Annotated in this window: 38 protein-coding genes (2 of these 38 cut by a window edge); 13 read left to right on the top strand and 25 right to left on the bottom strand. The window is 74.2% G+C overall.

The window, feature by feature from the left end:
• From IE118_RS10065 to IE118_RS10040, 6 genes are all read right to left on the bottom strand, one after another.
• Nucleotides 1-10,484, bottom strand: the 5' portion of a protein-coding gene (locus tag IE118_RS10065; protein WP_189557413.1) for a non-ribosomal peptide synthase/polyketide synthase. 9,979 nt of this gene lie to the left of the window's left edge; 10,484 of the gene's 20,463 nt are visible here — the first part of the coding sequence; the start codon lies at nucleotides 10,482-10,484; its stop codon lies off the left edge, out of view.
• Complete coding sequence (locus tag IE118_RS10060) at nucleotides 10,481-20,353, bottom strand: non-ribosomal peptide synthetase (RefSeq protein WP_189557412.1); 9,873 nt, start codon at nucleotides 20,351-20,353, stop codon at nucleotides 10,481-10,483. Before IE118_RS10060 ends, IE118_RS10065 begins: the two co-directional genes overlap by 4 nt.
• Nucleotides 20,354-20,447: 94 nt before the next feature.
• On the bottom strand, nucleotides 20,448-20,720 hold the full coding sequence (locus tag IE118_RS10055) for an acyl carrier protein (RefSeq protein ID WP_189557411.1): 273 nt from the start codon (nucleotides 20,718-20,720) through the stop codon (nucleotides 20,448-20,450).
• Nucleotides 20,721-20,745: 25 nt separating this feature from the next.
• On the bottom strand, nucleotides 20,746-21,609 hold the full coding sequence (locus tag IE118_RS10050; RefSeq protein WP_189557410.1) for an acyl-CoA dehydrogenase family protein: 864 nt from the start codon (nucleotides 21,607-21,609) through the stop codon (nucleotides 20,746-20,748).
• Complete coding sequence (locus IE118_RS10045; RefSeq protein WP_189557409.1) at nucleotides 21,606-23,327, bottom strand: acyl-CoA dehydrogenase family protein; 1,722 nt, start codon at nucleotides 23,325-23,327, stop codon at nucleotides 21,606-21,608. Before IE118_RS10045 ends, IE118_RS10050 begins: the two co-directional genes overlap by 4 nt.
• Nucleotides 23,324-25,117, bottom strand: coding sequence for a fatty acyl-AMP ligase (locus IE118_RS10040; RefSeq protein ID WP_189557408.1), 1,794 nt, complete (start codon nucleotides 25,115-25,117; stop codon nucleotides 23,324-23,326). Before IE118_RS10040 ends, IE118_RS10045 begins: the two co-directional genes overlap by 4 nt.
• 403 nt (nucleotides 25,118-25,520) lie before the next feature.
• Here IE118_RS10040 and IE118_RS10035 point away from each other — a divergent pair, with 403 nt between their 5' ends.
• The 4 genes from IE118_RS10035 to IE118_RS10020 are packed head-to-tail and all read left to right on the top strand — an operon-like array spanning nucleotide 25,521 to nucleotide 29,023.
• Entirely contained in the window at nucleotides 25,521-25,958 is a 438-nt protein-coding gene (locus IE118_RS10035; RefSeq protein ID WP_229846738.1) for a cobalamin B12-binding domain-containing protein, read from the top strand.
• The gene (locus IE118_RS10030; RefSeq protein WP_189557406.1) at nucleotides 25,955-27,205 is read left to right on the top strand and encodes a methylaspartate mutase; all 1,251 of its coding nucleotides are present in this window, start codon (nucleotides 25,955-25,957) and stop codon (nucleotides 27,203-27,205) included. The genes IE118_RS10035 and IE118_RS10030 overlap by 4 nt, the downstream gene beginning before the upstream one ends.
• Nucleotides 27,202-28,029, top strand: coding sequence for an ABC transporter permease (locus IE118_RS10025; RefSeq protein ID WP_189557405.1), 828 nt, complete (start codon nucleotides 27,202-27,204; stop codon nucleotides 28,027-28,029). Before IE118_RS10030 ends, IE118_RS10025 begins: the two co-directional genes overlap by 4 nt.
• Nucleotides 28,030-28,075: 46 nt before the next feature.
• Nucleotides 28,076-29,023, top strand: coding sequence for a TauD/TfdA family dioxygenase (locus tag IE118_RS10020; RefSeq protein WP_189557404.1), 948 nt, complete (start codon nucleotides 28,076-28,078; stop codon nucleotides 29,021-29,023).
• Nucleotides 29,024-29,092: 69 nt separating this feature from the next.
• Here IE118_RS10020 and IE118_RS10015 read toward each other — a convergent pair whose 3' ends face one another.
• The 9 genes from IE118_RS10015 to IE118_RS09975 all read right to left on the bottom strand — a co-directional run bounded on the left by IE118_RS10015 (nucleotide 29,093) and on the right by IE118_RS09975 (nucleotide 40,497).
• Nucleotides 29,093-30,001, bottom strand: coding sequence for a GHMP family kinase ATP-binding protein (locus IE118_RS10015; RefSeq protein WP_229846737.1), 909 nt, complete (start codon nucleotides 29,999-30,001; stop codon nucleotides 29,093-29,095).
• 12 nt (nucleotides 30,002-30,013) lie between these two features.
• Nucleotides 30,014-33,256: a non-ribosomal peptide synthetase family protein gene (locus tag IE118_RS10010; protein WP_189557403.1), complete on the bottom strand. Its 3,243-nt coding sequence runs from the start codon at nucleotides 33,254-33,256 to the stop codon at nucleotides 30,014-30,016.
• Nucleotides 33,253-34,551, bottom strand: a complete 1,299-nt coding sequence (locus IE118_RS10005; RefSeq protein ID WP_189557402.1) for an ATP-grasp domain-containing protein — start codon at nucleotides 34,549-34,551, stop codon at nucleotides 33,253-33,255. Before IE118_RS10005 ends, IE118_RS10010 begins: the two co-directional genes overlap by 4 nt.
• Nucleotides 34,548-36,017, bottom strand: coding sequence for an argininosuccinate lyase (gene argH, locus IE118_RS10000; RefSeq protein WP_189557401.1), 1,470 nt, complete (start codon nucleotides 36,015-36,017; stop codon nucleotides 34,548-34,550). The genes IE118_RS10005 and argH overlap by 4 nt, the downstream gene beginning before the upstream one ends.
• Nucleotides 36,014-37,087: a cysteine synthase family protein gene (locus IE118_RS09995; protein ID WP_189557400.1), complete on the bottom strand. Its 1,074-nt coding sequence runs from the start codon at nucleotides 37,085-37,087 to the stop codon at nucleotides 36,014-36,016. The genes argH and IE118_RS09995 overlap by 4 nt, the downstream gene beginning before the upstream one ends.
• Nucleotides 37,088-37,248: 161 nt before the next feature.
• Entirely contained in the window at nucleotides 37,249-38,211 is a 963-nt protein-coding gene (locus IE118_RS09990; protein ID WP_229846736.1) for an ATP-binding cassette domain-containing protein, read from the bottom strand.
• Nucleotides 38,212-38,356: 145 nt separating this feature from the next.
• On the bottom strand, nucleotides 38,357-39,151 hold the full coding sequence (locus IE118_RS09985) for a helix-turn-helix transcriptional regulator (RefSeq protein ID WP_189557399.1): 795 nt from the start codon (nucleotides 39,149-39,151) through the stop codon (nucleotides 38,357-38,359).
• A gap of 225 nt (nucleotides 39,152-39,376) precedes the next feature.
• Complete coding sequence (locus IE118_RS09980; protein WP_189557398.1) at nucleotides 39,377-40,006, bottom strand: HAD family acid phosphatase; 630 nt, start codon at nucleotides 40,004-40,006, stop codon at nucleotides 39,377-39,379.
• A 317-nt stretch (nucleotides 40,007-40,323) separates the two neighbouring features.
• On the bottom strand, nucleotides 40,324-40,497 hold the full coding sequence (locus IE118_RS09975) for a CsbD family protein (RefSeq protein ID WP_189557397.1): 174 nt from the start codon (nucleotides 40,495-40,497) through the stop codon (nucleotides 40,324-40,326).
• Nucleotides 40,498-40,635: 138 nt separating this feature from the next.
• Between IE118_RS09975 and IE118_RS09970 the strand changes: the two genes are divergently transcribed.
• Nucleotides 40,636-40,806: a hydrophobic protein gene (locus IE118_RS09970; RefSeq protein ID WP_189557396.1), complete on the top strand. Its 171-nt coding sequence runs from the start codon at nucleotides 40,636-40,638 to the stop codon at nucleotides 40,804-40,806.
• 213 nt (nucleotides 40,807-41,019) lie between these two features.
• Here IE118_RS09970 and IE118_RS09965 read toward each other — a convergent pair whose 3' ends face one another.
• Nucleotides 41,020-41,454, bottom strand: a complete 435-nt coding sequence (locus IE118_RS09965; protein WP_189557395.1) for an ATP-binding protein — start codon at nucleotides 41,452-41,454, stop codon at nucleotides 41,020-41,022.
• 165 nt (nucleotides 41,455-41,619) lie between these two features.
• Here IE118_RS09965 and IE118_RS09960 point away from each other — a divergent pair, with 165 nt between their 5' ends.
• Both IE118_RS09960 and IE118_RS09955 read left to right on the top strand, forming a co-directional pair.
• Nucleotides 41,620-42,147 (top strand): TspO/MBR family protein, encoded by a 528-nt coding sequence (locus IE118_RS09960; RefSeq protein WP_189557394.1) that lies wholly within the window; start codon nucleotides 41,620-41,622, stop codon nucleotides 42,145-42,147.
• 176 nt (nucleotides 42,148-42,323) lie between these two features.
• Nucleotides 42,324-43,097: a polysaccharide deacetylase family protein gene (locus tag IE118_RS09955; protein WP_189557393.1), complete on the top strand. Its 774-nt coding sequence runs from the start codon at nucleotides 42,324-42,326 to the stop codon at nucleotides 43,095-43,097.
• 42 nt (nucleotides 43,098-43,139) lie between these two features.
• Here IE118_RS09955 and IE118_RS09950 read toward each other — a convergent pair whose 3' ends face one another.
• Nucleotides 43,140-44,651, bottom strand: a complete 1,512-nt coding sequence (locus tag IE118_RS09950) for a DUF5933 domain-containing protein (protein ID WP_189557392.1) — start codon at nucleotides 44,649-44,651, stop codon at nucleotides 43,140-43,142.
• 308 nt (nucleotides 44,652-44,959) lie between these two features.
• Here IE118_RS09950 and IE118_RS09945 point away from each other — a divergent pair, with 308 nt between their 5' ends.
• The 3 genes from IE118_RS09945 to IE118_RS09935 all read left to right on the top strand — a co-directional run bounded on the left by IE118_RS09945 (nucleotide 44,960) and on the right by IE118_RS09935 (nucleotide 46,574).
• Nucleotides 44,960-45,226: a GlsB/YeaQ/YmgE family stress response membrane protein gene (locus tag IE118_RS09945; protein WP_189557391.1), complete on the top strand. Its 267-nt coding sequence runs from the start codon at nucleotides 44,960-44,962 to the stop codon at nucleotides 45,224-45,226.
• Between the two features lie 91 nt (nucleotides 45,227-45,317).
• Complete coding sequence (locus IE118_RS09940) at nucleotides 45,318-45,893, top strand: TerD family protein (protein WP_189557390.1); 576 nt, start codon at nucleotides 45,318-45,320, stop codon at nucleotides 45,891-45,893.
• Between the two features lie 96 nt (nucleotides 45,894-45,989).
• The gene (locus IE118_RS09935) at nucleotides 45,990-46,574 is read left to right on the top strand and encodes a TerD family protein (protein ID WP_189557389.1); all 585 of its coding nucleotides are present in this window, start codon (nucleotides 45,990-45,992) and stop codon (nucleotides 46,572-46,574) included.
• A gap of 161 nt (nucleotides 46,575-46,735) precedes the next feature.
• On the opposite strand, the gene IE118_RS09930 is transcribed toward IE118_RS09935, so the two are convergent.
• From IE118_RS09930 to IE118_RS09910, 5 genes are all read right to left on the bottom strand, one after another.
• Entirely contained in the window at nucleotides 46,736-47,878 is a 1,143-nt protein-coding gene (locus IE118_RS09930) for a caspase, EACC1-associated type (RefSeq protein WP_189557388.1), read from the bottom strand.
• Complete coding sequence (locus IE118_RS09925; protein ID WP_189557387.1) at nucleotides 47,875-48,291, bottom strand: effector-associated constant component EACC1; 417 nt, start codon at nucleotides 48,289-48,291, stop codon at nucleotides 47,875-47,877. The genes IE118_RS09930 and IE118_RS09925 overlap by 4 nt, the downstream gene beginning before the upstream one ends.
• A 57-nt stretch (nucleotides 48,292-48,348) precedes the next feature.
• Entirely contained in the window at nucleotides 48,349-49,557 is a 1,209-nt protein-coding gene (locus IE118_RS09920; RefSeq protein ID WP_189557386.1) for a hypothetical protein, read from the bottom strand.
• Between the two features lie 30 nt (nucleotides 49,558-49,587).
• Entirely contained in the window at nucleotides 49,588-50,505 is a 918-nt protein-coding gene (locus IE118_RS09915; protein ID WP_189557385.1) for a hypothetical protein, read from the bottom strand.
• A gap of 139 nt (nucleotides 50,506-50,644) precedes the next feature.
• On the bottom strand, nucleotides 50,645-51,616 hold the full coding sequence (locus IE118_RS09910) for a LysR family transcriptional regulator (RefSeq protein ID WP_229846735.1): 972 nt from the start codon (nucleotides 51,614-51,616) through the stop codon (nucleotides 50,645-50,647).
• Nucleotides 51,617-51,712: 96 nt separating this feature from the next.
• Between IE118_RS09910 and IE118_RS09905 the strand changes: the two genes are divergently transcribed.
• The 3 genes from IE118_RS09905 to IE118_RS09895 all read left to right on the top strand — a co-directional run bounded on the left by IE118_RS09905 (nucleotide 51,713) and on the right by IE118_RS09895 (nucleotide 55,951).
• A complete protein-coding gene (locus IE118_RS09905; protein ID WP_189557384.1) occupies nucleotides 51,713-52,633 on the top strand; it encodes a serine hydrolase in 921 nt (306 codons plus the stop codon).
• An 83-nt stretch (nucleotides 52,634-52,716) separates the two neighbouring features.
• Nucleotides 52,717-53,742, top strand: a complete 1,026-nt coding sequence (locus tag IE118_RS09900; RefSeq protein ID WP_189557383.1) for an MBL fold metallo-hydrolase — start codon at nucleotides 52,717-52,719, stop codon at nucleotides 53,740-53,742.
• 97 nt (nucleotides 53,743-53,839) lie between these two features.
• Nucleotides 53,840-55,951 (top strand): SpoIIE family protein phosphatase, encoded by a 2,112-nt coding sequence (locus IE118_RS09895; RefSeq protein ID WP_189557382.1) that lies wholly within the window; start codon nucleotides 53,840-53,842, stop codon nucleotides 55,949-55,951.
• Between the two features lie 19 nt (nucleotides 55,952-55,970).
• Here the strand turns inward: IE118_RS09895 and IE118_RS09890 are convergent, their stop codons facing one another.
• The 3 genes in view from IE118_RS09890 to IE118_RS09880 are tightly spaced (at most 17 nt apart) and all read right to left on the bottom strand, a layout consistent with a single transcriptional unit that may run on beyond the window.
• On the bottom strand, nucleotides 55,971-56,315 hold the full coding sequence (locus tag IE118_RS09890) for an SCO4225 family membrane protein (RefSeq protein ID WP_189557381.1): 345 nt from the start codon (nucleotides 56,313-56,315) through the stop codon (nucleotides 55,971-55,973).
• A gap of 17 nt (nucleotides 56,316-56,332) precedes the next feature.
• Nucleotides 56,333-57,016, bottom strand: coding sequence for a response regulator (locus IE118_RS09885; protein WP_189557380.1), 684 nt, complete (start codon nucleotides 57,014-57,016; stop codon nucleotides 56,333-56,335).
• Nucleotides 57,013-57,671, bottom strand: the end of a protein-coding gene (locus IE118_RS09880) for a sensor histidine kinase (protein ID WP_189557379.1). It continues 1,624 nt past the right edge of the window; 659 of the gene's 2,283 nt are visible here — the last part of the coding sequence; its start codon lies off the right edge, out of view; the stop codon is at nucleotides 57,013-57,015. The genes IE118_RS09885 and IE118_RS09880 overlap by 4 nt, the downstream gene beginning before the upstream one ends.

The following is a 57,671-nucleotide window of genomic DNA, read 5'->3' as shown; positions in this document are numbered from 1 at the left end:
GGGTGCCGGGCGAGGGAACGCTCCGGGTTGACCGCCTCCACCAGCCGCTCGAACGGCAGGTCCTGGTGCGCGTACGCCTCCAGGTCCGCCACCCGCACCCGCTCGATCAGCTCCGCGAACGTCGGATCACCCGACACGTCCGTCCGCAGCACCAGCGTGTTGACGAAGAAACCCACCAGATCGTCCAGCGCATCGTCCGTACGACCCGCGATCGGCGTACCCAACGGGATGTCGCTGCCCGCACCCAACCGCGACAGCAGACCCGCCAACCCCGCCTGAAGCACCATGAAGACGCTGGCCCGGTGCTCGCGGGCGACCTCGGTCAGCCGCTCGTGCAGGTGGTCGGGGAAGGAAAACGTGACCCGGTCGCCCGCGTAGGTGGCGGTGGCCGGGCGCGGACGGTCGAAGGGCAGCGCCAGTTCCTGCGGCAGCCCGGCCAGGGCCTGGGTCCAGTAGCCGAGCTGGCGGGAGATCTCGCTGTCCGGGTCGTCCTCCGAGCCCAGCAGCTCGCGCTGCCACAGGCTGTAGTCGGCGTACTGCACCGGCAGCGGCTCCGTCACCGGTGCCCGGCCGGCGATACGTGCCGCGTAGGCCGCCGACAGGTCACGGGCCAGCGGTCCCATGGACCAGGCGTCGCCCGCGATGTGGTGGACGACGGCCAGCAGGACGTGTTCCCCGTCTCCCAGCTCGAACAGCCAGGCGCGCAGGGGAAGATCGCGCGTCAAGTCGAACGGCGTCCGCGTGGCGCGCTGCAGCTCCTCGTCCAGGTCGTCGGTGCCGACAGTGACGACCTGCAGTTCGGCCTCCGTGGCGCGCGCGGCGTCGAGCACCACCTGGTAGGCACCCTCGGCGTCCTCCGCGAACACGGTCCGCAGGCTCTCGTGCCGGGCGACGACGTCGACCAGCGCCCGGCGCAGAGCGTCGATGTCGAGGGCACCGGACAGTCGCAGCGCCACGGGAACGTTGTAGGTGGCGCTCGGACCCTCGAACTGGTGGAGGAACCACAGCCGCTGCTGGGCGAGCGAGAGTGGCAACCGTTCGGGGCGCTCCGCCACGGCACGCAACGGGGCCCGCCCGTCCGCCGACTGGTCGAGGGCCGTGCCGAGCTCGGCGACCGTGGGGGACTCGAAGACCTGCCGGACGGCGAGTTCGGCGTCCAGCACGCTGCGGACGCGGCTCACCAGCTTGGTGGCGAGCAGCGAGTGCCCGCCGAGCTGGAAGAAGTCGTCGTCGATCGAGACCGACTCCAGGCCCAGTACCTCGGCGAAGAGGCCGCAGAGGATCTCCTCGCGCGGGGAACGCGGGGCGCGGCCGCCCGGGGTGTCGAGGCCGTAGTCCGGGGCGGGCAGCGCCCGCCGGTTCAGCTTGCCGTTCGGGGTGAGCGGCATCGCGTCGAGGGTGACGAAGGCGGACGGGACCATGTAACCGGGCAGCCGGGAAGCGGCCAGGTCACGCAGGTCAGCCACCTGCGGACGGACACCCTGCACGCCGACGACATACGCCGCGAGGCGCTTGTCGCCGGGACGGTCCTCACGGACGATCACCGCGGCCTGCGCCACCTGCGTATGCGAGGCCAGCACCGCCTCGATCTCGCCCAGCTCGATGCGGAAGCCGCGCAGCTTGACCTGGTCGTCGACCCGGGACAGGTACTCCAGCTCCCCGTCCTTCGTCCACCGGGCCAGGTCACCCGTGCGGTACATCCGCGCACCCGCAGGGCCGAACGGGTCGGCGACGAAGCGCTCCGAGGTCAGCGCGTACCGGCCGTGGTAGCCGCGCACCACACCGTCACCGGCGATGTAGAGCTCTCCGGGGACGCCGGGCGGTACCGGGCGCAGACCGGCGTCGAGGACGTACACCTGCGTGTTGGCGATCGGCCGGCCGATACGCGGCGAACGGGCCGCGTCCCCGGTCACGTCCCAGGCCGTGGACCAGATGGTCGTCTCGGTCGGCCCGTACAGGTTCGTGACCGACACGGCGTGTTCGGCCAGTGCCACCGCCAAGTCCGCCGGCAGGGCCTCCCCGCCGATCAGCACCCGCAGCCGTGCCACCACCGCCGGGTCCTGAGCCAGCACCGCCCGCCACAGGCTCGGTGTCGCCTGCATCACCGACGCACCCGAGGACACCGCCAGCTCGCACAAGGCCGCCGGGTCGCGTACGACGTCACGGGCGGCCATCACCACCGCCGCACCGCTGAGCAGCGGCACGAACAGCTCCAGACCGGCGATGTCGAACCCGACCGTGGTCACCGCCAGCAGACGGTCCTCCGCGCCCAGGGCGAACCGGTCCGCCATCGACACCAGGAAGTTGACCAGCGGCCCCTGCGGAACCACCACACCCTTCGGCAGCCCCGTCGAACCCGACGTGTAGATCACGTACGCCGAGCGGCGCAGGTCGGAGCCCGCGTTCAGGTCTTCCGTGCCGGTGTGCGCCGCGAGCGCGTCGCGGGTCGAGGAGGCGTCCAGAAGCAGCCGGGGCTGCTCGAACGCGGGCAGCTCGGAGAGCAGGTCCCGCACCGTCAGCACCAGCGCCGGGTCGGCGTCGTCCAGCATGTACGCCAGCCGGTCGGCCGGGTACTCCGTGTCCAGCGGCAGATACGCGGCCCCCGCCTTCCACACCGCCAGCAGCGCGACCACCAGGTCCGCCGACCGCGGCAGCGCCACCGCCACGAACCGCTCGGGCGACACCCCACGCTCCACCAGCAGCCGCGCCAGCCCCTCCGCCCGCGCGTCCAGCTCCGCGTACGTCAAGGACTCCTCACCGGCGATCACCGCGCAGGCGTCCGGCGACTCGGCCACCCGCTCCGCGAACAGTTCCACCACCGAACGAGCCGGCATCTCGCACACCGTGTCGTTCCACCCCGACACCACCAGACCCGACTCCACCTCGTCGAGGAGGTCCATGGCGCCGATGGGAGCGGTGGGCCGGGCCACGGCCGCCGTCAGCACACGCAGCAGGCGCTCGACGAGACCGGCGGCGGTGTCCTGGTCGAACAGGTCGGTGCCGTACTCCAGCACGCCGTCGAGACCGCCCGCCCGCTCGGAGAAGCCGAAGGCCAGATCGAACTTGGCGTGCGAGGTCTCCACCGAGTAGCGCTGCGCGGTGAGTCCGGGCAGCCCGTCGAGTGAGTCGAGGGCGCCCCGGTAGTCCGTGTTGTTGAAGGTCAGCAGCACCTGGAACAGCGGGTGCCGGGCAAGCGAACGCTCCGGGTTGACCGCCTCCACCAGCCGCTCGAACGGCAGGTCCTGGTGTGCGTAGGCCCCCAGGCTGGTCTCCCGGACCCGGTCCACCAGCTCGGTGAACGCCGGGTTCCCCGTGGTGTCGGTCCGCAGCACCAGCGTGTTCAGGAATACGCCGACCAGGTCGTTCAGCGCCTCGTCGGTACGGCCGGCGATCGGCGTGCCAATGGGGATGTCGGTGCCGCCGCCCAGTCGTGTCAGCAGCGCCGCGAGCGCGGCCTGCACCACCATGAACGGGCTCGCCTGCGTGTCCCGGGCCACGCGGTCGATGCCGGCGGCGACGTCCTCGGGCAGGCGGAAGGTGATCCGGTCACCGCGGTAGGAGGCGACCGCGGGGCGCGGCCGGTCGTACGGCAGCTCCAACTGGTCGGGCAGCTCGGCCAGGGCCTCCGTCCAGTAGCCGAGCTGCCGGGAGATCTCGCTGCCCGGGTCGTCCTCCGAGCCCAGCACCTCCCGCTGCCACAGGCTGTAGTCCGCGTACTGCACCGGCAGCGGCTCCCACACCGGCGCCCCGCCCGCGACCCGCGCGGCATAGGCCGCCGTGAGGTCACGGGCCAGCGGCTCCCGCGACCACGCGTCGCTCACGATGTGGTGGGTCAGGAGCAGCAGCACGTGCTGCCCGTCCGCCACGGCGAACAGCGCGGCACGGAAGGGGATCTCCCGCGCCAGGTCGAAGGGCAGGGCCGCCGCGTCCGCGAGCGCCGCCGGCAGTCCCTCCTCGCCGACCTCCGTCACCGGCAGGGCCACCGCGGCCTCATCCACCGGCCGGACGATCTGCCGGGCTCCTTCGCCGTCCTCGGCGAACACCGTGCGCAGGCTCTCGTGCCGGGCGACGACGTCCCCGAGCGCCAGCCGCAGCGCCTCCCGGTCCAGCGGACCGGACAGCCGCAGCGCGACCGGGGCGTTGTAGGTGGCGCTGGGACCCTCGAACTGGTTCAGGAACCACAGCCGCTGCTGCGCGTACGACAGCGGAATCCGCTCCGGCCGCGGCACGACCGGGGCGACCCCACGGCGGGCCTCACCGGCCACCGCCTCCAGGGCGGCGGCCAGGCCCGCCACCGTCGGCGTCTCGAACAGCTGCCGGATCGGCAGCTCCGCCTCCAGGACGGTGCGGATACGGCTGACCAGCTTCGTCGCCAGCAGCGAGTGCCCGCCGAGGCGGAAGAAGTCGTCGTCGATCGTGACCGACTCCAGGCCCAGCACCTCGGCGAACAGACCGCACACAACCTCTTCGCGAGCCGTGCGCGGTGCACGACCGCTCTCGCCCTCCGGACCGTAGTCGGGGGCGGGCAGGGCGCGGCGGTCCAGCTTGCCGTTCGTCGTCAGCGGCAGTGCGTCGAGGGCGACGAAGGCCGAGGGCACCATGTACTCGGGGAGACGGGCGGCGACGTACTCGCGCAAACCTTCCGTCTCCCCCACCACGTACGCGGCGAGGCGCTGGTCACCAGGACGGTCCTCACGCACGACGACCGCCGCACGGGCCACCCCGGCATGGCCGGCGATGACCGCCTGGATCTCCCCCAGCTCGATCCGGAAGCCCCGCAACTTGACCTGATCGTCGACCCGGCCGGCGTAGACGAGCTGACCGTCGGCGTTCCAGCGGGCCATGTCACCCGTGCGGTACATCCGTGCGCCGGCCGGACCGTAGGGGTCCGCGGTGAAACGCTCCGCCGTCAGATCCGGACGCTCGAAGTAACCACGCGCCAGGACCACACCACCGATATACAACTCACCCGCCACACCCGGCGGAACCGGCCGCAGCCGCTCATCCAGCACATAGGCGCGGGTGTTCCAGAAGGGGCGCCCGATCGGCACCGGACCGGACGCGACACCCTGACCGGGCTCGATCCGGAAGTCCGTGCAGTTCACCGTCGCTTCCGTAGGACCGTAAGCGTTGATCACGGTCACGTCCGGGTGAGCCGCACGCCACGTCTCCAGCGCCTCACCGACCAGCGCCTCACCACCGGTGACCAGCGTCCCCGAAGGTGACACCTCATCCGGCAGGGCCTGCAGCAGACCGAGGTGGGACGGGGTGACCTTCATGAACGACGGCCGGCCCCACGCACCCGCCCGCTCGTCCAGCTCGGCCAGCACCACACGCCCACCCGACACCAGCGGGCTGTAAAGCGCCGTCACCGTCAGGTCGAAGGCGACGGACGAATGCAGCAACGCCGTCCCGGCCGCGTCCCCGTACACCTCACGAGCCCGCTCCAGATACGCCCCGACCGAACGGTGTTCGACCACCACACCCTTCGGACGGCCCGTCGACCCCGACGTGAAAATCACATACGCCGGATGCAACAACTCAAGCCGCACCAACCGGTCCTCATCCGTGACCGGAGCATCCGAGTAACCGGAAGCCTCCTCCAGCACCCCCGGATCATCGATCGTGATCAGCGGACGCGCGTCGCCAAGAATCTGGCCCACCCGCTCCGCCGGATAGTCGACGTCGATCGGCACATACGCGCCGCCGGCCTTCACCACCCCGAGGAGCGCCACCACCAGCTCCACCGACCGCGGCAACTTCACGCCCACGAACGACTCGGCACGCACCCCGCGGGCGATCAGCCAGCGCGCCACCCGGTTCGACCACGCGTCCAGCTCCGCATACGACAGCGACCGCTCACCCGCGACCACCGCCACCGCGTCCGGAGTCCGCGCCGCCTGCTCACCGAACAACACCGGCAACGACACACCACGCACCTCACGCGCCACGCCGTTCCACTCACCCAGCACCCGCTCCCGCTCACCCGGAGCCAGCACCTCCACCGCACCCACCCGCACACCCGGGTCCTCCACGAGGGCGACCAGCACACGGACGAACCGCTCGGCGATGCCCCACGCGGTCTCGCGGTCGAACAGGTCGGTGCTGTACTGGAGGGATCCGCGCAGGCCGTCGTGGGCCTCGGCGAAGGAGAAGCCGAGGTCGAACTTGACGCGGTCCGTCTCGAGGGGTTCGTGGTGGACGGTGAGGCCGGGAAGTTTGGCGATCTCGTCGAGTGCTTCGACCGGGCCGGCGTTGTTGAGGTTGAGCATGGTCTGGAAGAGGGGGTGCCGGGCGAGGGAACGCTCCGGGTTGACCGCCTCCACCAGCCGCTCGAACGGCAGGTCCTGGTGCGCGTACGCCTCCAGGTCCGCCACCCGCACCCGCTCGATCAGCTCCGCGAACGTCGGATCACCCGACACGTCCGTCCGCAGCACCAACGTGTTGACGAAGAAACCCACCAGATCGTCCAGCGCATCGTCCGTACGACCCGCGATCGGCGTACCCAACGGGATGTCGCTGCCCGCACCCAACCGCGACAGCAGACCCGCCAACCCCGCCTGAAGCACCATGAAGAGGCTCGCCCGGTGCTCGCGGGCGACGCGGGTGAGGCGGGCGTGCAGGCCGGCGGGCAGGTCGAAGGTGAGGGTGTCGCCCGCGTAGGTGGCGGTGGCCGGGCGCGGGCGGTCGTACGGGAGGGTCAGCTCCTCCGGGAGGCCCGCGAGTGCCCGCTTCCAGTAGCCGAGCTGGCGGGAGATCTCGCTGTCCGGGCCGTCGTTCGTGCCGAACAGTTCGTGCTGCCACAGGCTGTAGTCGGCATACTGCACCGGCAGCGGCTCCCACGCCGGCGCCCCGCCCGCGGCGCGGGCCGCGTAGGCGGTCGTCAGGTCGCGGGCCAGCGGGGCGCGGGACCAGGCGTCGGTGGCGACATGGTGGGTGAGCAGCAGCAGGACGTGCTCGTCGGCGCCGAGTTCGAAGAGCCACACCCGCAGCGGGACGTCCTCGGTCAGGTCGAAGGCGTGCCGGGCGGCCTCGGACAGGGCCGCGTCCAGTCCGTCCCGGTCGGTGCGGACGACGGTGAGGTCGGCGGTGCCGGCGGGGTCCCGGACGATCTGGTGGGGACCTTCGGCGTCCTCCGCGAACACCGTCCGCAGGCTCTCGTGGCGGGCCGTGAGGTCGGTGACGGCGCTGCGCAGGGCATCCTGGTCCAGCGGGCCGGTCAGCCGCAGCGCGACCGGGGAGTTGTAGGCGGCGCTGGGCCCCTCGAACCGGTGGAGGAACCACAGGCGTTGCTGGGCGTAGGAGAGCGGGATCCGCCCGGGGCGCGGTGCGGCGGCGGTGAGGGCGGGGCGGGCGTGGCCGTTGCCGGTGTCGAGGGCGCCGGAGAGGCCGGCCACGGTGGGGGTGTCGAAGAGCTGGCGGATGGCCAGTTCGGCGCCGAGGACCGAGCGGATGCGGCTGACCAGCTTGGTGGCGAGCAGCGAGTGCCCGCCGAGCTGGAAGAAGTCGTCGTCGATGGAGACGGTGTCCAGGCCGAGCACGTCGGCGAAGAGGCCGCAGAGGATCTCCTCGCGCGGGGAGCGCGGGGTCCGGCCGCCGGTGTCGCCCGCGTACTCGGGGACGGGCAGGGCACGGCGGTCGAGCTTGCCGTTCGGGGTGAGCGGCATGTCGTCGAGGACGACGAAGGCGGACGGCACCATGTACTCGGGCAGCCGGTCGGCGGCGAGGTCGCGCAGGTCGTCGGTGGTGAGGGGGCGGCCGCCGGTGGCGGCGTAGGCGACGAGGCGCTTGTCGCCGGGCTGGTCCTCGCGCAGCAGGACCGCGGCCTGGGTGACGTGGTCGTGGGCGGCGAGGACGGCCTCGATCTCGCCGAGTTCGATGCGGTAGCCGCGCAGCTTGACCTGGCCGTCGCCGCGGCCGACGAACTCCAGCAGCCCGTCGTGGTTGCGGCGCAGCACGTCGCCGGTGCGGTACATGCGGGAGCCGGGCGGGCCGTACGGGTTGGCGACGAAGCGTTCGGCGGTGAGGCCGGCGCGGTGCCAGTAGCCGCGGGCGAGGCCCGTTCCGGCGATGTACGCCTCGCCGGGGACGCCGGCGGGGACGGGGCGCAGGGCGCTGTCGAGGATGTGGACCTGCGTGTTCCAGAAGGGGCGGCCGACGGGGACCGGGCCGGTCGGTGAGGGGGAGCCGGCGGGTATCAGGTGCTGGACGCTGTTGACGGTGGCCTCGGTGGCTCCGTACACGTTCAGCACGTCGGCGTCGGGGCGGCGGGCGCGCCACCGGTCGATGACCTCGCCGAGGAGGAGTTCACCGCCGAGCATGATCAGCCGGTCCGGGGAGGCGTCGGCGGGCAGCGCCTCCAGGAGGGCGAGGACGCTGGGGGTGCCCTTGAGGAAGCTCGGGGCGGGCCCGTCGGCGGCGCTCTCGTCGAGGTCGGTGACACGGACCAGGCCGCCGGAGACCAGGGTGGTGTAGAGGGCGGTGACGGTGAGGTCGAAGGAGATCGGCGAGTGCAGCAGTGAGGTGCCCGTCATGGCCGGGTAGGCGTGGCGGGCCCACTGGAGGTACGCGGCGAGGGAGCGGTGCTCGATGACGACGCCCTTGGGGCGGCCGGTGGAGCCGGAGGTGTAGATCACGTACGCCGGGTGGGCGGGCAGCAGACCGCCGTCGCGGTCGGCGTCGGTGGGCCCGGTCGCGGGACGGGCCGCCAGGTCCCCGGCGAGGGACGGGTCGTCGAGGAGGAGGTGCGGGGTGCCGGTGCCGGGCAGGACGGGGGCGAGGTCCCGGGTGGTGATCAGGAGGGCGGGCCGGGTGTCGTCGAGCATGAACGCGATGCGTTCGGCCGGGTAGTCGGGGTCGACGGGCAGGTAGGCGGCCCCCGTCTTGAGGACGGCGAGCAGGGCGACCACCATCTCGGTGGTGCGGGGCAGGGCGATCGCGACGAACCGCTCGGGGGCGGCGCCGCGGGCGACCAGCAGGTGCGCGAGCCGGCTGGAGCGGGCGTCGAGCGTGGCGTAGTCGAGGGTTCCGTCCGGGCCGGTGACGGCGGGCGCGTCGGGGGTGCGGGCCGCCTGCTCGCGGAACAGGTCCAGGACGGTGAGGTGGCCGGGGACGTCGTGCGCGGTGTCGTTCCAGCGGACGAGGGCCTCGTGGCGTTCGTCGTCGCCGAGCAGGGCGAGCCGGCCGACGGGCTGGTCGGGGTCGGCGACGAGGCCGTGCAGGACGCGGACGAAGCGGTCGAGGACGCGCTGCGCCGACGCCTCGTCGAACACGTCGGGCCGGTAGTTGAGGCGGAAGCGCATGGTGTCGCGGGCCGAGGCGATCAGCAGCAGCGGGTAGTGGGTGGCCTCGCGGTTCTTTCCGGGGGCGAGGCTGATGGCGGCACCGATGCCGGTGCCCGCGGTGCCGGTGCGGCCGACCGGGTAGTTCTGGAACACCATCGAGGTGTCGAACAGGTCGCCGTGGCCCACGACGCGCTGGATCTCGGCCAGCCCCAGGTGCTGGTGGCCGGTGAGGCGGGCCTGCTCGTCCTGGACGCGGGCGACGAGCGCGGCGAGGGACTCGGCGGGGCGTACCCGCACGCGGGTGGGCAGCGTGTTGATGAACAGGCCGACCATGCGTTCCACGCCGTCGATCTCCGGCGGGCGGCCGGAGACGGTGGTGCCGAAGACGATGTCGTCGCGCCCGGTGTGGGTGCTCAGGGCGATGCCCCAGGCGGCCTGGACGACGCTGTTGAGGGTGATGCCGCGGGCGCGGGCGAGCGCGCCGAGGGTGGCGGTGGCGTCGGCGTCGAGGACGGCGGTCACCTCGGCCCCGGCGACCGCGGCCCGTCCGGCGTCGGGCGCCACCTGGGTGGGCTCGGCGAGGTCGGCGAAGGCGTCGCGCCAGGCGGCGCGGGCGGCGTCCTTGTCCTGCCGTTCCAGCCAGGCCAGGTGGTCGCGGTAGGGGCGGACCGGGGGCAGGGCGGTGAGGTCGCCGCCGGTGTCGTACAGGGTGAACAGTTCGCCCATGAGGACGGGCAGGGACCAGCCGTCCATGAGGAGGTGGTGGTTGGTCAGGACGAACCGGTGCCGGTCCGGGCCGAGCCGGAGCAGGGTGAAGCGCAGCAGCGGGGGCCGGGCGACGTCGAAGCGGGTGGCGCGGTCGGCGGCGACGGCGGCGGCCGCCGCCGCGGACCGCTCGTCCTCGGGCAGCCCGCTCAGGTCGGTCTCGGCCCAGGGCAGGGGGGTGTCACGCATGACGATCTGCGCCCAGTCGCCGTTCTTGCGCTGGCGGAACGCGACGCGCAGGTTGGCGTGGCGGTCGAGGAGCTGCCGGGCGGCGGCGCGCAGGGCGGACGGGTCGAGGTCGCCGTCGATGTCGAAGGAGATCTGGACGACGTAGGGGTCGAGGCCGCCCTCGTCGTAGACGCTGTGGAAGAGCAGGCCCTCCTGAAGCGGGGCCAGCGACAGGATGTCCTCGATCTTGCGCGGGTTACGGCTCACTTCTCGGCCTCTTCTTCGTCTTCAGGAGCGGGTACGTCGTCGAAGGCGGCGAACTCGTCGTCGCCGATCAGGTCGTCGAGCTCGTCCTCGAACAGGTCGTCGAGCTCGTCCTCGAACGCCTCGATCTCGTCCTGGGTGATGGAGGACAGGGACACGTCGGAGGGGGTGAGACCGCCGGCGTGGGGGTCGCGGGCGTGCGCGACCAGCGCGTTCAGGGCCTGGAACCACAGGTCGGCCAGTTCGCGCACCTCGGACCCGGTGAGGATCCCCTCGGCCCAGGTCCAGAAGGCGACCAGGCGCGACCCGCCGGGGCCGTCCTCGGTGCGGGCGTTGAGTTCCAGGGGGTGGGCGAGCGGCAGGTGACCCGGGTCGCCGGAGACGGCGTCGATGCCGCTCAGCGGAGTCCAGTCGGCGACCGGGCCGCCGGCCGCGGTCGAGAACCGCCCGAGGTAGTTGAACGCCACCTGAGGCTCGGGCAGTGCGGCGAAGCCGGCGGCGGTGTCCGGGTTGAGCCGGCGGACGAAGCCGTACCCCATGCCCTTGGCGGGGACGGTCCGCAGCTGCTCCTTGACCGCCTTGAGCGCGGCCCCGGCGGCCGGCCCGCCGGCGAAGGCGTCGGCGAGGTCGGCGGGGCCGGTGTCCAGGCGGACCGGGTAGAGGTTGGTGAACCAGCCGATGGTGCGGGACAGGTCGGCGCCGTCCACGAGGTGGTCCTCGCGGCCGTGGCCCTCCAGGTCGAGCAGGAGCCCGCGGGTGCCGCGCCAGCGCGCCCACGCCAGACCGAACGCGGTCAGCAGCACGTCGTTGACCTCGGCCTGGAAGGCGGCCGGGACCCGGGTCAGGACGGCCTCGGTGACGTCGGCGGGCAGGGTCGTCTCCAGCCGCCCCGAGGTGGCGTGGGTGTCGCGGGCCGGGTCCAGGGCGCGCCGTCCGAGCATCGGGTCGGGGGCGCGCAGCACGTCCTGCCACCATGCGGCGTCGGCCGCCCAGGCCGGCCCCGTGGCCTCCTGGGTCAGGCGCTGCGCCCAGCGGCGCAGGGACGTCCCGACGGGCTGGAGTGCGGGCGTGCGGCCGGCGGCGACGGCCTCGTGGGCCTCGGCCAGGTCCGGGATGAGGATCCGCCAGGACACGCCGTCCACGACGAGGTGGTGGATGACGAGGACGAGCAGTCCCGGAGCGTCGCCGCCGCGGTCGGCCCACACCACCTGCACGACCCGGCCCGCGGCCAGGTCGAGACGGTCGCGGGCGGCCTCGCCCTCGGCCCGCACCAGCCGGATCAGGGCCTGCTCGTCCAGGCCGGCGGCGTCGGCGCGGTGCACGACGGCCGCGGCGTCCACGGTGCCCGGCGCCGGGATCTCCAGGCGCCGGCCGGGGGCCGGGGTAAGGCGCGCGCGCAGGGCGTCGTGATGGTCGAGGAGGGCCTGCACGGCGCCGGTGAGATGACGCGGGTCGAGTCCGGCGGGCACCTGGAGGACGGCGGACATGTTGAAGGCGTCCAGGTCGTCGCTGCGCTCCAGCAGCCAGTGCTTGATCGGGGTGAGCGGCACCTCACCGAGGCCCGCGCCCGGCTCCTCGGCGGCGACGCCGGTCGCCTCGGTGACGACCGAGGCGAGGGCGGCGACGGTGCGGTGCTCGAAGATGTCGCGGACGGACAGCTCCAGTCCGGCGCGGCGGGCCCGGCCGACGAGCTGGATCGACATGATGCTGTCGCCGCCGAGGTCGAAGAACCCGTCGTCGATGCCGACCTCACGGACGCCGAGGACGTCGGCGAACAGGGCGCACAGCGTCTTCTCCCGGTCGGTCCGCGGCCCCTGGCCCGCGGCCGTGCCGGTGGCCGCCTCGGGGGCCGGGAGGGCCGCCCGGTCGAGCTTGCCGTTGGCGGTCAGCGGGAGGGCGGGGAGCACGGTGACGGCGGCGGGCACCATGTAGTGCGGCAGCCGGCCCGCGATGTGGGTGCGCAGGACACGGCCCAGGTCCGGGTCCTCGCCGGGCCGTTCGGGCACCACGTAGGCGACGAGCCGGACGGCGCCGGGGGTGTCCTCGCGGGTGACGACGGCGGCGGTGTCGACGTCCGGATGCTCGGCGAGGACGCTCTCGACCTCGGCGGGCTCCACCCGGAAACCGCCGATCTTCACCTGGTGGTCGGAACGGCCGAGGAACTCCAGTTCCCCGCCGCCGTTCCAGCGCACGACGTCGCCGGTGCGGTACAGGCGGGTGCCGGGCGGACCGAACGGCGAGGCGACGAACCGCTCGGCGGTGCGGTCGGGCCGGCCCTGGTAGCCGCGCGCCATCTGCGCGCCGCCGATGTACAGCTCGCCGCGCACCCCGGGGGCGACGGGCCGCAGCCGCTCGTCCAGGACGTGCGCGGCGGCGTTCCAGATCGGTGCGCCGATGGGTGCGGAGACGGGCCACTCGTCGGTGTTGTCGGGGAGGGTGGAGGAGGTGATGGCGGCGACCTCGGCGGGGCCGTAGATGTTGTGCGCCATGCGCCGGCCGCCGCGCGCGCAGAACGCCCGCAGATCGCCGCTGAGCCGGAACTGCTCGCCGCCCTGGAAGAGGTCGGTGAGACAGTCGAGGCTTTCGCCCCGGTCGGCGGCCGCGGCCAGCACCGCGTCGATGACGAGGGTCGGCGCGAACAGTTCGTTGACGCCGTGGCGGGCGGTCCACGCGGCCAGTTCGTGGGCGTCGCGCCGGACGTGCTCCCCGGGCAGCACGAGGGTCTTGCCCGCGACGAGCGCCTGGAGGATCTCCTGCACCGCGAAGTCGAAGGAGACGGCGCAGAACTGGGCGGTGCGGGTGCCGACCCCGCCGCCGTAGGTCCCGGTGTGCCAGGCGAGCAGGTTCGTCAGGGAACCCATCGGCATCACCACACCCTTGGGGGTGCCGGTGGAGCCGGAGGTGTAGACGACGTACGCCGGGTGGCGGGCGTCCAGCGGGCGGACCCGGTCGGCGTCCGTCAGGTCGGTGTCCGCCGCGGCGGCCAGCAGCCGGACCGTGGCCGGGTCGTCGAGGACGACGTCCCGCCCGCCCGGCTCGCCCGGCAGCGGGCGGTGCGCCGTGTCGGTGAGCACGGCCGCCGGGCCGCAGTCGTCGAGGATCGCCCGCAGCCGCTGCTCCGGCGCCTTGACGTCGAGGGTGAGGTAGGCGGCGCCGGTCTTGAGGACCGCGAGCAGCGAGACGATCATGTCGGCGGAGCGGGGCAGCGCCACGACCACGATGTCCTCGCCGCCCACGCCGCGGGCCGCCAGGTGGCGGGCCAGCCGGTTGGCGCGGGCGTTGAGGTCGCCGTAGGAGAGGGTGGTCTCCTCGGAGACGACGGCGGTGGCGTCCGGGAAGTCGGCCACCTGCCGTTCGACCAGCTCGGGCACGAACTGCTCCGGCACCTCGTGCCCGGTCCTGTTGCGGTCCGCCAGCGCCGCCAGCTCGGCGGGCGTCATGACGTCCAGCCGCCCGACGGGGCAGTGCGGGTCGGCGGCGACGGAACCGAGCAGCCGCAGCAGCCGGTCGGCGAAGTCCCGGGCCGTGCCCGGGTCGAACAGGTCGGCGTTGTACTCGACCGCACCGTGCATGCCGGTCGGTTCGCCGTCGGGACCATAGGTCTCGTCGAAGAAGAACGCCAGGTCGAACTTGGCCCGCCCGGTCTCCGGCGCCCGCACGTCGACGGTCAGCCCGGGCAGCCGCAGGACGTCCAGGGCCTCCTGGTTGTTGTCGAGGCCCAGCAGCACCTGGAAGAGGGGGTGGCGGGCCAGCGACCTGACCGGGCTGAGCACCTCGACCAGCCGCTCGAACGGCAGGTCCTGGTGCGCGTAGGCACCCAGGTTGGTCTCCCGCACCCGGGCGACGAGGTCGGTGAAGGCGGGATCGCCGGAGGTGTCGGTGCGCAGCACCAGCGTGTTGACGAAGAAGCCGACCAGCTCCTCCACCGCCGTGTCGGTGCGGCCCGCGATCGGCGTGCCGATGGGCACGTCCGTCCCGGCGCCGAGCCGGGTCAGGAAGGCGGCCAGCGCCGACTGGAGCACCATGAACAGGCTCGAACGGGACTGGCGGGCCAGGTCGGTGAGGGCGCCGTGCAGGGCCGCGGGCACCTCGAAGGCGACCCGTCCGCCCCGGTGGGACTGGTGCGACGGGCGGGGCCGGTCCGTGGGCAGTTCCAGCTCCTCGGGCAGCCCGTCGAGGGTCCGCGCCCAGTAGCCGAGCTGCCGGGAGATCTCGCTGTCCGGGTCGTCCTCCGAGCCCAGCACCTCCCGCTGCCACAGCGTGTAGTCGGCGTACTGCACCGGCAGCGCCGTCCAGGCCGGCTCCTCGCCCCGGGCGCGTGCCGCGTAGGCGAGGGACAGGTCACGGGCGAGGGGTCCCATGGACCAGCCGTCACCGGCGATGTGGTGCACGACGAGGGTCAGCACCCGGTCACCGGCCGGCGTGCTGAACAGCCACGACCTGACGGGCAGTTCGGTGCGCAGGTCGAAGCCGTACGAGGCGGCGTCCCGCACCCGGGCGTCCAGGTCCCCGGCCGGCACCTCCTCCTCGGTGAGCACGGGCCGCGCGTGCTCGGCGGGCACGACGACCTGCCGCGCACCGGCCGGGTCGTCCGCGAACAGGGTCCGCAGGCTCTCGTGCCGCACGACCACGTCCGTCAGGGCCTGCCGCAGCGCCGCCCGGTCCAGCGAGCCGGTCAGCCGCAGCGTGACCGGGATGTTGTACGTGGCGCTGGGGCCCTCCAGGTTGTGCAGGAACCACAGCCGCTGCTGGGCGTAGGAGAGGGGGACGTGGCGGGGGCGTTCCACGGGCAGCAGCGGGCTGCGCGCCCCGGACGCCCGGGCGAACGCCTCGGCGAGCCCGGCGACGGTGGGGTTCTCGAAGAACGTGCGGATCGAGATCTCCGCGCCCAGCACCGACCGGACCCGGCTGAGCAGCCGGACCGCCGACAGCGAGTGGCCGCCCCGGTCGAAGAAGCCGTCGTCGATCCCGACCGACGGTACGCCGAGCACCTCGCCGAACAGGGTGCACAGCATCTGCTCCAGCGGGCTGCGCGGGGTGCGGGAGCGGGCGGGCAGCACGACCGGCTCCCCCACGGCGTCGGGGGAGCCGGCGAGCCGCAGCCCGCCGTCGGCGGTCCAGCGGGCCGCGCGGTCCGTGCGGTACAGCCAGGACGCGCCCGGGAACGGGGAGGGCAGCAGACGCCCCAGGTCGACGCCGTCGGCCCCGGCGGGCACCGGATCGTCGCCCGCCGCGAACAGCATCCCGGGCACCCCGGGCGGCACCGGCCGCAACGACTCGTCCAGCACCCGGACGCGGGTGGGCCGCAGGGCGGCCGGCAGCCCGGCCCGGGTCAGCACGTCGGCCACCTCCGGGCGGGCGGCCCCGCTCCACTCGTCCAGGACGGCGGCGCGCTCCGCCGCGTCGAGCACCTCCACCGCCGACAGGGCGAGACCGGGCTCGGCGGCGACCGCCGCGAGCAGCCGCAGATAGCGCTCACCGATCGACCGGGCGGTCCCCGTCTCGAAGAGCCCGCTGTTGAACTCCAGTTCGGCGACGATGCCCGCCGGGAGCCCCGACTCGTCGAAACGCTCGGTCAGCTCGAAGTTCAGGTCGAACTTGGTGTCCTCGATCGGCAGCCGCTCCAGTTCCACCGCGAGCCGGGGCAGCCTGGCGACCTCGGCCACGGTGGCCCGCGGATCGGTGCTGTGCAGGGTCAGGCACACCTGGAACAGCGGGTGCCGGGCGAGCGAACGCTCCGGGTTGACCGCCTCCACCAGCCGCTCGAACGGCAGGTCCTGGTGCGCGTACGCCTCCAGTCCGCGGGTGCGGACCCGCTCCACCAGCTCGGTGAACGCGGGGTCCCCCGAGGTGTCGGTGCGCAGCACCAGGGTGTTGGCGAAGAAGCCGACCAGTTCCTCCACGGCCGTGTCGGTCCGGCCCGCGATCGGCGTGCCGATCGGGATGTCCGTGCCCGCCCCGAGCCTGGTCAGCAGCCCCGCGAGCGCGGCCTGGAGCACCATGAAGAGGCTGGCCCGGGTACGGCCGCCGAGCGCCCGCAGCTCCTGGTGCAGGGCGGCGGGCACCCGGAAGGACACCTGACCGCCGCGCTGCGACAGGTCCGCGTCCCGCTCCCGGTCGGCCGGCAGTGCCAGCTCCTCCGGCAGCCCGGCCAGGGCCCCGGTCCAGTAGGCGAGCTGGCGGGAGATCTCGCTGCCCGGGTCGTTCTCGGATCCGAGCACCTCCCGCTGCCACAGGCTGTAATCCGCGTACTGCACCGGCAGCGGCTCCCACACCGGCGCCCCGCCCGCGGCCCGGGCCGCGTAGGCCGCGGCCAGGTCACGGGCCAGCGGCCGCATGGACCAGCCGTCGCCCGCGATGTGGTGCAGCAGCAACAGCAGTACGTGCTCGTCCGCGGACAGCGCGAACAGCGTCGCCCGCAGCGGCGGTTCGGCCGCCAGGTCGAACCGGTGACGCGCCGCGGCGACCAGCTCGGCCGGCAGGCCGTCCTCGTCGGTCTCCCGCACGTCCAGCCCGACCGGCGCGTCCCCCGGGGTCAGCACCCGCTGGGTGAACCCCTCCTCGTCCTGCCCGAACACCGTGCGCAGGCTCTCGTGCCGGGCGACGACGTCCGCGAGCGCCAGCCGCAGCGCCTCCCGGTCCAGCGGACCGGTCAGCCGCAGCGCACCGGGCGCGTTGTACGCCGTGCTGTCGTCGTCCAGCAACTGGAGGAAGCGCAGCCGCTGTTGCGCGTACGACAGCGGAATCCGCTCCGGCCGCGGCACGACCGGGGCGACCCCGCGCCGCACCCCGGCTCCGGACGTGGCGTCCAGGAACCCGCCCAGTCCGGCGACCGTGGGGGTGTCGAACATCTGCCGGATCGGCAGCTCCGTCCCGAGGACGGTACGGACCCGGCTGACCAGGCGGGTGGCGAGGAGGGAGTGCCCGCCGAGACGGAAGAAGTCGTCGTCGATCGAGACGGTGTCCACACCGAGGATCTCGGCGAAGAGACCACAGAGGATCTCCTCGCGGGGGGTGCGCGGGGCCCGGCCGACGGGGGTGTCCAGGATGTAGTCGGGGGCGGGCAGGGCGCGGCGGTCCAGCTTGCCGTTCGTCGTCAGCGGCAGCGCGTCGAGGGCGACGAAGGCCGAGGGAACCATGTACTCGGGAAGGCGGGCGGCGACGTACTCGCGCAGGCCCTCGACCGAGCCGACGATGTAGGCGACCAGACGCTGGTCACCAGGGCGGTCCTCACGCACGACCACGGCGGCACGGAAGACGTCCGGGTGACCGGCGATGACCGCCTGGATCTCCCCCAGCTCGATCCGGAAGCCCCGCAGCTTGACCTGGTCATCGACCCGGCCCGCATAGACGAGCTGACCGTCGGCATTCCAGCGGGCCATGTCACCCGTGCGGTACATCCGCGCACCCGCAGGACCGTAGGGGTCCGCGGTGAAACGCTCCGCCGTCAGATCCGGACGCTCGAAATAACCACGCGCCAGGACCACACCACCGATATACAACTCACCCGCCACACCCGGCGGAACCGGCCGCAACCGCTCATCCAGCACATAGGCGCGGGTGTTCCAGAACGGACGCCCGATCGGCACCGGGCCCGAGCCAACGGCCTCACCGGGCTCGATCCGGAAGTCCGTGCAGTTCACCGTCGCTTCCGTCGGACCGTAAGCGTTGATCACGGTCACGTCCGGGTGAGCCGCACGCCACGTCTCCAGCGCCTCACCGACCAGCGCCTCACCACCGGTGACCAGCGTCCCCGACGGCGACACCTCACCCGGCAGGGCCTGCAGCAGACCCAGGTGGGACGGCGTGACCTTCATGAACGACGGCCGCCCCCACGCACCCGCCCGCTCATCCAGCTCGGCCAGCACCACACGCCCACCCGACACCAACGGGCTGTAAAGCGCCGTCACCGTCAGGTCGAACGCCACCGACGAATGCAGCAACGCCGTACCGGCCGCGTCCCCGTACACCTCACGAGCCCGCTCCAGATACGCCCCGACCGACCGGTGCTCGACCACCACACCCTTCGGACGGCCCGTCGACCCCGACGTGAAGATCACATACGCCGGATGCGACAAGTCCAGGCGGTCGACCCGGACTTCGTCCGTGACCGGGCCTTCGGAGAAGCCATCGGACTCGGCCAGCATTCCGGGGTCGTCGATCATCAGCACCGGGCGCGCGTCGCCAAGAATCTGGCCCACCCGCTCCGCCGGATACTCCACGTCGATCGGCACATACGCGCCACCGGCCTTCACCACCCCGAGCAGCGCCACCACCAGCTCCACCGACCGCGGCAGCATCACGCCCACGAACGACTCCGCGCGCACCCCGCGGGTGATCAACCAGCGAGCCACCCGGTTCGACCACGCGTCCAGCTCCGCATACGACAGCGACCGCTCACCCGCGACCACCGCCACCGCGTCCGGAGTCCGCGCCGCCTGCTCACCGAACAACACCGGCAACGACACACCACGCACCTCACGCGCCACGCCGTTCCACTCACCCAGCACCCGCTCCCGCTCACCCGGAGCCAACACCTCCACCGCACCCACCCGCACACCCGGGTCCGCGGCGAGCTGCTCCAGGACCCGCACCAACCGGTCCTGGTGCGCGTCGATCTCGCGGTCGTCATAGAGGCCGGGGTCGGCGTCGAACTCGACGCGGACTCCTCCGGGGGCGCCGGCGGAACCGTAGAAGTTGATCTTCAGGTCGTTGACCGGTCCGGTGGAGAGCGGGTGGACCGTGGCGGGGCTGGTGCCGAAGGACAGTTCGCCGGCGAAGGCCATCACGTTCACGGTGGGGCCGAGGCGGGCCTGGCGGCCGCCGGAGAGGCCGAGTTCCCGTACCAGGTCCTCACCGCGGAACCGCTGGTGGCGGATGACGTCGGCGAGGGAGCGGGAGATCTCCGCGGCCAGGTCGGCGAAGGTCCGGTCCGGGCCGGGGCGCACCCGGATCGGCAGCACGTTGACCATCGCGCCCGGCGTCGTCAGTCCGGTCCGTCCGGTGCGGCCCGCCAGGGGCAGGGCGAAGGTGAAGTCCGTCCGGCCCGTCATGCGGTGGTAGAGGGCGGCGGTGGCGGTGACGGCCAGGGCGGGCCACTGGACGCCCAGCCGCTCCGCGACGGCGGTGAGCCGGGTGACCAGGTCCGGGGAGAGCCGGCGGACGCGGCGCAGACTGCTGTGGGTGCTGCCGGCGACGCGGTCCGCGAGCGAGATGGGGTCCGGGACGTCGGTGAACAGGTCGAGCCAGTACGCCCGGTCGCCCTGGCGGCGGCGGGAGCCCGGGTAGGCGGTCTCGTCGGCGACCACCCGGTCCAGGGTCGCGAAGGGGGACGCGGGCGGCTGCCGTCCGTCGAGCAGGGCGTCGTAGAGCGCGGCGACCCGGGCGGCGTAGACGGTCTGGCCGAAGCCGTCGAGGGCCGCGTGGTGGTAGCGGTGCACGTAGAAGGACCGGTCGTCGGCGAGCAGCAGCAGCGTCTGGGCGCTGAGCGGGCCGCGCGTCAGGTCGAACGGTTCGGCCATCTCGCCCGCCGTCCAGCGGTGCGCCTCCGCCTCCGGGTCGGGGGCGTCGCGCAGGTCGACGACGCGCAGGGGCCGGGGTTCGGCGGGGGTGACCACCTGCCACAGCCGCGGCTCGCCGCCGGGGCCGTCCTCCGGGTCGGTGTCCTCGACGAAGTGCGACCGCAGTGCCTCGGTCTCCTCGACGCCCCTGCGGACCGCCCGGGCGAAGACGTCGACGTCGACGGGACCGTGGATCTCGTAGTAGCCGCCGCAGTTGTAGAGGGGGCTGTCCGGCTGCAGTTGCTGGGCGACCCAGATGCCCAGCTGGGCTGCGGAGGTGGGTCGGCGGAGGGTGCGGGCGTCGTCGGACATGGACGAGCGGTCCTCTCGGGGGTCTGCGTGGCCTACGGGATCTGCGGGATGCCGCCGGGGGCCGGCGTACGGGCTCGGCGGGCGCCGAGCGGGGTCAGGCGTTCTGGGACAGTTCCCGGACCAGCGCCACGCTGAGGGAGTCGAGCGTGGGGTTGTCCCACATGACGGTCGGGTCGAGGGAGATGTCGAGGTGGTCCTCCAGCTCGGCGGCGATCGCGAGCACGTGGAGGGAGTCCAGGCCGTAGTCGGAGAGCTTGGCGGTGGTGTCGACGGCTTCGGCGGGACGGTCCAGGTGCGTGGCGACGCAGTCGACCAGCCAGGCGCGCAGGCTGTCGGCGGTCAGGGTGTCCAGGGCGAGGTCGGGCACGGGATGCTCCTCGGGAGGGGTGCGGTCAGGGGCGGTCGGGCAGGGGGCGGCGGGTCAGGTCGAGGGCGAGGTTCGCCTCGTGACGGTCGACGAGGTCGGCGTACAGCCGCTCGTGCGCGGACCCGGTGGGCTGCGGCGTCCGGCGGGCGCGGCCGTTCAGCGCGCGGCCCGGGGCGGCGGCCAGCAGGGCCGGGTCGTACAGGCCGGTGACGGCCGGGGCGGCGAGCAGCGCGTCGAGCGGGAACGGGGCGGCCGGGTCCCGCTCCGGTGTCCGCCGGCCGGCACCGAACAGGGCCCGCTGCGTCTCGTGCAGCAGCCGCTGGAAGGAGGCGTGGTCGCCCTCGCGGATGTAGAAGCGGGAGCCCATCACCACCGACAGGCGGTCCAGGGCACCCTGGAGGACGCGGGGGACGAACGCGGTGACGGCGTGCGCGGTGGCGTCGGGCCGGTCGGGCAGTGCGTCGGTGCCGCGTACGGCGAGGGTGGTGAGGGCGTCACAGAGCAGCAGGTCGGCGAAGGCACCGGAGAGCACGGAGCGCAGGACGGGGAGGTCGGCCGCGGCGGCGCCGTAGAGGCGGCGGCCCCGCAGGTGGCGCAGGGTGATCCGGAGTGCCGAGTCGAGTGCGCCGGCGCAGGCGCCGACCGCGAGGGCCTCGTCGGCGGCGCCGGTCCCGGGAGTCCCGGCCAGGGTGGGTGAGCGGCGGCAGACGGCGCGCAGCGCGTGCAGCACCGGCTCGGGGGCGCCGGACGGGACCCGCCAGGGCTCCGGGTCCTGTGGGCGGTGGGCCTCGGCGGCGGCGAGGAGGGCGTCGAACCCGTGGGGGTTGGCCGGGTCGAAGGGGTCACCGAGGCGCTGCTCCAGTGCCTCGACGGCGGTGAGGGTGTTCACGAGGGGGACTCCAGCCGGTCGAGCAGCGAGACGAAGGAGCCGGACGGGCGGTCCAGGAGCAGGCCGGCCAGGTCGTCCAGGACGGCCGCTTCGTCGTCCTCGACGGGTTCGCCGAGGTCGGTGAGCGCCTTGACGAGACAACCGCGCAGCCAGGTGACGTCGCCGTCCGCCGGGCCGCCCCGCAGCCACAGGTGCAGGGCACAGGCGGCCGCGCAGCACAGTTCGTAGCGCTCGGCGAGGTCGAAGGCCTCCGCCGGTACGGCCCGGGGCGGGAACCGTACGGCGGCCATGGCCTCGTGGAGCCGGCCGGTGGCGTCGAGGAGGCGGGTGGCCAGGGCGGCCGGCGCGGCGAGGTCGCCCCGGTGGCGGGCCCGCTCCCGCAGCTCGGCGACGGCGTCGGGCAGTCCGGCGAGCAGCGAGTTCCCGGTGGTGGACAGCAGGCTGAGCGCGGCGGGCGCGAAGGGGCGCGGCCGGATGTGCGGGCTGGTGGCCTCGGCCAGGCCGGCCGCGTCGACGCGGCCCTTGCGGTAGCCGCGGGCCAGGCGCGGGAACTGCTCGATCAGGGCGCTGCGGTTGACCAGGCTGCTGCCGTCGAAGATGCCGATGATGCGGTGGTCGCGCTCCGCCTTGGCGAACTGCCCGTGCGGGTCGCCGGGGCCGAGCAGGCCGTGCGGGCCGAGCAGGTGAAGCAGCCGGGCGATCAGGGCGTCGATCTGGGCGGGCACGTAGGCCTTGGCGACGGCGGACAGGACGCTCATCTCGCCGGTGAGGGAGTGCAGGGCGCGGACGGCGACCAGGCCGGTCGCCTCGGCCAGCAGCAGGCCCGCGGTGGCCTCGCCGAGTTCACGGCGGACGTGCGGGCGCCGGGCCAGTGGTGTGCCGTCGTCCGCCGGGTGGCCGGCGGCGAAGTCGGCGGCCAGCGCCAGGGCGTGGTCGCCCGCGCCGAGCGACATGGCGGCGCAGCAGGTGCGCGTGATGTGCAGGGCCTTGACGATGATCTCGACGCCCTGGCCCGGCCGGCCGATCAGGGCGTCCGCGGGCACCCGTGCCCCGTGCAGGGCGATGCCGCTGATGTCGGCGCCGCGGATGCCGTAGGTGGGCACCTTGGGCGGGCAGGTGTACGTGCCGGGGGCGAGGCGGGCCTTGTCGACGAGGAAGAGGCTGAAGCCGCGCGGACCGCCCGCGTCGTCGGTGCGGGCCAGCACGGTCACCAGGCCGGCCCGGGTGGCGTTGTTGATCAGCCACTTCTCGCCGTCGAGCAGCCAGCCGCCGTCCGCGGCCGGCCGGGCGACGACCTCGCCGGCCAGCAGGTCGCTGCCGTGGTGGCGTTCGGTCAGCGCGCAGGACACCACCTCGCCGTCGGTGATCCGCCGGGCGAGCCGCCGGGCGGGCTCCTCCGCGCCGGCGAGCCAGGTCGAGACGGCGCCGAGGTAGGTCTTGCCGTGCGCGGCGGCGACGGTGAGGTCGATCCGCGAGACGGCCCGCAGCAGGCGCATGACGACACCGAAGTCGTCGAGGGCGCCGCCGTGTTCGGTGGGCACGTAGTGGCGGGGCAGTCCGGCCTCGTCCAGGGCGCGGCAGGCGTCGGCGGGGAAGGCGTCGGCCCGGTCGAGGGCGGCCAGCTCCCCGGCGTCCAGCGCCAGCCCGGGGCCGGTGAGCCGGTGCAGGTGCCGGGTGAACCGGTCCACGGTGCCGACGGTGGGCGCTGCGACGGTCATGCGGCGGCCCGCTCGGGGGCGGGGACGGGCCGGAGCAGGCCGTCCTGGTAGTCGGCGTAGGTGGGTTCGAGGAGACCGGAGCGGAAGAGTTCACGCATCGCCGAGCGCTGGATCTTGCCGCTGGTGGTGCGGCGCACCCCGCCGGGCCGCAGCAGCAGGACCGCCCCGACGGGCGCGCCGAACTCGCGGGCGACGGTCAGCCGCATGTCGGCGGCGAGCCGGCGCAGCCGGTCCTCCTCCTTGATGCCGCGCACCTCGTGGGTGACGACGAGGACGTCCTCCCGGTCCGCGGTGTCGCCGGGGACGGTGAAGCAGGCGCCGACCAGGGTGCCCAGTTCGGGCTGCTGGACGCGCAGTTCGTGCTCGATGTCCTGCGGGTAGAGGTTGCGGCCGCGCACGATGACGACGTCCTTGATGCGGCCGGTGACGTACAGCTCGCCCTCGTGGAGGGTGCCGAGGTCCCCGGTGCGCAGGTAGCCGGTGTCGCCGTCGGCGGTGGTGGCGCGGAACTCGGTGGCGTTGGTGGTCTCGCGGTTCCAGTAGCCGTGGCCGATGACGGGGCCGCGCAGCCAGATCTCGCCGACGCCGCCGTCGGGCAGGACCCGGTGGGTGCCGGGGTCGACGATGCGGATCTCCGCACCGGTGACGGGGCCGCAGGCGGCGACGAGACGGCCGGGCCCGTCGCCCTCGACCGGCCGGAACTCGTGGTGTTCGAGCCGGTCCACGTCCACCCGGCGGGCGCCGTGCGGGGCGTCGAGCGCCCCCGAGACGAAGAGGGTGGCCTCGGCCATCCCGTAGCAGGGGCTCAGGGCGTCGGGACGCAGACCGTGGCCGGCGAAGCGGGCGCGGAAATGGTCCAGCACGGAGGGGCGCACCGGTTCGGAGCCGTCGACGGCGTACCGGAGGCGGGACAGGTCCAGGCCCTCGATCTGGGCGTCGGTGATGCGCCGGGTGCACAGCTCGTACGCGAAGTCGGGCGCGGCGGAGGTGTGGATGCCGAACCGGTCGATCATGTGCAGCCACAGGTGCGGCCGCTTGAGGAAGGTGGACGGGCTCATCATCACGGTCCCGGCCCCGCTCATCAGCGGCGGCAGGATGAGGCCCATCAGCCCCATGTCGTGGAAGTGCGGGATCCAGCCGCCGAGCGGGGTGTGCTCGTCGAGGCCGAGGACGCCGATGAGGTTGGCGCTGTTGTGCAGCAGGTTGCCGTGCGTGATGACGACGCCCTTGGGGTCGCCGGTGGACCCGGAGGTGTACTGGAGGACGGCGACGCTGTCGTGGGAGAGCTCCGGCGGCGTCCAGTCGCCGGCCCCGGCGTCCGTGTCCGGCAGGTCGTCGACGACGTCGGTGACCAGCAGCGGGACGTCGCCGACCGCGTCCTCGGCCGTCCAGGCCTCGACGTCGGCGCGGGTCGCGGTGTCGGTCAGGATCGCCGTGACGCCCGCGTCGTCCGCGATGCGCGCGACCCGGTACCGCTCGTGGCGGTAGCGGCCCGGCAGGGAGGACGGGACCGCGACGGCGCCGGCGTACAGGCAGCCCGCGAAGGCCGTCAGGAAGGCGAGCCCGGCCGGGTGGAGCAGGAGCACGCGGTCGCCGGTGCCGACGCCCGCGGCGCGCAGCCGCAGGGCCACGGCGCGGGCCTGCCGGTCCAGCTCCGCGTAGGTCAGCCGACTCGCCCCGTCGTCCCGCAGCGGATCGGTGACGAAGGTCGCCGCGGTCTTCCCCGGAATGTTCTCCGCGTGCCCGAGGAGAACCGCGGTGACACTACGGGCGATGACGATGTCCGCCATATTCACTGTCCTGCCCTTCGCGTTCGCTCAAGAATTGGCGCCGCACCTGGTTCAGGGCAGCGAACACTTTCTAGCGACGCCCGGCCGACTCCCGGAAGGCGGCTGACAGCAAACTGCAGGACGGGGCGGCCACCGCGCCGACGGCGGCGCGGATCACGCCGGCGGGGGTGCTGTCGAGCCCGCTCACCGGGCCAGTACCGGCCAGTCAGCGGCCCGTTGGGGCGGTCCGGCGCGCAGTAGAGTCGACAGCGCCGCCGCTGCGCGGCCGTCCACGACGGCCGGATTCCCGGCAGCCGTCCCGCCTTTTTCCCCATTCCGCCGAGCAGTCGGCGTACCGGTGCTGGCGCCGGAATACGCCGGCACTCCAGAAACCGGACCGGATATGAATTCCTCAGTCGGATCCATGAATTCCTCACGTGTCGACGCGGCGCCTTCCGTGCTGCTGACCGGAACCTCCTCGGACGCCCACACCTGGAATCTCGTCCATCTCCAGCTCGTTCTGGAGGAGATCGGCCACACGGTGGCGAACCTCGGCCCCTGCGTCCCCGACGAGCTGGTGGTGGAGTCCTGCCTGGGGCTGCGGCCCGCCCTGGTCGTGGTCAGCAGCGTCAACGGTCACGGCTTCAACGACGGTCTGCGGCTGATCCGCGTGCTGCGGGCACGGCCGGAACTGGCCGGCACCACCGTGGTGATCGGCGGCAAGCTGGTCACCGACGGCCTGCGCAACGTCGGCATGGTCCGGCGGCTCACCGCGGCCGGCTACGACCGGGTGTTCGACGACGGCGAGCTGCCCGCGTTCCGCACCTTCGCCGCCCGGACGCCCGACCGAGCGGTGTCGTGACGCCGGCGTCCTTCGGCGGCTTCGTCTCGCGGGCGCACGCGCGGGGCGCACTCGTGGTGCAGCCGCGCATGGGGTTCGGGGACCCCCGGCAGATGCGCGAGGGCCTGCGGCGGACCAGGGACGCCGGGGCGGTCACCGTCGGCACCCTCACCCTCGACAGCTACACCCGCGTGAACGACCTGGCGGCGGCCCGCCGCGCCGTCCGCGACGGGGTGCCGCTCAACGGGTACCCGATCTGCACCCACCCCGCCGAGGTGTCGCGGGCGATGCTGGACGGCGTCCACGAGGCCGCCTTCCCGGTGCAGGTGCGGCACGGGTCGGCGCGCCCCGAGCACATCGTGTCCGCGCTGCTGGACCTGGGCCTGGACGCCACCGAGGGCGGCCCCGTCTCGTACTGCCTGCCCTACGGCCGCACCCGGCTGAGCGACGCCGTGGCCGCCTGGCGGACCGCGTGCGCCCTGCTCGCCGAGGCCCGCACCGACACCCGCGAGCCGCACCTGGAGAGCTTCGGCGGCTGCATGCTGGGGCAGCTGTGCCCGCCGTCGATGCTGGTCGCCCTCAGCGTCCTGGAGGGCCTGTTCTTCGCCCGGCACGGGCTGCGCAGCGTCTCCCTCAGCTACGCCCAGCAGACCAGCCCGGAGCAGGACCTGGAGGCGATGGCGGCCCTGCGGGCACTGGCCGGCGAATTCCTCCCCGGCATCGACACGCACCTCGTCGTCTACGCCTACATGGGCGTGTTCCCGGCCACCCGCGGCGGCGCCCTGCGCCTGCTGGAGGAGGCGGCCCGGCTGGCCGTCGCCTCCGGGGCGGCCCGGCTGATCGTCAAGACGGCGGCCGAGGCACACCGCATCCCCACCATCGCGGACAACGTCGAGGCCCTGCGCACGGCCGCCCGGGCCGCCGAGGCCACCACGCCCCGGGCCGCGGGCGCCGCGGCCGGTTCGGAGGTGTACGAGGAGGCCGCCGTCCTCGTCCGCACCGTGCTGGGGCTGCACGACGACGTCGGCGAGGCACTGCTGCTGGCCTTCCGGCGCGGCCTGCTCGACATCCCGTACTGCCTGCACCCGGACAACGCGGGGCGGACCCGCAGCTTCATCGACACCGACGGGCGGCTGCGCTGGGCGGACACCGGGCTGCTGCCCCTGCCCCGCACCGCGCTGACGGCCGCCCGCCGGGTGACCTCCGACGAGCTGCTGACGGCCCTGACCCGGGTCCGCAGGATCTACGACCAAGGAGGCATCCGATGACCCTCACCCCCTCCCTGCCCGCCGGCCGGCCCGGCACCGCCTGGCAGGGCAGCAGCCTGCCCGCACAGCTGATGATCCTCACCGGCCGCTCGGTCCGGGCGCACCTGACGCACCGCCGGGCGCTGGTCCTCGCCCTGCTCCAGCCGGTGTTCATGCTGCTGCTGCTCAGCGAGGTGTTCGGCAGCATCGTCGACCGCGGACACCTGCCCGAGGGCGTCGGCTACCTCGACTACCTGCTGCCCGCCCTGCTCGTGACCACCGGCATCGGACCGTCGGTGGCCTCGGGCATCGGGCTGGTGCGCGACATGGACAACGGGGCGGTGGCCCGGCTGCGCACCCTGCCGATCCAGTCCTCGCTGCTGCTGCTCGCCCGCAGCCTCGCCGATCTGCTGCGCACCGCCGCCCAGCTGGTGATCCTCGTCGCGGTGGCCGTGCTGGCGCTCGGCTCCCGTCCGGCCGGCGGCCCGTTCGGCGTGCTGGCCGCGCTGCTGCTGACGTGCGTCGTCGTGTGGGCGCTGACGTGGATCTTCCTGGCGCTCGCGGCGTGGCTGCGCAGCGCCGAGGCCATGCAGGCGGCCGCCTACCTGGTGACGTTCCCGCTGATGTTCGCCTCCAGCGCCTTCGTCCCGGTGGACCGGCTGCCGGGCTGGCTCCAGATCCTGGCGAAGCTCAACCCGCTGTCGTACGCGATGGACGCCTCCCGCGCCCTCGCCCTCGACACCCCGCTGGGGACGCGGTTGTGGGCGGCGCTGGGCGCCAGCCTGCTCGTCGCGGCGCTCGGGTCCGCCGCGGCGGTGTGGGCGTTCCGCCGGCCCGTGACCTGACCCGCACGCCCCCACCCGACCGACCACCGACGTCACGGAGGACACCATGACGAAAGCGCAGACCCAGCCCCTCGCGCGCCTGGACGCCGCACCCGCCCCCGGCGCGGACGCGGTGGCCTGGGCGTCCGGACACCGCGCGGAACTGCGGGACCTGGTGGCCCGGCACGGCGCCGTCCTGGTCCGCGGACTGGACCTGGACAGCCGGGAACGGGCCGTAGAGACCGTGGCCGCGGTCCTCGGCGAGGGCATGACCGAACGCGAGGGGTTCGCCCCGCGCGACCCGTACGGGACGCCCGGTGTGTACTCGTCGTCGCACTGGCCGGCGGACCAGCCGATGTGCATGCACCACGAGTTGAGCTACGCGGCCCGTGCCCCGCGCCTGCTCGCCTTCGCCTGTGTGACGCCCCCGGCCTCGGGCGGCGTCACGGCGCTCGCGGACGCCCGCGCCGTCCTCGCCGACCTGCCGCCGGCCCTGGTGGAGCCGTTCGAACGGCACGGCTGGCGGCTGACCCGCAGCTACAACCCGTTCGTCGGGATCGGCTGGCAGGAGGCGTTCGGCAGCACCGACCGGGCCGAGGTGGACCGCTACTGCGCGGAGCACGGCATCGAGACCCGGTGGGACGCCGACGGCGGACTGCGCACCGCGCAGACCCGGCCCGCGGTGCTCGCCCACCCGGCCACCGGTGAGCGCTGCTGGTTCAACCAGATCGCGTTCCTCAACGAGTGGACGATGGCCCCCGAGGTCCGCTCCTTCCTCACCGCCGAGTTCGGCCCCGAGGGGCTGCCGTTCAACACCTTCCGCGGCGACGGCGCCCCGCTGGACCGCGCCACCGTCGACCTGATCAACGAGGTGTACGAGCGGCACACGGTGCGCGAGCCGTGGCGGCGGGGCGACCTGCTGCTGGTCGACAACGTCCGCACGGCGCACAGCCGCGAACCGTACCGCGGCGAGCGGGAGATCGTCGCCGGGCTGGGCGAGCCGTTCGCCCCCTGAGCCGGCGCACGCGCGAGGGGCCGCACCCGGTCTTCCGGGTGCGGCCCCTCGCGCTCGGTCCCGCGCCGGTCAGTCGAAGCTCAGCGTGCGGTACACGGTGACGTTCCCGACCAGTTCCTGGCACGCCTGGGCGGCCGCCGCGAGCTGGGCCGGGCAGTCCGGCGAGGCCGTGTCGAGCAGGATGCCGACGGCCGTGCCGCTGTGGCCGACGACGACCCCGAGGCCGCCCACGTCACGGCAGATCGCGGCCATCCCCTCCAGGGACCACTTGTGCCGCAGCACCTGGTTCATCCGGGCGCTCTCCGTCGCCACCCGCCCGACCTCGGCGAGGTCCCGGCGGGCGACGGCGGTGGTGACCCGGCCGAGCAGCCGGGCGTACTCGCGCTTGTCGGCCTCGGTGAACGGCTTCGGGATGTTGTTGAAGTCCACCGTGTCCACGGCGCCGCCCTCGTCGGCACTGACGACGGCCATGGACGGCAGCGAACCCAGCTGGGCGCGCAACCGGACGGTGCGGTGGTGGAAGGCGACGATCGAGGAGTAGAGCACCCCGTCGGTCGGCTCGATCCTGGCCAGGTACGACTCGATCCGGCGGGGCGGCATGGGCTCGTCCAGCGCGTTGGCCACCGCGCGGGCCGTGGCCACCAGGTCCGCCGAGGAGCTGGCCAGCCCCTTGCCCTCGGGGAGGGTGCTGTGGATCGTCAGGGTGCCCCCGCCCGGCCAGCCGGCGTCCTCCAGGATCATCGAGGTGAGGCGGAGCGCCTTCTTCTTGTGCGCCGGATGGACCGTCAGCAGGCCCGGGTCCGGGCGCGGTTCGAACCTGGCCATGGCCCAGCGGGCGACGGGCAGCGTCACCAGGAAGTCGCCGTGCTCCTCGGGCAGCACTCCCTGGAGCAGCTCGCCGAAGGTGCCGAAGGCCGTACTGACCCCGGTGGTGGCGCCTCTCCGGCCGGCCGCCGGAGTGAGGATCTCGGTGGTCACGTCGGCTCCCTCCTAGGCCCGGGGTCCGGGCGATGTACGGCGGCCGCGTATCACGTGGGCGGTCTCCGCCGGCCGGGTGCTGACGAAGTAGTGTCCGCCCTGCGCCAGTTCGTGCAGCGCGACCCGGTCGGAGACCGCCTTCCAGCGGCCGTAGACGTCGGTGGCACCGGCGGTGGAGGCGTCGTCCCGGGCCACGACCACGTCCACCGGCGCGTCCAGCCGGTACCGTTCGCGGTCCTCGTGCAGCCGCATCAGGTGGCTGTTGGCGGTGAGCACGTCGTGCCGGTAGGCCCGGCCCACCACCTCGGCGCGCTCCGGCTTCAGGGAGTCCAGTTCCACGTAGGCGTTGTCGGCCCGCAGCCACGACAGCAGCGTGGCGGTGTCGGCGGCCGACGTCTCGGCGATCTCGGCGCGCAGCGCGTCGGGCTCCGCCGGCAGCAGGGCGCCGATGAAGACGCGCTCGACCGGCCGGCCGGCCCGCTCCAGCAGCCGTGCCGTCTCCAGGGCCGCCGCGGCGCCCGCGCAGTGCCCCCAGATCAGCACGGGCGTGGTGACCCGGGCGACGATCTCGTCCCGTACCCGCCGGGCGATGCCGGCGACGTCCAGCATCTCCTCGTCGGCGTCGGCGAGGTCGTGGCCGGGCGGCTCGACCGCCGCGACGGCGAACCCGTCGCGGCCCAGTTCGGCGGCGAGCGAGCGGAAGTTGACCGCGTTGCCACCGGCGTACGGGAAGCAGACCACCGTGTGGTGCGGGGCCCGGGGCGTGGCCAGCGGCTGCAGCAGCCCGGTGGCCGCGGTGCCCGCACCCCCCTCGCCGCGGGCGTCCAGGACCGCGGCCAGGTCGGCGAGGACGGGACTGCCGACGAGGTCCCGCAGGGACAGCACCCGGTCCAGGCGGACCAGCAGGCGCACCGCGGCCAGCGACGTGCCGCCCAGCTCGAAGAAGTCGTCGGTCCGGCCGATCCGCTCCAGCGGAACACCCAGCACCTCCGCCCACAGCATGGCGAGCCGCTGTTCGGCCGGCGTGCTGGGGGCCGCGTAGGCGGCACCGCCGTGGCCGAGGGTGCCGGCGAGCCGGACGAGCGCCTTCTTGTCGATCTTGCCGTTCTCGGTGAGCGGCAGCCGCTCCGTCTGGTGGAAGTAGGTGGGCACCATGTAGTCGGGCAGCAGACCGGCCAGGAAGTCGCGGACGCTCTCGACCGGCAGCTCCTCCACGCCCGCGTAGAACGCGACGAGGTTGCGCAGGTCGCCGGTGCCGCCGTCGATGACGACCGCGGCCTCCCGCACCCCGGGCACGGTCAGCAGCTTGTTCTCGATCTCGCCGATCTCGATGCGGAAGCCGCGGATCTTGACCTGTTCGTCGCGGCGGCCGAGGTACTCGATGCGGCCCTCGGGCAGCCAGCGGCCGAAGTCGCCGGTGCGGTACATCCGGGTGTGCGGCCGGAACGGGTCGGGGACGAACGCCTGCCGGGTCCGCTCCTCGTCGTTGACGTAGCCGCGCCCGACGCACACCCCGGAGAAGGCGATCTCGCCGGGGGAGCCGAGCGGCACCAGGGCCAGGTTCTCGTCGAGCACGTAGGTGTTGACGTTGCGCAGCGACCGGCCGACCGTCACGAAGTCCCGCTCCGGCAGCCCGTCCAGGACCTCGTGCATGGTGTCGTCGGAGACCTCGGTGGCCCCGTAGGCGTTGACCAGCCTGATGTGCGGGTAGCCGGCGAACCACCGCTGGACCAGCTCGTACTTGAGCGCCTCGCCGGTCACCGACACCGTGCGCAGCGCGCCGAGCGGGCGCGGGTGCTGTTCGAGGTGGGTGAGCAGCACCTCCAGGTAGGAGGGGACCACCTGGACGACGGTGACGCGGCCGTCGACGATCTCGTCGACGAAGCCCGCCACGTCGAGCTGGGTGTCGGTGTCCACGATCCGCACGGTGCCGCCGACCATGAGCGGGGCGGCGAACTGCCACAGCGAGATGTCGAAGCACTGGGAGGCGGTCTGGGTGACCACCTCGCCCGCTCCGGCGGCCATCCCCATGTCCTCGATCTTCATGTGGAGGTGGTTGAGCATCCCCGCGTGCTCGCACAGCGCCCCCTTGGGCGCGCCGGTCGAGCCGGAGGTGAAGTAGATGTACGCCGCCTGCCCCGGCGTCACCGGCACGTCGGGCGGCGTGGCGGGCACGTCCGGCCGGGCGAGGATCCCGGGGACGGACAGGACGGCGGGCGCGTCCGCCACGGCGTCGCGGGCACGGCGCGCCAGCTCCTCGCCGGCGGGGTCGGTCAGGGCGAAGCGGCAGGCGCTCCGCTCGAACTGGGTGGCCACCCGGTCCGCCGGGAAGTCGGGGCGGACCGGCAGGTAGACGCCGCCGGCCTTGAACACGCCGAGGGCGGCGGCGATCCAGTCCAGGGTGCGGTCCATCACGACGGCGACGACGTCCTCGGCGGCGGCGCCCGCCCCGATCAGCGTGTGGGCGATCCGGTTGGCCCGTTCGTCCAGCTCCCGGTAGGTCCAGCGCACACCGGCGTGCTCGGCGGCGACGGCGTCCGGGACGGACCGCACCCGCTCCTCGAACACGTCCACGAAGGTGTGGTGGGGCAGTTCGGCGCGCGGTCCGGCGAGCCCGTAGAGCTGCTTCTCGACCTCGCGTTCCGACAGCAGGCTCTGCCGGTGGTGCCGCTCACCGGGGCCGGCCGCCAGCAGGCGCAGCGCGGCCAGGTGGTACTGGGTCAGGCGCTCGGCGTGGTCCGCGTCGAGCGCGGCGCGGTCGTGCAGGAGACGCAGCGCCAGGCCGTACTCGTCCCGGCTCCACACCACCCGCAGCACCGGCGCGCCGTCCGCGTCCCCGGCTGCCGGGGCGGGTGCGTCGGCGAGCCCCGACAGGTCCAGGACCACCTCGGGGCGCCCCTCGGCCTCGTCCGCGCCGGCCTGCCCGGCCGGGGCGACGGCCGCGTGCGCGACCAGCTCCGCCCAGGTGGAGTTCTCCACCCTCAGCCGCAGCTGCCGGGCCGGGCCGGTGCCGCCCGGCGGCACGTACCCGACGCACAGGTCCCGCTCCGCCGCCACGGTCGCCAGGACGCGGGCGTGGGCGGCGGTGAGCAGGGCGGGCAGCCCGGCGCCCAGGTGGGCGGCGCGGTCCTCGAGGTCCCGGGTGAGGTGCTCGGGGAGCCGGGTGCCGTGGACCCCGGTCCCCTCCTCCCGGGCGGACGGTGCCGTCCACCGCGGAACCCTGGTGAACGCCTGGTTGTTCGCGTGCTCTGTCATCGGCCCCCGACTCCTTCTCCCGGCGCTGCCGGATCCTCCAGCTCGACCCTGACCAACCGCGCGGCGTCCGCCGCGCGTCGTGCGGCCTGTGCCGCGTCCGCTCCGGTGGCGACCACGCAGGCCAGCCGGTCCTGGAACGAGTGCGTGATGCGTACGGTCCGCCCCTTGGCGGTGCCGGCCGTCACCGCCACCACACCGGGCGACGCCTCGGCGTCGGTGAGTCCGGTGATGCCGGTGACGTGCCCCTCCCGGCCGGCGGACAGGAAGCGCACCGCCGCGTGCCCGGCGCCGGCCGTGGGCTGCGGGGCGGGCAGGCCGGCCGACCTGGCGATCACCGTGTCCACCAGGTCGGTGCCGAGGGCGGCCCGGAGGGCGACCGGGATCATGCCGCCGGCCAGGCGCGGGTTGACCTCGATCACCACCGGCCCGGCGGCGGTCAGCCGCAGCTCGGTGTGGGCGGCGCCCCAGCCGAGGCCGAGCGCGGCCAGCGCCGCCAGGGCGGTCGCGGCGAGCGCGTCCGCGTCCCGGCGGGGCAGCGGGGCGGGGATGTCGTGCCCGGTCTCGACGAAGTACGGCGGCGCCCCGGTGTGCTTGGCGACGACGGCGACCACCCTGTCGTCGAACGTCTCCACGGAGAACTCGGGGCCTGCCACGGCCGCCTCGACGAGGACGCGGGCCGCGACCGGATGTCCGCGCTCGTCGGCGCCCCGGTCCAGCAGCCGCTCTGCCCAGGCCAGGGTCTCGTCCCGGTCGCGGCACAGGCGGACCCCGACCGAGCCGGAGCCGCTGACCGGCTTGAGCACCACGGGATGGCCGATCGCGTCGGCGGCCCGTACCGCCCCGGCCGCGTCGGAGGCGGCCGTGAAGGCGGGCACCGGTACCCCGGCGGCCGCGAGCGCGGTGCGCTGCCGTTCCTTGTCCCGGCAGCGGGCGACGGCGTCGCCGTCCGCGGCGGGCAGCCCGAGGGCGGCCGCGGCGCGTGCGGCGGCGGCGACGAAGTACTCGGAGCTGGAGGCGACGCCCGCCAGCCCGGCCCCGTCGGCGGCGAGCCGGGCGCAGCAGTCGAGGACCGCGTCCGGGTCGGCGCTGTCCAGCACCCGCACGTCGAGGCCGTCCTCGGCCGCGTACGGGTAGCGGCCGGGGTCCCGGGTCAGCAGCACCGGGCGCATGCCCCGGGCGCGGGCCGCCGCGCAGAACGCGCGTCCCGTTCCGGTGGTGTTGCTCTCCAGGAACGCGAACCACGGCCCGTCGGGCCGGGGTCCGTTCCCTGCGTCATGCGGTTCACGCGCGCTCACGGCGCACCCTCCGTTCCCTGTCCGCGGGCCACCAGGGCCCGGACCGTCTCCTCCAGACGCCGTCGTGCCCGGCCGGTCACCGCCCGCCGCCCGGCGAGCCGGTCGCAGTGCCCTGCGAGCCGTTCCCGCAGGACGCGCACGATCCGGTCGCACTCCCCCGGGCCGCCGCCGCGGTCGTGGGCGTCGACCACCTCGGGCAGCGGCGGCAGTTCGATGCCGGCGGCGGTGCCGCCGGGCGGGGTGATCTCCCCCAGCTCCGTCGCGCCGGCCTCGACGGCCTCCCGCACGGCCTCCCCGACGACGTGGTGGGCGGTGCGGAACGGCACGCCCTGCGCGACGAGCCGGTTGGCGACCACGGTGGCCGTCACGAAGCCCTCCCGCGCCCGCCGCTCCATCCGGTCCGCGACGGGCCGCGCCCCGCCGGCCAGGGACTGGCTCAGCAGCACGGAGTCCCGTACGGCGGCCAGCGCGGGCCAGACCGCGGACACCGCCTCGGTGCCCACTTCGATGGAGTTGGTGAAGGGCGTCGACTTCATCGCGCCGGCCGCGGCCGTCCAGCCGCCCACCGCGAGGGCCGCCTTGGCCTTGACGTGCTCCAGCAGGAAGGCGTTGCGCTTCTGCGGCATGGCGGAGCTGCCGCCGACCAGCCGCTCGGGGAACTCCAAGAAGCCGAACTCCTGGGTGCTCCACAGCTGGAGGTCGGTCGCCAGCCGGCTGAGGGTCAGGGCCGCCGAGGCCGCGGCGGCCACCGCGCGCAGCGGGATGTCACGGGCCGCGACGGCGTCCGTGGCGTGCAGCGGACCGTCCCGGAAGCCGAGCAGCCCGGCGGTGCGGGCCGGGTCGATGGGCAGGTCGGTGCCGGCCACCGCGCCGGCGCCCAGGGGGCACCGGTCGAGCTGGGCGAGGACGTGGTGCAGGGCGTCGGCGTCCCGGTCCAGGGCGGTGGCGATCCCGGCCAGGTAGTAGCCGTAGCCGACCGGCATCGCCGGCTGGAAGTGGGTGTAGACGGGCATGACCACCGAGCGGTGCGCCCGGGCCCGGGCCAGCAGCACCGCCTGGAGCCGCAGCAACTCGCCGAGCAGATCGGTGAGTTCCGCGCGCAGCCGCAGGGCGGTGACGGTGGCCTTGAGGTCGTTGCGGGAGCGTCCGGTGTGCAGCTTCCCGCCCACGTCGGCGCCGAGTTCGGCCGCCAGGTGACCCTCGTACATCAGGTAGAGGCCGCGGGGCGCGGGCAGGTCGTACAGGGCGCGGAAGCCGTCGGCGCGCAGGTCGGTGATCCGCCGCAGCAGAGCGGCCGCCGCGTCCCGCGGCAGCAGTCCGCACTCGGTGAGCATCACCACGTGGGCCAGGTCGACGGTGGTGGTGGCGCCCAGCTCCTCGCGGATGTCGGCGGGCCCGCTCTCGCCGTAGACGAGCCGCCGGGTGCGGGGGCCGAGGGTCCGGGTGAGCCGTCCGGTGGCCGTCACGACCGGGCCCGATCGGGCAGCGGCCGGCCGGTGCGGGGCACGGCGCCCGGCACCTCGTCGTAGGCGCGGCGGGCCCAGGCGAAGCGCGTCCAGTGCTCCCCCGCCTCGGCGGGCGACGCCACGGTGAGGGGCTCGGCGGGCAGGGCGTCCAGGCGCAGGCCGTTGTCGGCGAGCCAGCTGTCGTCGTACACGGTGGCCTGGTAGCGGTAGCCCTCGTCGGGCAGCATCACCACACCCAGCCGGTCCGGGTGCCGGTCGGCCCACCACTGGGCGACCAGGTGGGCCGCGCCGCTCGTCGGGCCCTGGAAGAGCGCGTGGCGGGCGTGCAGCAGGCGGGTCTGGGTGTACGCCTCGGCCGCGGAGCACCAGTGGACCTCGTCGAAGACGGTGTGGTCGAGGTTGGACGGCCACAGGCTGTTGCCCAGTCCGCGCAGGCCGCGCGGCCCGTCGGCCTGCCCGAAGAGGACGCTGCGGTGGCTGTCGACACCGAGGGCGAGGGTGTGCGGGGTGCGCTCGCGCAGGGCCCGGACGGTGCCGCACATCGAACCGCCGGAGCCGACGGGGCCGATGACGCAGTCGACGTCCCCGAGGGTCTGGTGCAGCATCTCGGCGACCACCCCGTAGGAGCGGGGGTTGTCCTCGTTGGTGTACTGCTCGGGGCAGAAGGAGTCGGGGAGCCCGGCGCGGATCTCGGCGAGGCGGCGCAGCCGGGCCTCCTGGTAGCCGCCGACCGGGGCGGGCTCCCGGCAGATCTCCACGCGGGCACCGAGGTCGGTCAGTCTCCGGTACAGGTTCGGGTCGATCGCCGGGTCGCTGACCAGGATCAGCGGACGCTCCATCAGCGCGCACTGCATGGCGAGGGCGAGACCGAAGGTGCCCGACGTCGTCTCCACCACCACGGTGCCCGCGCCCAGTTCACCCCGCTGCTCGGCCCGCTTCAGGATGTAGTGGGCCGGCAGCAGTTTCATCAGGGTGAAGACGGCGCCGTACAGGTTGGGGCCTAGCCGGACGAGGCGCGGGATCATCTGCGCCTCGGTGATCGAGGGGTAGGTCGCGGTGGTCACCGTCATGGGAGCTCCCAGGGGATGCGGCGCGGACCGGCGCGCCCGTGCCGGATTCCGGGGGGCGGGCCGACGGGGCCGGGGGTCGTGGTGTGATCCGGTAGAGGATCCAGAGGTTCACTGGTGCGGCCTTTCGGCCGGGTCGGCGGCGGATCGGGCGGGGCGGCGGATCAGGAGGCGACCGGCACCCCGGCCGCGGGCTCGGCACCCTCCGCCAGTGCCAGGTAGACGTCGTCGAGGGTCGGCTCGGTCAGGGAGATCTCCTTGATGGTGACCCCGGCCTCGTCGAGGGCCCGGACGACCGCGGCGAGGGCGGCCGACTCCCGCACCGGCACGGCGACCGTCCCGTCCGGCTCGCCCGGCGCGGTCGGAAGACCGGCCCGCCGCAGCGCGTCGGACGCCGCCGCCCCCTGGCCCGGTTCGGCGAGCCGGGCCCGTACGGTGGCACCGCCGAGGTGCCCCTTGAGCTCGGCCACGGTCCCGTCGGCGATGGTCCGGCCGTGTCCGAGCACGATGACGCGGTCGGCGAGCTGCTCGGCCTCTTCCAGGTACTGGGTGGTCAGCAGGACGGTGGTGCCCTCGGCGACACAGGAGCGGACCAGGTCCCACAGGCCGGCGCGGCTGACCGGGTCGAGTCCGGTGGTGGGTTCGTCGAGGAAGAGCACCTGCGGGCTGCCGACGAAACTGCTGGCGAGGTCGAGGCGGCGGCGCATCCCGCCCGAGTAGGTGCGGGCCGGCCGGTCGGCCGCGGCGTTCAGGTCGAAGGCGTCCAGGAGCTGCCCCGCCCGCTGCCGGGCCTCGGTCCGGTGCGCGCCGAGCAGCCGGGCGACGAGGATCAGGTTGTCCCGGCCGGAGAGGTTCTCGTCCACGGCGGCGAACTGCCCGGTCAGCCCGATGCGCCGGCGCACCTCGCGGGGCTCGCGCACCACGTCGTACCCGGCGACGCGGGCCGTGCCCGAGGTGGGCGGCAGCGCGGTGGCGAGAATGCTGACCAGGGTGCTCTTGCCCGCCCCGTTGTGCCCGAGCAGGCAGAGCACCTTTCCCTTTTCCATGCGGAAACTGACGCCGTCGAGCGCCCGCGCACCGCCGAAGGACCGGCCTATGTCCATCGCTTCGATCATCACGCTGTTCACCGGATGCCATTCCTCGCAGAGACCGGGCGGATAGGGAGGGTAAGAACTCCGAGATTGCGGACTGCGGACTACTGAATCAAGGACTGCGCAATTCCTACATTTCCCGGGCCGTGCGCGGCAAGAAGCGCTACAGCAAGCTGCCAATTCAGCCGGCGTCCCGCTGCGGGCGGGGGGCCGTCGCCGGCGGCAGCAGGCCGAGTTCCGCGGCCCGCACGCCCGCCTGGAAGCGGGAAATGGCACCGAGTTCCCGGGTGATCTCGGCGACGTTGCGGCGGTAGGTGCGCACCGACATGCCGAGCTCCCGGGCCGCGACCTCGTCGGTGCGCCCGGAGCTGAGGGCCAGCAGGATCTGCCGGGCCACGTCGCTGCGCGTGCGGCCGGACAGCCGGCGGTGGTCGGCCAGCGGGGCGCTGCCGTTCCAGGACGCCGCGAACAGTGTGCGCAGGTGGCGCAGCAGGGCCGGCGCCCGCATCACCAGGGCCTCCCGGGCCGGGCCCGCCGACGGCCCGGCGGACCGGCACCACATGACGCCGACCAGGCCGTCGGCGAGCACCATGTCCTGCAGGGGCGCCCCGGCGAGCCGGACCTGGACCGCCGGGGCGTACTTGTCGAGGCGCTCCAGGAACAGGCGGTCCTCCAGCACGGCGAGGCGGGCGAGGAGCCGGACGTCGACGCCGCGCGCCGCGGCGCGGCCCAGGGCGGCGACGAGCGGGGCGGTCTCCTCGCCGTGGCGGCCGGAGAGCACCACCACCAGCGAGCGGGTCGCGCAGTCCACCACCTGCTCGGCGGTCTCCGTCCCCTCCCCGGGCTCCAGGGCGGTCAGCAGCTGGCCTTCGTTGCGGTGGCGGTCGACGGCGGACTCGACCAGTCTGCGGGCTTCGAGAAGCATCTTCTCTATTTCCCCGCCGGTCAGGTCCTCGGTGACAGAAGCGCTCGGCACGACTCCCCCTGATATGTGAGTCAATTCATCCGTTCAGGAGGGTTCGAGGATCGTGTCGTCAGGATGGAACGGAATGCACGGCAGGACGCCGCGCATTCCGTTGAAACCCCCGTTTCCCCCAGCGCCTACACCGTAGGATCGGCCGTCTCGGCGGGTCAAACAGTTGCAGGATGAAGCAAACGTGGGCACGTGCTCAGGGCATAACCAGGGGTTCGGGGCTCCGCGTCAGGACAGCTCGCCGTCGTAGTCGGGCAGCTTGAAGGTGCGCTCGGCGTGCCCGCCCACGAGGTCGGTCGTGTTGTTGCCGATGTTCGCGATGATCGCGTACCCCTTGGCCTCGATCTCGGCCCGCTTGGCCGTCTTGAACTCGGCCGCGCTGCCGAACAGGTCGAGCAGCGACCGCTGGTAGAGGCCCGCCACCGGGTAGCCGACCGAGGTGAGGTTGGACTTGGTGACCACCTCGAGCAGGTCGGGCCGCGCGGTGACGAAGAAGATCGCCACCCCGCGGTCGTTCGCGTAGCGGGCGAGGTCGAGCACGGGCGCGACGGCCGGGGTGGGCGGGAACAGGTGGAAGTGCGTCTCCAGGGAGGTGTTGTCGATGTCGAGGACGATCGCCTGCCTGGCACCGCCCGCCCCGGCCGTGCGCTGCTCCACGTACGGCCGCGCCTGGTCGATGACCGCCTTGACGTCCGCCTGCCACGTCGCGTAGTCCACCGAGGCCGCCGCGGCGGCGGCCGGCCGCTCCTGCGGTGCCGCCGACGCCGGTACGGCGACCGTCCCCGACACGCCCAGCACCGTCAGCGATACGGCCGCCAGGGCGGTCCCGAGGCGTGTGGTGCGAATTGCCGCGCTCATGCTTCCTCCGTTCTCGGGCCGCGGCCGACGGCCGCGGTCGGCCAGGAACGTAGGACGGACGCCGGGGCGACGGCGACGCCCGTGACCACAACCGGTGCGGCAGGCGCCCGCACGGGCGCGAAATCACCGGCGGAGGCGGCCGGTTCCCGCCGCGACACCGGCTGACCCCGCAGCTAGCTGCCAGGGCGGAGGGCGCCCGGCCGCGCACGCGGCTCACGGCAGACGGGACGGGGCGGCGCTCCGTGCGCACGCGCACCAAAGGGGCTGCCCCGGGTCCTCGACCCGGGGCAGCCCCTTTCCGCGTGCGCGCGGAGGTGTCAGTGCTTGAAGGCGTCCTTCGCCTTCTCCTTCGACTCGCGGGCATCGCCCTTGCTCTTCTTGGCCTGCCCCTCGGCTGCCATGCGGTCGTTCCCGGTGGCGTTGCCCAGGGCCTCCTGCGCCTTGCCCTGCGCCTGCTCGGTCTTCGCCTTGGCCTTCTCGCCGGCACTCATGGAACACGCCTCCTCGTAGCGTTCTTGCCGCTGTCGTGGTGGACTTCGGGTGCCCCCACTTCTCCTTCACAAACAAGGCCGTATCGAGGAGTGAGGGAGCCGACCGAGGGCAAACGGTGGCCCAGGAGGTTGATAACTATGGTTCCCCTGCTGCTGGTTCTGCTGCTCGCCCTCATTCTCTTCGGCGCCGGTTTCGCCGTGAAGATCCTCTGGTGGATCGCCATCGCCGTCCTGGTGATCTGGCTGCTCGGCTTCGTCATGCGCTCCACGTCGGCCGGCGGTGGTCGCGGCCGCTGGTACCGATGGTGAGACGTCCAGGCGTCCCACCACGCCCGTGAAGGGCCCGGCCACCACGGTGGCCGGGCCCTCGGCGTGTTCACGCGCCCCGAAGGCCCGGGCAGCCGGGTGCCGGGGCGCCTGAGCGCCGGGGGGCCGGAGCGCCGGGGGCCCGGAGCGCCGGGGGGCCGGAGCGCCGGGGCGGCGGGCCGCCACCCCGGGCTCTCCCGGGCCCCCGGGTCGGGTTCAGGCGAGGTTCATGCGGGCCATGACCTGCTTGCCGATCCGCAGCCGGCTGGTGTGCAGGTACTCGCACAGACGGGTGACCAGCAGCAGACCGTGGCCGCCGATGCGGTGCGGGTCACGCGGCCGCACGACGGGCGGGTGCGGGGAGCTGTCACGGACGGCGATGTCGAGGCGGTCCGCACCGGGCGCCAGGACGAGCAGGAGCGCGCCCGGGCCCGGTGCGTGACGGACCGCGTTCGTGACCAGCTCACTGACCACCAGGTGGGCGCCGAGGGCCGACTCGTGGTCCGCGCGGCGGCCGGCGCGCGCCAGCAGGGCGCTCACCGCGTCCCGGGCGTCGGCGATGGGGACGCCGCTCAGGTCCCAGGCGGTGGTGAAGCGCAGCGGTTCCGGCCGGGCCGCGTTCCCGGCCCGCGTCATGAGCGGGATGACCATGGAAGTGTCTCCGTCATTGCTCGATCGACGCCCCTCTGATCACGGATTGTCGTCTTCGATGGCGTTCGCTTACCCAATGTGTCCGTATCCATGAGTCTCCTGCGCCGAATGCGGTGTCCGACGGCGCTCGGGAACGCCGGGGGTGTCGGCGGGTACCCGTTCCGGATGAGGCTCATCACTGGACATGCGCGTCCGTCCGGCCGTGCCGGGTGGACGGCCGGCTCCGCCGCCGCCGTGACGGCCGCGGCGGTGGCCGGCGCCCGGGCGGTCGACGCCGACAGCACCTGGTACCGGTCCCTGGACAAGCCGGCCTGGCAGCCGCCGGGCTGGGCCTTCGGCGCCGTGTGGACCCCTCTGTACGCGACCGTCGCCTGGAGCGCGGGGCGCGGGCTGAGCAGGACCCGCGGCCGGCAGCGCACGCGGCTGGCCACGGCCCTGGCGGTGAACCTGGTGCTCAACGCGGGCTGGAACCACGCGTTCTTCCGCCGGCGCAGTCCGCGCGCCGGGCTGGCCGGCACCCTGGCGCTCGACCTCAGCAACGCCCACCTCGTCCGCCGGATGGCCGGCGCGGACCGCACCGCCGCCGCCGCACTGGCCCCCTACGCGGCCTGGTGCCTGTTCGCGACCGCCCTGAACGCCTCCCTGGTCCGGCGCAACCCGGCCGCCGGAGCCGGCCCCTCGGCCGGGCCGTAGCCCCGCGGGGTACGCCCGGCGTCCGTGCCGCCGCGGGCGCGCCGCCGTTGTCCGCGAACCCCTGCGGAATCGTCCGTGATCGGTAACGGACGCATCCGCGGCCGCCCCTCCCCCGTCCCCCCAGGTGGTTCCCCGGTGGACGCGGGGTGGAGCGACGGTGCGGAGGCGGGGCGGACATGGCGCGGCACGGTGGTGGGCGGGGCTGGTACGGGAAGGTGGCCGGTGCGGCACTCGGGGTGACGGCGCTGGCCGTCGGCGCCTCGGTGTGGACCGCCGAGGCCGGTGTCACGAGCGGCCCGCCGCCGCAGGCGGCCGCGTCCGCCTCGCCGGCCGGCGGCGTCGGGCGCGTCCAGGAGACGATCGTGCACGCCTCCGACGCGGGGCCGCGCGGCGTCAACCTCACCATCGACGACGGCCCCGACCCCGCATGGACCCCCCAGGTGCTCGACCTGCTGCGCGAGCACGGCGTCCGGGCGACCTTCTGCGTGACCGGCATCCAGGCCGAGGCCCACCCGGACCTGGTGAAGGACGTGGTCGCGGCCGGGCACCGGCTGTGCAACCACTCCGTCTCGCACGACACCACCATGGACCGCAAGCCCGAGGCCTACCAGAAGCAGCAGATCCTCGACGCCGAACGCACGATCACCGAGGCGTCCGGGGGAGTGCGGCCGTTGTACTACCGGGCACCCGGCGGCGCCTTCACGCCCTACAGCCGCGAGCTGGCCGCCTCCCGGGGCATGCGACCGCTGGGCTGGAACGTGGACACCAAGGACTTCGAGCGGCCCGGCGCGGACGCCATCGTCGCCACGGTCGAACGGGAGCTGCCGAACGGGCCGACCCTCCTCTTCCACGACGCGGGCGGTGACCGCTCCCAGACCGTCGACGCGCTGCGCCGCATCCTCCCCCGGCTCAAGGAGCAGGGGTACACCTTCGGATTCCCGGTGCGCTGACTCCCCGCGCACCGGGCGTCCGGCCGTCCCGTTCCCGGTGGCTCACGTGCGGTCGACCGCGTCGGGGGCGCGTTCGACCGGCGCGGGGTCGGCGGGCGCCGGCACCACGGGCCCGGCGGGGGCCGGCGGCACCGGACCCGCGGGTGCCGGCACCACGGCCCGGGCGGGCTCCGGTGCCGGCTCCGGTGCCGGTCCCGTGCCGGGGTCAGGCACCGGCACGGTGTCCCGCGACCACGCCCCGGTGACCCGCACGTAGCGGTACACCACGGACGCCGTCGCCAGGAGGAGCAGGGGGCCGGCCAGCCACGGCAGCCGGGCCATCTCCACGGGCAGCCAGCGGTACGACAGCAGCAGCGCGGTGAAGACCACGGCGCCGTGCGCGGCCAGCAGCAGCCCCGCGCGGTCCGGGCCGCGGTCGTAGGCGCGCAGCGCCGCCTCGATCGTGAGGGTGAAGACGACACCGGCGAGCAGGTCCACGCCGTAGTGGTAGCCGAAGCCCAGCGTCGCGCAGAGGGTGGCGACCAGCCAGAACGTTCCGGCGTGGCGCAGCAGGCGCGGGCCCCCGCGGGTGTGGATGAAGATGGCGACGGCCCACGCCGTGTGCAGGCTCGGCATGCAGTTGCGCGGGGTGATCTCGTCGAACGGCATGGGCCGCGGGCTGTCGGCCGGCGGCAGGGTGTCCGGCCACAGGTCACCCACGGACCAGGGGACGGTGGGGGGCATGTCCGGGGCCCACAGGCTGATGGCGGACCAGTGGGCGGTGCCCGTGCCGTAGGCGAAGAGCGGGCCGACCACCGGGAAGATCATGTAGAACGCCGGGCCGACGAGGCCGATCACCAGGAACGTGCGCACCAGGTGGTGGCGCGGGAAGCGGCGTTCGACCGCGACGCGGCGCAGTTGGTACAGCGCGGCGACGACCGCGGCGACCGCGAGATTGCCGTAGACGAAGTCGAGGACGTTGAAACCGACGGCACCGGTGGCCTCCACGACCCGGCCCACCAGCCAGGACGGGTTGCCCAGCGCGTGGTCGGCGGCGGCCAGGTACGGGTCGAGCACCATCGGGCGGGTCTTGGAGGTGATGAGCAGCCAGGTGTCGCCGGTCTTGCGGCCGGCCATCAGCAGCAGGGCCAGGCCGACGCCCTTCAGCAGCAGGGTGCGGTCCGGGCCGGTGCGGCGGGTGACGGCGACGACCGCGACGCCCAGGGTCACCCACAGGGCACCGTTGCCGAAGGGGTGGCCGCCGGCCGTGTCGATGCCGGCGGCCCACCGGACCGCGACGAAGGCGAGGTCGATGCCGACGGCCGCGCCCAGCGCGACGAACCGTTCCCGCCGGGTGAGCACCACCGTCATCAGGGCCATGGAGGCGTACAGCAGGCCCCCCGACTTGGGGGCGTGGATCACTTCGCGCGCCTGGAGGGTGATCGGCCCCGGGGTGCCGTAGTGGCGCGCGGCCACCTCCAGCCCGATGAGGAAGCCGAGGGTCACGAGGGCGGCCAGGGACCACAGCACGGTCCGTAACCGGCGCCACACCGGGACCGTGACGGCCCCGGTCATCCCGCTGGCCCCGGTCGTCCCGGATATTCGTCTGCGCTGAACGTTCTGCGGCGGTATGTGTCTCAACTTCTGTCAGCTTTGTTAGAGGGTGCTCGCGTCGGGGCGGATATCGTCCCACCTTCTGATCGGGACCGTGCCCTTCCCGCCCGGAACAGCCGGTCGGAAGCAAGACGCGAGCAGCGCACCGCGCGTTCCGCCGGCCTCCCGCCCCACCGGTCGCCCACCCCTTCGCCCTCTACACCGATGTAGAAGATAGGGTGGGGGCACCGCCTCGCACGAACACGGCGGTGGAACGGAGCGTCGGAGAGATGAGCATCGTCGCCTGGCTGGTCCTGGGACTCCTCGCGGGAGCGATCGCCAAGCTGATCCTGCCCGGGCGTGATCCGGGCGGCTGCGTCGGCACCACGGTCATCGGCATCGCCGGCGCCTTCCTGGGCGGCTGGCTGTCCGCCGAGTTCCTCGACCGGCCGGTGCGGCGGGAGTTCTTCGACGCGGCGACCTGGGGCTCCGCCGTCGTGGGCGCCCTCGTCCTGCTGATCGCCTACCGCCTGCTGTTCGGCAGGTCCCGGAACTGACCGGCCCCTCAGGACGTCTTCCAAGTCCTCGATACCCCTGGTCCCGGCCGGCGCACGGACGGTGACCACACCTGCCGAGAAGGAGTACGCAATGGGAATCTCCCTGGCCAAGGGCGGCAACGTCTCGCTCAGCAAGGAGGCACCGGGCCTGACCGCCGTGCTGGTCGGCCTGGGCTGGGACGTACGCACCACGACCGGTACCGACTACGACCTCGACGCCTCGGCCCTGCTCCTCGACGCGTCGGGCAAGGTACTCTCCGACGGGCACTTCGTCTTCTACAACAACCTCACCAGCCCCGACGGCTCGGTCGAGCACACCGGTGACAACCTCACCGGCGAGGGCGAGGGCGACGACGAGGCGGTCAAGGTGAACCTCGCCGCCGTGCCCGGCACCGTCGACCGGATCGTCTTCCCGGTCTCCATCCACGACGCGGAGAACCGCGGCCAGAGCTTCGGCCAGGTCCGCAACGCCTTCATCCGGGTCGTCAACCAGGCCAACAACGTGGAGATCGCCCGCTACGACCTGTCCGAGGACGCCTCGACGGAGACCGCCATGGTCTTCGGCGAGCTGTACCGCAACGGCAGCGAGTGGAAGTTCCGGGCCGTCGGGCAGGGCTACGCCTCGGGACTGGCGGGCATCGCCGCCGACTTCGGCGTCAACGTCTGATCCGGCCGGCGGGTCTGTGACAGACCCGCCATATCGGATCTTCACGGCACCGGGCAGACTCGGGGCCGTAGTTCCGCAACGGAGGTTGACTCACGCATGATCACGCTCACCAAGGAAGACGGACCCGCGGACCTGGACGGGGTCACCCACCTGTCCATCGGTGTCTCCTGGGACCCCACCGCCGGCAGCAGCGGCGGAGTGCTCGGCAAGCTGCGCCGCAAGACCGGCACCGACCTGGACCTGATAGCGGTCGCCATGCAGGGCGGGGACCCGGTGCGCCTCGCCGGTCTCGACTCGCTCGACCCCATGGGCAACGGCTCGCTGCTGCACAGCGGCGACAACCAGACCGGGCACGGCGACGGGGACGACGAGACGGTGACCGTCGAGTTCGCCCGGCTCCCCTCGGCCATCACGGCGGTCGTGTTCGTCGCCGCCGCCTACAAGAAGGGCAGTTCCTTCCAGAAGGCCCGCAACATCAGCTTCAAGGTCTACGACGCCACCGGCGGGAGCACCCAGCAGGTCGCCGACATCTGGCCCAGCCTGCTGAGCCAGGACAACGGCTGTGCCGTGGCGAAGGCCGTGCGCGTGAACGGCTCCTGGAAGCTCGAGGTGATCAACGAGACGGGCAAGGTGAAGCAGGGCGACGAGCACGCCCTGATGCGCTTCGCCGTCAGCAAGTAGGACGTCGTCCGCGAGGGGCCCGGCGCACGGCGCCCCGCCCCTCGCGGACACCTCCTCCTCCGCCGCCGCCGCCGAGGCGGTCGGACCTTTTCACCGAAGGGGTCGGACTCACCGCGCGGTCCGTCCCCGCCGCGGGGGTGCGCGCCGGCCGGTGCGTCCCGTCACCCGGGCGGCGTGGTTTCCGGCGGCGGGGTGGCCCGGAGCCGGTTGTTCCAGTGGGCCAGGGCGCGTTCCGTGGCGGGGAGCGCCGGATGGGCGGGGGACGTGGCACGGAGGGTGTCGGCCAGGGCGGTCAGCAGCGCCGCGGCCCGCTCCGGGGAGCCGGCGGCGCCGGTCATGACGGCGTGGTTGCGGCGGGCGCCGATGGCGAAGTCGTCGAGGGGGCCCAGCACGTCCGCCGCGTCCCGGGACAGACCGGCCAGCACCGTGAGCAGCTGGGGGAGCCTCGCCGGGTCGGGCACGGGGGTGCCGGGTGACGGCTCGGTCAGCTTCTTGAGCCGCTGGGCGAAGGCACCCCGGGCGCGCAGTCCCGCCGGTGTCCGGTGGGTGCCGTGGGCCGGGTTGACGGCCAGCGCGAGATGGCCCGATCCGTCGACGGTCTGCTGGTGGGGCGCCGGGTAGCCGGTGGGGACGATGCCCGTGCGCGGTGCGGGGGTGGTCGGCAGGACCACGGACAGCCGGTCGTAGAGCGCGGTGAGGGACAGCTCGCGGGGCCCGTCGGGGATGCCCTCGTCGAGGACTCTGAGCAGTTCCCCGCCGAAGCCCGTCAGTGTCCCCCCGGGCGGGAACAGGGCCTTCTGGGTGCGGCCGCACGCGGTGAGCAGGTGGATGCCGTGGCCGTCCGGGCCGAGGGCGCGCCCGGAGAAGCAGCAGTCGAGGAGGGCGACCTTGTGCCGGGCCGGTGACTCCCGCAGCAGACCGGCGACTTCGGCGAACGGCAGGGACGGGCTCGGGTCGCCCCCGCCGCCGTCCTGGCCGGAGGGGGTGAGGGCCAGACAGAGCCGGTCGCCCCGGCCGAGCAGACCGTGGCCGCAGTAGGAGAAGAGCAGCAGGTCGGCGTCCCGTCGACGGACCATGCGGCGCAGCGGGTCGAGGACCTGGCGGGCGTCGGCGGGGTCGGGCACCACCGTGGTCCGCCGCGCGTCGAACACCCCACGGGCGCCGCCGAGGGCGGCGCCCAGGGCCCGGGCCGTGGTCACCGCCTGGGGCATGGAGGGCAGCGCACTGGGCCGGACGTGCCGGCCGGTGCCGACGAGCAGCGCGTACGCGGTGGCGGGGGCGGGCGGCCACACGGCCCAGGTCACTCATCGCCTCCCGGCGGCGGGGTCACCGCGAACCGCGACAGCCGGTCCATGACCGCCGTCAGCTGGGCCTCGTCCTCCACCGTGGCACTGATCCGGGTGCCGTCCGGGCGCACCGCCTCGAACTCGATCCGCCGGTGGGTGGCCCGCCGTTGCTGGAGCCAGAGGAAGAACGCGTTGGTGGCCGCGGCGACCACCGCCGCGGAGGCGTTGACGATGTCCACGGCGACGGCGACGTCCCCCTGTTCACCGGGGGCGGGCGGCTCGGTGCGCAGGCTCGCCCCGGCGCCCAGCTCCTCCGTGTCGTTGATCCACTCCGCGAGGTCCCGGTTCAGGGCGTCGGCGTGCGCCTGTGGTCCCGGGAAGCTGAAGGTCAGCGCGTTCTCCGGCGGCCGGGCCGCGGGGGTTACGGGCATGTCCGGTGGCTCCTGTTCGTCATCGGGTCGTGGCGGGGCCGCACCCGCGGGGTGCGGTCAGTCACCGGGACCGAAGTCGGTCCAGCCGGCGTCGGTACCGCCGGTGGGGACGCGGGAAGGGTTCGCGGCCCGGCGCTCCAGGGCGAACAGCTCGGGCTCGCCGGGCTCCTCGTGGGGCAGCCGGAACACGGCTGCCGCCTCGTCGGCGTCCACGAGATCGGCGAGGGCCGTCACCGTCCCCGGATCGCTCAGCCACAGCGCTCCCGCGGCGGGCGGCCGCAGGAACGCGGGAACCTCCTGCCAGTACGCCTCCGGCTGCCGGTCCTGGTTGACGCCCAGCAGGTTGCCGCAGGCCACCCGGTGGTCCTCCGCGCTCCGCGGTCGCACGACGACCGCGCCGGAGCTCTCCGGCGCGAGGGTGTGGCCGATCAGGCCGGCCAGTACCTCCGGCACCGGGGCCTCCCCCTCGACGGCCACCGAGACGCGCACCCGGTGCAGCCGCCCGGTGTAGCGCCGTGCGGCGGTGTCGTACAGACGGTGCGCCTCCGCGGCGAAGGGGTCACCCGGCACCGGCAGCCCGTGCAGCGGGTCGGGGATCCCCGGCGCCGCGAGGGTCGCGAACGCCTGCGCCCTCATCGTCAGGCCCTCGACGAGCCCGGCCGGGGCGGAGCACGGTTCGAGGCACACGCTGACCACCGTCGGCCGCGGCTCCGCGGCCAGCTGGGCCCAGACCGGCGTCCAGGACGGGGCGCCGGCGTCGAACCGGGAGACCGCGGTGGCGACCCGTTCCGCTCCCCACGGGCGGGTGAGTGTCCGGCAGGTGAGGCGTTTGCGGATCTCGGCGATCCCGCCCCGTCCCGGTACGAACGGGGCGAGCAGGCGGGCGATCCGGCCGGTGTCCCCCACCCGGGCCGCCGTCACGTGCGCCGGGAACCGCTCCAGGACGGGCAGCGCCTCCCGCACGGCCCCCAGCGCGGCCGCCCGGTCGGCGCCGTACACCTGGGCGACGAGGAACGCCCCGACCCGGCCGCTCGCCGGGTCGCCGACGAACCTGAGGTCCCAGCGGGCGGTGGTGCGGTCCGTCCACAGGGCCGCGAGCCAGGTCCGCTCGGCGGCGACCCGCTCGGCCGCGCGCCGGGCCTCGGAGAACTCGGGGTACAGGCCCCCGGGCATCACGGCGGGACTCAGCGCGAAGGCGACGTACGCCCAGGTCTCCCCGCCGGGTGCGGCGCGCAGCAGCACGCCTCCCGCGTCCGCTCCGGTCATCGGCTCTCCCTTCCCCCTCCCGCTCGAGCCTCAGGCGCGGGGCGGGGCACCGTCCGCCCGCGGGCCGCCCTGCGGCGGGCCCCAGGAGCCCGTGGCGTCGGGGGCCGTGTCCGGGACCGGCGGCGCGGCCGGCGCCGCACCCGGGGCCGGGGCCGACCGCGCGGGTTCGACCTGCACCGGCGGCAGCCCCTGGGGGAAGGCGTAGGTGGCGGGCACCACGACCTGGTCCACCGCCGTGGCCAGCCCCTCCCGGCACGCCGCGTGCACCGCCTCGCGCATCGCCCGCACCCCCTCGGTCCGCATCATGATGCGCTCGGGGCCGAGCCGGCCCATGATCGACGCCATCAGGTCGGAGACGAACCCGCCGATCAGGGCGTACCCGCGGCGCGAGCGCCACATCTGCCAGCCCAGGTACAGGCTCGTGCCGTACGAGAAGACGGAGACGTAGACCTGGCATCTGCCCTCGGAGAGCACCAGGCGGTTGCGGACCTGGTCGCGGCCCAGCCCGGTCGCGATGATCCGTTCCGCGCGGTCGACGGGGACGTAGCGGCGGGCGAGCGTGCCGGCGATGGAGACGTACGCCGAGTCGAGCGATCCGCTCCGGTCCGCCAGCAGGACCCGCCACTCGGCGATCGGCTCGACCAGGCGCATCCCGAGCAGGGTCACCCAGAAGGCGAGGCCCGACGCGACGTACGCCAGCCCGACCATGACGGCGAAGCCCTCGGTGCTGTCCCCGAGGAGGAACAGCAGCGCGAAGAAGAACACCGGCAGGAACGCCAGGAACGAGGCGAGCAGGGCGCAGACGAACAACTGGAGCAACTGCCGCCAGCCGACGGAGTCGTCGAGATTGGTCTCCACCGGCAGGTGCCTGAGGTTCTTGTCGAGGTACGCGGCGTTGGCGTCACCACCGCGCCATCCCGGCAGACTGGTGTACCCGTTGTCGTTCACATGTCCCCCCTGGACGGTCGCGGATCCAAGGTAGCGAGGATTACCCACCGTTGCCGGATGGTCACACGCATCGGGAGGTCTCAAAAGTGTGACGGGTCAACTCCCGTTGGTCTACGGGTTTTTGTGCGCGCCCGAGGGATCAGGGGCCGTAGACCACCGACCAGGGACGCGGGGTGTCGTCCGGGGGGCCCGGGGCGGTGGCGCGGTGTGCGGAGGCGGTGTGGTCACGGGAGAGGACGCCGGCCGCGAGGTGCGCGAAGCGGCGGGCGGCCGGGTGGGGGGTGCGGGCGGCGGGCCAGGCGCCGCCGACGCGCCGGGCGAGGGGGCGCCCCGCCAACGGCCGCCAGGCGACCCGGGGTTCCCGGCGGGCCACCGGACCCTGGTCGAAGGCGACCGCGTGGCCCGACGCGACGAGGGCCAGCAGGAACTCGGGGTTGGACGCGTGGCGGAGCCGGCCGGGCACGAAGCCCCCGGCGCGGCACACGTCGAGGATCCGGTCGTACCAGCCGGGCGCGTGGGCCCGGGGGAAGAGCACCAGGTCATGGCCCGACAGGTCGGCGAGCGCCGGTTCGGCGAGCCGGGCCAGGGGGGAGGTGCGGGGCAGCACGACCCCCAGGTCGCGGGAGACCTCGGGCCCGAGCCGCAGTTCGGTGGCGTCGACGGGATGGTGCAGGAGCCCGGCGTCCAGCCCGCCGGAGACCAGCAGCCGGACCTGTTCCTCCGTGGTGACCTCCTGGAGGTCGACGGTCAGCCCCGGGGCGTCCTCGGCGCAGGCGGCCAGCAGCGCGGACAGCACGGCGGCCGTGGTGTCCGGCGGTACGCCCGCGCGGAGCGTGCCGAGCCCCCCGTCGGCGGCCCTGCGGGCCAGCGCCCGCAGCCGCTCCTCCCGGGCGAGGAGGTCCCGGGCCTCCTCCAGGAGTGCCGCCCCGGCGGCGCTCAGCCGGACCCCGCGCGGCGAGCGGTCGAACAGCTCCGCGCCCAGTTCCCGCTCCAGTCGTCGGATCGCCTGGCTGAGCGGCGGCTGCGCCATGCCCAGCCGGTCGGCGGCCCGGCTGAAGTGCAACTCCTCGGCCACGGTGACGAAGAGACGCAGGTGGCGCAAGAGATTCACAGCGGGGATCGTACGGGAGCCGCCGGGGGATGATCGGGTGCGTTGGTGCGTTGGTGCGTTGGTGCGTCGGTGCGTCGGTGCGGCGAAGGGGGAGCGGTGGAGCCGGGGACGACGGGGGCCGGGGAGCGGGTCCGGCGGGTCTTCGCGGGGGCGGGAGCCGTGGGGCAGCTGCACGCCGTTCCCGTCGACGCGGGCGCGGCGGGCGGCGGCGAGGTCGCGGTGGGGGCGGACGAGCCGGTGGTGATCGCCTCGATCTTCAAGGTGCTGCTGGTGCTGGAGTTCGCCCGGCAGGTGGCCGCCGGGCAGCTCGACCCGCGGGAGCGGGTGCGGGTCACCGCGGCCGACCGGCTCGGCGGCTGGGGGACCGCCGGCTGCCTGGACGACGTGGAGCTGTCGCTGCGCGACCTGGCCCACTTCGCGATGTCCGTCAGCGACAACACGGCCGCCGACCTGCTGCTGGACCGCGTGGGCCTGGACACCGTACGGCTCCTCGCGGCGGAGCTCGGCCTGGAGCGCACCCGGATCGTGGGCGGCCCGCGCCACCTGCTGGAGTCGATGCTCGCGGAGGCCGGGGCACGCGACGAGCGCGAGTTCGCCGTCCGCTACCCGGCCCTGCCGGAGGACCGCAAGCGCCGGCTGGCCGTACTGGACCCCCGCCAGACCACGGCGAGCACACCCCGCGAGATCACCCGGCTGCTGCGGCTCGTGTGGAGCGACGCGGCCGGCCCTGCCCGGGCCTGCGCCTTCGTGCGGGACCTGATGGGGCGGCAGGTCTTCCGCCACCGGCTGGTGTCGGGCTTCCCGGACGAGGTGACGGTGGCGGCCAAGACCGGGACCCTGCCGGGCCTGCACATGGAGGCGGGCGTGGTCCGCTACCCCGACGGCGCGTCCTACGCGGTGGCCGTCTTCGCCCGCACCCACGACCTGGCCGCCTCCCGCGCCACGGTGGACGCCGCGATCGGCCGGGCGGCCGGCATCGCGGTCGGAGCGCTGCGCGGGCACGACCACCTCCGGTGACCTGGCGGTATACGCGTCCGCGTATCGCACGGGCCCGATCGCGGTCTTGGACAGGGCGGTCCGGCTGCTGGTCTGCTGCCGCCATGACCCAGGAACCACGTGTCACAGACGTATCCGGCGCCTCCGCGCGCCGCGGGTTCGGACGTCGCGCGGTGCTGCGCGGCGCAGCGCTCGGGGCCGCCGTCCCGCTGGTCCCGGCCACGGCCCCCACCGCCGCGGCCGCCGCGGACACCTCCCGACGGGGCCGTGAACCGGACGCCGGGGCGGTGACGCTGCGCTGGCTGGGCACCGCCGGCTGGCGCATCGACGTCGGCGCGCGGACCGTGCTGTTCGACCCGTACCTCACTCGCTTCCCCACCGGCCTGTTCGGCGACGGCTTCGACCCGCGCACGCCGCTGCTGAGCCGGCCGGAGGCCGTCGACCCGCACATCGGGCGCCCCGAGCTCGTCCTGGTCAGCCACTCCCACTGGGACCACCTCGCCGACGTGCCCCACATCGCCAGGACCACGGGCGCCCGGGTGGTCGGCACCGAGACCACGTACCACCTGCTGGTGGCGCTGGGGGTGGAAGCGGGGCAGATCTCCGTGGTGAAGGGCGGCGAGGTGCTGGATCTCGGCGGGATCGTGGTGGAGGTGGTGCCGAGCCTGCACAGCCGGAACAAGAAGTGTTCCTACTTCGCCCCCGGCACACTGAACGCCCCGCCCGCGGCGGTGCCGGCCACCATCGCCGACCTGCCCGAGGGCGACACCCTCGCCTTCCAGGTGACCGCCGGGGCGGACGGGCCGTCCGCGTTCCTCATGGGCGCCAGCGACTTCTCCGAGCGGGCGGTACGGGGGCTGCGTCCCGACCTCGCGATGATCGCCGTCCCCTCCGGCACCGCCACCCACCTGTACCTGCCCCGGCTGCTGCGCGCCCTGGACCACCCCCGCGTGGCCGTGCCCGTCCACTGGGACAACTTCGAGGTGCCGCTCGGGACGCCCGTACGGGACCCGGCCATGGACCTGGACGCGTTCCTCGCCGGGGTCCGGCAGGCCTCCCCCGCGACCCGCGTGGTCGTCCCGGACCACCGCACGGTGTACGACGGCGCCCTGCGGCCCGTGCGCGCGTAGCGGAACCGGTGGCCCGCCCCGGCCCGGGGCGGCCGAGTTGCCGTGCCGGGCCGATGCGAGAAGGTAAGGAGGGAGACCCCCGCGAAGGGAGCCCCCGGTGACAGGCTGTCCCGCCGACGACACCGCGGTCCTCAACGCCCTGTTCGCCGACTCGCCCCAGGGCCTGTTCGTCTTCGACGCCGAACAGAAGGTCACGCGCTACAACCCCTCCGGACGGGGAGTGCGGGGCCTGCCCGCCGGCGACGTCGTCGGGCACGGCGTGGACGACTTCGTCCCCGGCTTCGCGGCGGGTGAGCTGGGCAGGCTCGTCGGCGACGCCCTGCGGACCGGCGAACCGCTGCGCGGCCGGCTGGTGCGCGGGCGGTCCCCGTCCGAGCCGTGGCGCACCCTGGCCGTCGAGGTGTCCCTGTTCCCGCTGCCCGACCGGGGCGGCGGGGTCCCCGGTCTGGTGGGCGTCGTCGAGGACGTCACCGAGAGACAGGCGGCGGCCGACCGGCTCGCGGTGCTCGGCGCGGTGCACCGGACCGTCGGCTCCACCCTGGAGGTGCGCACCACGGCCGGTGAACTGGTGCACGCCCTGGTGCCCGGCTTCGCCGACGCGGCGGCCGTCGACCTGCTGGAGGACGGTCCCGCCGGGGAGGGGCACCGGGCCGGGCCCGTGCCGTCGGACGCCCCGCTGCGCCGGACGGCGTTCGCTCCCCCCACCGTCCCCACCAGCCGGAAGCAGGACGACAGCCGTCCCTTCCCCTTTCCCACTCCGTACACCCAGGCCCTCAACGACACCCGCGCCCGGCTCCTCCAGGTGTCCCCGGACGACCCCTGGCTCGCGGCCGGCCCGGACGACTTCGCCCCGCTGATCGCGGCGGAGGTCCACTCCATGATCGTGGCCCCGCTCATGGCGCGGGGCACCGTCCTGGGCCTGCTCACCCTGTACCGCGTCCGGACCGACCCCTTCGAGGAGGCGGATTTGGACGTCGCCCGGCAGGCGGCCGCCACCGCGTCCGCCCACCTGGACAACGCGCTCCGCTACCGCCGCGAGCACACCGTGGCCTCGGCGCTGCAGCGCCGGCTGCAACCCGGGGAGATCCCGCGGCTGACGGCGGTGGAGACCTCCCACGTGTACCTGCCCGAAGGGGCGGGCGGCGCCTGGTTCGACGTCGTCCCGCTTTCCGGCACCCGCGTCGCCCTGGTGGTCGGCGACGTCACCGGGCACGGCATCGAGGCGGCGGCCACGATGGGCCAGCTCCGGGTCGCCCTGCGCACGCTGGCCCTCCAGGACCTGGAGCCGGACGAGCTGCTGACCCACCTGGACGAGGTCGCCGCGCAGCTCCCCGCCACCGCCGGCACCGGCACCGACACCGACACCCCGGACGCGGACCGGTGCGTGGCGACGTGTGCGATCGCGGTCTACGACCCCGTCTCCCGCCAGTGCGCCCTGATCCGCGCGGGACACCCCGCGCCCGTCCTCGTGGACCCCGACGGCTGTCCCCTCGACGTGGACGTCCCGCGGGGGCCGGCCCTGGGCGCGGGCGGCGGACAGGTCTTCACCCCGGTGGTGGTCCAGCTCGCCCCGGGCAGTCTGCTCGCCGTGTGCACCGCCGGTCTCCTGGCCTCCCGCGGCGAGGACGAGGAGGCCGCCCGCCGGGACGTCGAGCACGTCCTCGCCACTCCCGCCCGGCCCCTGCGGGAACTCTGCGACACCTGCGTGTACCGCATGGCGCCCTCCCGCTCGGACGACGCCGTCCTGCTGCTGGCCCGGACCCATGCCCTGCCGCCGGACCGGGTCGCGGACTGGACCCTGCCCCGCGACGTCTCCGTGGTGGGCACCGCGCGCCGTCTCGTCGACCAGCAGCTCACCGTCTGGCACCTCCAGGAGGCGGCGTACGCGACGGAACTCATCGTGAGCGAACTCGTCACCAACGCCATCCGCTACGGCAGGGGGCCGGTGCGGCTGCGGCTCATCCACGACCAGGGGCGGCTGCTTGCGGAGGTCACCGACGCCAACAGCGTCAGCCCGCACCTGCGGCACGCCCGCGACAGCGACGAGGGCGGCCGGGGCCTCTACATCGTGATGCGGCTCAGCTCCCGCTGGGGCGTGCGGCACAGCCGCCGCGACAAGACCATCTGGTCCGAACAGCGTCTCGACGGCACCTCGCCGGATCCCTTCGCCCTGATGGGCGCCTTCGGCCTGGACACGGCCGAGCTGTGAACGGCGGAGCCGGGGGGTGTCACCGCTCCGCCCTGCCGCCGCCGCGCCGCAGCACGCGGGCACACGCGCCGATGACCAGGGCGTTGGCCAGCGCGCCGACCACTATGGCGACGAGGAACATCGCGGGACGGTCCGGCAGGACGAACAGGACGAGACTGGCCGGGGCGGTGGCGAGCCACGGGATGACGCCCGCGAACGACGCGTCCTCGTTCCCGGTGCTCGCCGTAAACGCCCATACGGTCAGGGCGGCGCAGAGCCCGAGGTAGACGAGGGCGGCGACGTCCGTGAGGGCGTGGCGCAGGCGCCGGGGCAGGGATCGGACGGGTCCGGTCACGGCGGTGGTCTTCTCGGCGGTGCTGGTCATGAGGGCTCCTCGGATGGTCAGAGAGGGGTGCCGGGCGGGTTCGGGCGGGCGAGGCCGAGGTCGTAGGCGAGGATCGTGGCCTGGACCCGGTCGCGCAGCCCGAGCTTGCGCAGGACGGCGTTGACATGGGATTTGACGGTGCCGACGGTGATGCCGAGCTGTGCGGCGATCTCCGCGTTGGTGAGTCCGGAGGCGACCAGGGCGAGGACGCCCCGTTCGCGGTCGGTCAGGCCGTCCAGGGCGCCGTGGCTTCGCTCCCCCGGCCCCCCGGCGACCGCTCCGGAGGCGTAGTGGCCGATCAGGCGGCGGGTCGCGGACGGCGCGAGGACGCTCTCGCCGGCGGCCACCACCCGTATTCCCCGGAGCAGTTCGGAGGCGTACACGTCCTTGAGGAGGAACCCGGACGCCCCGGCCCGCAGTGCCTCGAAGACGTACGCGTCGAGGTCGAAGGTGGTCAGCACCAGCACCCGGGGCGCGTCCGGGCGGCCGGTGATGATCCTGGTGGCGGCGATGCCGTCGAGTTCCGGCATGCGCACGTCCATGACGACCACGTCGGGCGCCGACTCCGCGGTGAGGCGGACCGCTTCGGCCCCGTCGCCGGCCTCGCCGACGACCGTCATGTCCTCCTCGGCGTCGATCACGGCGGCGAACCCCGCCCGGACGATGCCCTGGTCGTCGGCGACCAGCACCCTGAGACTCATCGTTCCCTCTCCTCCCCGCCGCCCGTGGTCAGCGGCAGCCGGAGACGGACCGTGTCCGCGGGCCCGGTGGTGAAGGTGCCGTCGAGCGCCGCGAGACGGGGCGCCAGCCGCTCCCGCACGGCCGGGTGGGCGGCGGGTGCGACCCCGGTGGCCGTGATCGTCAACGTACCTTCCACAGCATCGAGTTCGAGCAGCGCCGGCCGGTCGTCGTCGCCGGTGGCGAGGAGGGTCTCGGCGGCGTGGTAGGCGGCCAGGTCGACCGCGGTCGGCAGGTGTTCCGGTACGCGGTCGGTCAGGCGTATCCCGACCTCGCGGCCGGTGGCCCGGCACTGGCGGGCGAGCAGGTCCAGCGCCTGGAGGGTGGGCTGGGGGCGCAGGGCGCGCTCCGCCTCGCCCTCGCGGACGGTGTCGAGCAGGGCACGCATCGCGGCCAGCGCCTCGCGGGCGCGTTCGGCGGTGGCGTCGAGGCGTCCCGCCTCGGCCTCGGTGACCATGTCGGCGGTGCGCGCCAGCACGGTGGTCTCCAGTCCGCCCGCGATGCGGCGGCGCTCGGCCCAGGCGTCCCGGACCGCCTCCTCGGTCCAGGCGGCGAGGCGTTCGTCCCGGTCGCCCCGGGCGGCCCGTTCGCGGCGCCCCCGCAGGAGCCCGTATCCGT

Origin of the sequence: Streptomyces pilosus, assembly GCF_014649835.1 — a bacterium.
Classification (GTDB): domain Bacteria; phylum Actinomycetota; class Actinomycetes; order Streptomycetales; family Streptomycetaceae; genus Streptomyces; species Streptomyces pilosus.
This window is presented reverse-complemented; position numbering and strand designations above follow the sequence as displayed.

Excerpts from the sequence above, each read along its gene's own strand:
- IE118_RS09920 (WP_189557386.1), bottom strand. The coding sequence starts at position 49,557 with ATGACCGGAGCGGACGCGGGAGGCGTGCTGCTGCGCGCCGCACCCGGC.
- IE118_RS09950 (WP_189557392.1), bottom strand. The coding sequence starts at position 44,651 with ATGACCGGGGCCGTCACGGTCCCGGTGTGGCGCCGGTTACGGACCGTG.
- IE118_RS10060 (WP_189557412.1), bottom strand. The coding sequence starts at position 20,353 with ATGTCCGACGACGCCCGCACCCTCCGCCGACCCACCTCCGCAGCCCAG.
- IE118_RS10010 (WP_189557403.1), bottom strand. The coding sequence starts at position 33,256 with ATGACAGAGCACGCGAACAACCAGGCGTTCACCAGGGTTCCGCGGTGG.
- IE118_RS09980 (WP_189557398.1), bottom strand. The coding sequence starts at position 40,006 with ATGAGCGCGGCAATTCGCACCACACGCCTCGGGACCGCCCTGGCGGCC.
- IE118_RS10035 (WP_229846738.1), top strand. The coding sequence starts at position 25,521 with ATGAATTCCTCACGTGTCGACGCGGCGCCTTCCGTGCTGCTGACCGGA.
- IE118_RS09885 (WP_189557380.1), bottom strand. The coding sequence starts at position 57,016 with ATGAGTCTCAGGGTGCTGGTCGCCGACGACCAGGGCATCGTCCGGGCG.
- IE118_RS09945 (WP_189557391.1), top strand. The coding sequence starts at position 44,960 with ATGAGCATCGTCGCCTGGCTGGTCCTGGGACTCCTCGCGGGAGCGATC.
- IE118_RS09900 (WP_189557383.1), top strand. The coding sequence starts at position 52,717 with ATGACCCAGGAACCACGTGTCACAGACGTATCCGGCGCCTCCGCGCGC.
- IE118_RS09960 (WP_189557394.1), top strand. The coding sequence starts at position 41,620 with ATGAGGCTCATCACTGGACATGCGCGTCCGTCCGGCCGTGCCGGGTGG.
- IE118_RS09965 (WP_189557395.1), bottom strand. The coding sequence starts at position 41,454 with ATGGTCATCCCGCTCATGACGCGGGCCGGGAACGCGGCCCGGCCGGAA.
- IE118_RS09935 (WP_189557389.1), top strand. The coding sequence starts at position 45,990 with ATGATCACGCTCACCAAGGAAGACGGACCCGCGGACCTGGACGGGGTC.
- IE118_RS10020 (WP_189557404.1), top strand. The coding sequence starts at position 28,076 with ATGACGAAAGCGCAGACCCAGCCCCTCGCGCGCCTGGACGCCGCACCC.
- IE118_RS09940 (WP_189557390.1), top strand. The coding sequence starts at position 45,318 with ATGGGAATCTCCCTGGCCAAGGGCGGCAACGTCTCGCTCAGCAAGGAG.
- IE118_RS10045 (WP_189557409.1), bottom strand. The coding sequence starts at position 23,327 with ATGACCGTCGCAGCGCCCACCGTCGGCACCGTGGACCGGTTCACCCGG.
- IE118_RS09890 (WP_189557381.1), bottom strand. The coding sequence starts at position 56,315 with ATGACCAGCACCGCCGAGAAGACCACCGCCGTGACCGGACCCGTCCGA.
- IE118_RS10040 (WP_189557408.1), bottom strand. The coding sequence starts at position 25,117 with ATGGCGGACATCGTCATCGCCCGTAGTGTCACCGCGGTTCTCCTCGGG.
- IE118_RS09925 (WP_189557387.1), bottom strand. The coding sequence starts at position 48,291 with ATGCCCGTAACCCCCGCGGCCCGGCCGCCGGAGAACGCGCTGACCTTC.
- IE118_RS09970 (WP_189557396.1), top strand. The coding sequence starts at position 40,636 with ATGGTTCCCCTGCTGCTGGTTCTGCTGCTCGCCCTCATTCTCTTCGGC.
- IE118_RS09975 (WP_189557397.1), bottom strand. The coding sequence starts at position 40,497 with ATGAGTGCCGGCGAGAAGGCCAAGGCGAAGACCGAGCAGGCGCAGGGC.
- IE118_RS09955 (WP_189557393.1), top strand. The coding sequence starts at position 42,324 with ATGGCGCGGCACGGTGGTGGGCGGGGCTGGTACGGGAAGGTGGCCGGT.
- IE118_RS09995 (WP_189557400.1), bottom strand. The coding sequence starts at position 37,087 with ATGACGGTGACCACCGCGACCTACCCCTCGATCACCGAGGCGCAGATG.
- IE118_RS10025 (WP_189557405.1), top strand. The coding sequence starts at position 27,202 with ATGACCCTCACCCCCTCCCTGCCCGCCGGCCGGCCCGGCACCGCCTGG.